Source organism: Dyella sp. S184 (genome assembly GCF_009766065.1).
In the GTDB taxonomy this organism is placed as follows: Bacteria; Pseudomonadota; Gammaproteobacteria; order Xanthomonadales; family Rhodanobacteraceae; genus Rhodanobacter.
The window spans coordinates 153333-209265 of the sequence record NZ_LMUE01000017.1; the positions used below are offsets into that span (position 1 = coordinate 153333).

A 55933-nucleotide genomic window follows, 5' to 3' on the forward strand; every position below is an offset into this window, starting at 1 on the left:
GCTGAAACGCGGCCACGCAACAACTGCCACCTGACGCTCGTTGACCACCTCGAAGGTGACGTCGAGCAGGCTCCCGCAGACCTTGTGATATTCGATGCCCACGCCCATCGCCTCGCCGAAGGTGCGTGCGGTCATCATGGCCAGGCCAAGCAGACCGAAGCTGCCCAGCGTTTCGGTGCGCCCGACGCTAAGCCCGAGCCCCGGTTCGCCGATCGCCTGTAGCGCGCGACGCACCACCATGCTGGCCTGCCGGTAGGAAACCCGCAGCGTCGGGTCGCTGAGCTGGCGTCGATCCAGGCCAAGCCCGGCGAACCAGTCATCGCAGGCGATGCCGCGAGAGGCAGCCAGCTCGGTCAGGTACACCAATACGTTCGGCGGAATCTCGGCCGCCGTATAGCGCGGGTCATCCGTCAGCGGGGGGCTGACTGCGTGATTCAGGCCGATCAGACTGGCGGGACGTGCCATGGTGCGTTCGCTCGGAGCGCTTGCAAGCCGGACCATGCCGGCGTTCAGCCCTTTCTATCACGCATGCGCCGCCGACCGCTTGCGCAATGCACAAGCGGTCGTGTAACGGTTACTCGCCGATCGTCAGCAGCGAGGCGTTGCCACCGGCCGCCGTGGTGTTGATGGTGAGCGTGCGCTCGCCGGCGAAGCGCAGCAGGTAGTGCGGGCCGCCGGCCTTGGGGCCGGTGCCGGACAGGTTCTCGCCGCCGAACGGCTGCACGCCGACCACCGCGCCGATCTGGTTGCGGTTGACGTAGCAGTTGCCGACGCGGGCGTGGCTGGCGATGTAGTCGACGGTGTCGTTGATGCGGCTGTGGATGCCGAGGGTAAGGCCGTAGCCAGTGGCGTTGATCTGATCGACCACCTGCTTCAGCTCGCTGCCCTTCCAGCGGATCACGTGCAGCACCGGGCCGAACACTTCGCGGGTCAGCGTGGCCAGCGAGGGAATCTCGTAGGCGCGGGGGGCGAAGAAGGTGCCGTTGGCGGTGAGCGCCGGATCGAGCGCGACTTCGCCGATCTTCTTCGCTTCCTTGTCCATGCGCGCGGCGTGGTCGACCAGGATCTTCCTGGCGTCCTCGTCGATCACCGGACCGACGTCGGTGGACAGCTGACCCGGATCACCCACCTTCAGCTCGCCCATCGCGCCGGCGAGCATCGCGCAGACCTTGTCGGCGATGTCTTCCTGCACGAACAGCACGCGTGCGGCCGAGCAGCGCTGGCCGGCGGACTGGAACGCGGAGGCGATCACGTCCTTGACGATCTGTTCGGGCAGGGCGGAGGAGTCGGCGATCATCGCGTTCTGGCCGCCGGTCTCGGCGATCAGCGCGGCGATCGACGCATTGCGCGCAGCCAGCGCGCGATTGATCGCCCAAGCGGTCTCGGTGGAGCCGGTGAAGGCGACGCCGGCGACGCGCGGATCGCGGGTCAAGGCGGCACCGACGGTAGCGCCGTCGCCGGGCAGATATTGCAGCACGTCGACCGGCACGCCGGCGTCGTGCAGCAGCTTGATCGCGGCATAGCCGATCAGCGAGGTCTGCTCGGCCGGTTTCGCAATAACGGCATTGCCGGCGGCGAGCGCGGCGCTGACCTGGCCCAGGAAGATCGCCAGCGGGAAGTTCCACGGGCTGATGCAGACGAATACGCCGCGGCCGTTGAGGAATAGCTGGTTGCTCTCGCCGGTCGGGCCTGGCAACTGTTCGGGCTGACCGAACAGGCGGCGTGCCATGGTGGCGTAGTAACGCAGGAAGTCGGCGGCCTCGCGGATCTCGGCGATCGCGTCGGGCAGGCTCTTGCCGGCTTCACGCACGCACAGCGCGATGAACTCGCCGCGGTGCGCTTCGAGTTGTTCGGCGGCGTGTTCGAGGATCGCGGCGCGGCTGGCCGCGGGCAGACGATCCCAGCCGAACTGAGCGGCGACGGCATTGCTCAGCGCCTTGTCGACGGTGGCGCTGTCGGCGCTGATGTAACTGCCCACGGTCTGGCGGCGGTCGGCGGGGTTGGTCACCTGCACGGTCGGGCCGTTGGCGGTCGCGCCCGGCACCAGGGGAGCTGCGGCCCACGGGCCGGCATGGGCGTTGACCGCGTCGGCCATCGCCTTCAGTTCGTTGTCGTTGGAGAAGTTGACGCCCATGGAATTCTTCCGGAGTTCTGCGTAGATGTTGACCGGCAGCGGAATGCGCGGGTGGGGGATCGAAGCAAAAGCGCGTACGGTTTCGCACGGGTCGGCGACCAGGGTGCGCACCGGCACGCTCTCGTCGACGACGCGGTTGACGAAGCTGGTGTTGGCGCCGTTCTCGAGCAGGCGACGTACCAGGTACGGCAGCAGGTCCTCGTGCGTGCCGACCGGCGCGTACACGCGGCACGGCACGTTGAGGTTCTGCGGGCCGATCACTTCGGCATACAGGTCGGTACCCATGCCGTGCAGGCGCTGGTACTCGTACGGACGGCCCTGTGCGATGTGATGCACGGCGGCGATCGAGTGTGCGTTATGCGTGGCGAACTGCGGATAGATCAGTTCGACGCCGGCGTTGAACAGGCGCCGCGCACAGGCCAGGTACGACACGTCGGTGTTCGGCTTGCGCGTATACACCGGGTAACCGGCCAGGCCGTTTTCCTGCGCGCGCTTGATCTCGGCATCCCAGTAGGCGCCCTTGACCAGGCGCACATACCAGCGGCGATTCGCGGCGCGCGCGGTCTCGATCAGCCAGTCGATCACGAACGGGGTGCGCTTGGCGTAGGCCTGCACCACGATGCCGAGGCCGTTCCAACCTTGCAGCGAGGGGTGCGCGAACACGTCGCCGATGATGTCCAGCGACAGCTCGAGGCGTTCGGCCTCTTCGGCGTCCACCGACAACGCGATGCCGTACTTCATCGCCAGCTGCGACAGCTCCAGCAGTTTCTCGCTGAGCTGGCGGTGAGCGAGTTCGCGCTTGGCCACCTCATAGCGTGGGTGCAGCGCGGACAGCTTCACCGAGATCGACGGCGCGTCGGTGTGGTTCGCAAACGGGCCGCGCGCACCGATCGCGGCGATCGCGTTGCGGTAATCCTGCTGGTAGCGCTCGGCAGTCTCACTGGTCAGCGCCGACTCGCCCAGCATGTCGTAGGAATAGCGGTACACCGCGTATTCCTTCTTCGCGCAGCGATCCAGCGCTTCGTCGATGGTCTGCCCCATCACGAACTGGTGACCCATGATGCGCATCGCCTGACGCACGGCGAGGCGGATCGCCGGTTCGCCGGCGCGACCGACCAGCCGCTTCAGCGCGCCGGTGAAATCGTGACGGGTGTCCTCGGCGAGATTCACCAGATGCCCGGTGAGCATCAGGCCCCAGGTGGAGGCGTTGACGAACAGCGACTCGCTCTGGCCCAGATGTTTCTTCCAGTCGGCGTCGCCCAGCTTGTCGCGGATCAACTTGTCGGCAGTGGCCTTGTCGGGAATGCGCAACAGCGCTTCGGCCACGCACATCAACAGCACACCTTCCTCGGAGGAGAGGTCGTACTGGCGCATGAAGGATTCGACGGCGCTCTGGTCCTTGGCGCGCAAGCGCACCCGGCTGACCAGCTCAGCGGCAAGGTCGATCACCTTCTCGCGCTCGACCGGCGGCAAGGTCGCCTGGGCGAGCAGGTCGTTGACCGCCTCGGTCTCGTCGCGCAGCCATGCGGCCGTGATGCGCGCACGTGCGGGCCCGGCGCCAGCGGGGAGTTCGGGGCTGAGAATGGGTAGGGTCACAGAGTAAGCCGGTACGTTTGCAGGGACGGTGGGAAAACGCGGAATTGTACGCTGGACACGGTATGTCGGGTGCACAAACTAAGTGGATCGGTCAGTGTGCGGCGGCGGTTTGGAAGAACTGCCGAGGCGTCTGTCGAAGGGAATGAGTGCTACGCCCCGGACCGCGTGGGTGCGTCATTCTTGCCCGCTGACTCGCCGCGGCCTATCATTCCGCTGTTCCAGGCACGCCGGATCTCCATGATCGTGCTTCGACCAGCTGTCGCCGGCTTGCCGTGCGTGACGATGTGGCTCAAGCCCAATCGCGCGCTCAGCCGGCGCGGGTTGCGTCGATTGATCGTGGTTCTGGTGGCACTGGCGCTGATAACGGCAGGACTGGGCGCATGGCAGGGGAATGTATTTGCTCCGCTGTTTGCCTTGGCTGAATCCGCCGCCGTGGCTGTCGCGTTGAGCGTGGCCTGGCGGGCCGGCGACCGTAGTGAGCGCATCACCCTCGACGCTTCGTCGCTGGAGGTGCAATCCCTGCCAGGTCGCCGCAGTGTGCGTTTCCAGTCGTACTGGGTACGCGTGCTGCTGGAGCCGGGCAATGGGCGCCAGCGCCTGCTGCTGTCATCGCACGGACACGAGCTGGAGATCGGCGCTTTTCTGGCGGAACAGGAACGCGTCGAGCTGTCGAAGAAACTCATGGTGTTGCTGGCTGATTTCAATGGCCCGCCACGCGAACAGGTTCAACAAAGGTGCAAGACATGACATCTGGCGGCATCAGGCGATCATTCACGGCATGGGCGGCACTTGCCCTTGCGCTGTTCGGCGGCGCGGCTCAGGCCAATCCGCATCCGTACCAGCTGAACATGCAGCGCGGCGTGAGCACCTGGTCACAGGTGCCCTATGACCTGAACAACATATCGCTCGGCGTGTGCGTGGTGATCGGCATCCTGGTGTTCGGCGCGATGTTCATCGCCATGTTCCGCTTCCGCAAATCGCGCGGCGCGGTGGCCGAGAAGTGGTCGCACAACACCATGCTGGAAATCGTCTGGACCACGGTCCCGGTGATCATCCTGATCGTGCTGGCCTACCTGGCGACCGGCGGCATTACCTCCTGGTCCGACACCACCGGTTCGCAGATGACGGTCAAGGTCACCGGCTACCAGTGGAAGTGGCGCTACGACTACGTCGACTACCTGGGCAAGCCGATCAGCAAGGTCGGCTTCATGTCCAAGCTTGATACGCTGAGCGACCAGACCCGCCAGCTCGGTTCCGGCATGGACCCTTATAAGGTCATGACGGGCGACGAGAACACCTACCTGCTGAACGTGGACAAGCCGTTAGTGGTGCCGGTCGACACCAAGATCCGCTTCGTGATCACCGGTGCCGACGTGATCCACTCCTGGTGGGTGCCGGCGCTGGGCTGGAAGCTCGATGCGATTCCCGGAATCATCAATGCGGCCTGGACCAACATCACGGTGCCGGGTACGTATCGCGGCCAGTGTGCCGAGCTGTGTGGCCAGGATCACGGCTTCATGCCGATCGTGGTGGTGGCCAAGTCCAAGGCGGATTTCGCCAAGTGGCTGGCCGAGCAGGAGGCGCAGTCGGCAGCACCTGCCGCGGCACCGGCGGCGGCCTCCACGGCGGCTGCACCGGCGTCCGCCCAGACCGCTGCGGCACCTGCCACGGCCAAGTAAGGCCGATCCCCAGCTACTCGCAGTCTCATCGCAGTCGCATTCAATATTTCAGGTTAGAGGTGCAAGGCCATGTCCCACGCAGCCACCCATGATCAGCACGATGATCACCACGGCGCGCCGAAGAGTTTCTTCCAGCGTTGGTGCATGTCCACCAACCACAAGGACATCGGCACGCTGTACCTGGTTTTCGCGCTGGTAATGTTCTTCATCGGCGGCAGTTTCGCGATGCTGATCCGCGCCGAGCTGTTCACGCCGGGCATGCAGCTGATGCAGCCGTATTTCTTCAACCAGCTGACCACGATGCATGCGCTGGTGATGATCTTCGGCGCGATCATGCCGGCCTTCGTCGGCCTCGGTAACTGGATGATCCCGTTGATGGTCGGCGCGCCGGACATGGCATTGCCGCGCATGAACAACCTATCGTTCTGGATCCTGCCGTTCGCCTTCACCCTGCTGCTGTCCACCCTGTTCATGGCAGGCGGTGGCCCGGCCGGTGGCTGGACGATGTATCCGCCGCTGTCACTGCAGAGCGATTCGCTGGCCTATGTGGTGTTCGCGATCCACCTGATGGGCATCAGCTCGATCATGGGCGCGATCAACATCATCGCGACCATCCTCAACATGCGCGCGCCCGGCATGGATCTGCTGAAGATGCCGGTATTCGTGTGGAGCTGGCTGATCACGGCGTTCCTGCTGATCGCGGTGATGCCGGTGCTGGCCGGTGCGGTGACGATGCTGCTCACCGACAAGTACTTCGGCACCAACTTCTTCAACCCGGGCGGCGGCGGTGACCCCGTCCTGTTTCAACATATCTTCTGGTTCTTCGGGCATCCCGAGGTGTACATCATGATCCTGCCGGCATTCGGGATCATCTCGGAGATCATCCCGACCTTCGCGCGCAAGCCGATCTTCGGCTACAAGGCGATGGTGTTCGCGATTGCCTCGATCGCTTTCCTCTCGTTCATCGTGTGGGCGCACCACATGTTCGCGGTCGGCTTGCCGATGGGCGCCGAGATCTTCTTCATGTACGCGACGATGTTGATCGCGGTGCCGACCGGCGTGAAGGTGTTCAACTGGGTCAGCACCATGTGGGGCGGCTCGATGACGTTCGAGACGCCGATGCTGTTCGCGATCGCGTTCGTCATCCTGTTCACCATCGGCGGTTTCTCCGGCCTGATGCTGGCGCTGGTACCGGCCGACTTCCAGTACCACGACACCTACTTCGTGGTGGCGCATTTCCATTACGTGCTGGTGACCGGCGCGCTGTTCGCGATCATCGCTGCCACGTATTACTGGCTGCCGAAGTGGAGCGGCCGGATGTACAGCGAGTTCTGGGGCAAGGTGCATTTCTGGAACAGCGTGATCTGGGTCAACGTGCTGTTCTTCCCGCAGCACTTCCTGGGCCTGGCCGGCATGCCGCGCCGCATCCCGGACTACAACGTGGCGTTCGCCAACTTCAACATGATCAGCTCGATCGGCGGCTTCCTGTTCGGCGCCTCGCAGCTGATCTTCCTCGGCGTGCTGATCCACGGCGTGTGGTTCTCCAAGAAGAAGGCCACCGACCGCGTGTGGGAAGGTGCCAAGGGCCTGGAGTGGACGGTGCCTTCGCCGGCGCCGCATCACACCTTCGAGGTGCCGCCGGTGATTCACGACGACGAACTGGCGCACGGCCACGTCAACGATTGACCCTCCACAGGGCACTCACACTGGAAACGGTGGTGAGGCGCCCAGAGCAGCGATTCACATGGCGCAACCGAAAATGCAGCAAGCAGTGACTGACCAGTTCGATGCGGACCGCCGCAAGGGTGTGCGGCGCACCGTGACGATCCTTGTCGTGATCGTGGCCGCGTTCTTCCTGGTGTCGTTCGTGCAGATCATGCTGATGAAATAGCGGTACCGCAGTCGCGACATGTTTTTCTTCAACCGGTCATGTCTGACGACCGGCATGCAGTTCCCCGGTCGGCCTGACGGGGTTAAGTCATCAAGAGAAATCCACGGGGTCTCACCATGGGTCAGCAGCACGACGCTTACTTTGTTCCGGCCAAGAGCTACTGGCCGTTCGTGGCCGCAGTGGTCATGTTCACCACCGTGTTCGGTGCCGCGCACTGGCTGAATGCGGAGCCTGGCGATGCCGGCTTCGGCAAGACCGTGTTGCTCATCGGCGTGATCGGCGTGCTGGGCATGTTCTTCGGCTGGTTCCGCTCGGTGATCAACGAGTCGCTGGCCGGCAACTACAACCACCAGGTGGACACCTCGTTCCGCATGGGCATGATGTGGTTCATCTTCTCCGAGGTGATGTTCTTCGGTGCGTTCTTCGGCGCGCTGTTCTACATCCGCATGTTCTCGGTGCCGTGGCTCGGCGGTACCGGCCATGGCACGCTGACCCATGAGTTCCTGTGGAGCAATTACGCCGCCTCCTGGGGCGCCAATGGCGGCAATGGCCCGCAACATATCGGCGGTACTTTCAGTACCGTACCGGCATGGGGCCTGCCGCTGCTGAACACGCTGATCCTGCTCAGCTCCAGCGTAACCGTGACGATCGCGCATCACGCGCTGCGCGCGGGCCATCGCGGCAAGATCCTGGTGTTCCTGGGTCTCACCGTGCTGTTGGGCGCGCTGTTCCTGAACTTCCAGGCGCACGAGTACATCGAGGCCTACAAGGAACTGAACCTGACCCTGCACAGTGGCGTCTACGGTTCGACCTTCTTCCTGCTGACCGGTTTCCATGGCCTGCACGTGACGCTGGGCACGATCATGCTGGCGGTGATCTGGTTCCGCGTGCTGAAGGGTCACTTCAACAAGGACCACCACTTCGGCTTCGAGGCGGTGGCCTGGTACTGGCATTTCGTCGACGTGGTCTGGCTCGGCCTGTTCATGTTCGTCTATATTCTCTGATTCGGCAGTACTGACTCAGGCAACAAAAAGCCCGCCATTGGCGGGCTTTTTGTTGTAGCGAGGAACCACTCAACGTTTGCCGCAGTCAGCCGCCATATCGCGCGATTTGTCGCGGGGCCGCAGTGCCGACAGTAGCCGGGTACAATTACTGGCCGATGTCGTGGGGATGCAGCCAACCCATCCAGATGCCAAACGCGACCATGCCAATCAGCACCAGTGACAGGCCGATGCGACGGGTCAGCGCCCACACGGTGCGCTTGTCGTCGTCCTTGTCGGTCATCATGAAGTACAGCGCCTGGCCGAGGCTGAAAATAACCACCAGCAGCATCACCACCAGCGCACATTTGTAGATGGTTTCCACGTGATTGATCCGATCCATTTCGACAACGGCAGTATAGCGATCGCCGGCGGGCACGCCGCGTGATCCGGTTTCGCCGTCCGTCATGGTGGGCCATCCTGCTGACCGCGGCTGGCGCCTTGCTGTTCATACGTTTGGGCGTCTGGCAGCTGCACCGCGCCGACTTCAAGGAAGCACTTCTGCGGCGGTATGCCGCATCGGCTTCCGCGCCCCGGCAGGACTTCGCCAAGGTGGCCGAGATGCCACCCGCCGATGGGTTTCCAAGGGTGCAGGTAGATGGCCGTTATCTGGTCGATCGGCTGTATCTGCTGGACAACCCGCAGCATGACGAGCGCGGCGGGGTGGAAGTCTTTGCGCCGTTCGTGGTGCGCGATCAAGCGCAACCTCTGCTGCTGGTGGATCTCGGTTTCCTGCCGGGCAATGGCACGGCGCAGGTGCCGCAATTGCCGCCGTTGCCCACTGGTGAGGTCAGCCTGGAGGGCTTGTACGTGCCGCCGCCGCCGCTCGGTTTCGAAATGGGTGGCGATGCGCTGGCGCGGCAGACCCAATGGCCGAAGAGCAGCATCTTCCTGGATCCAGTGGCAGTCGCCCGCGACCTCGGCCGCCCGCTGTATCCGCGCGTGCTGGCGCTGGATGCCGATCCGGCCTCGATCTATGTGCGCGTGCACACACTCGACTTTTCCTCGATGCCGCCGGCACGGCACCGGGCCTATGCGTTCCAGTGGTTCTCGTTTGCGATCGCGGCGGTGGTGATCCTGCTGGTGCTCAATCGCAAGCGCAAGCCACGCGAATCCCGTCCTCCGAATGACGATGAAGTCCGATGAATACTGTTGATCCGAAATCGTTGCGCCGCAGCCGGATGTTCCTGCTCCTGATCGCGCTGGTGTTTGCCGCGCCGATGATCGCGGCCGGCTTGCTCACCTGGAGTGGCTGGCAACCGGGTGCCAAGGGCAATGGTCAGCCGATCCAGCCACAACGAAATTTCGTCGACGAGAAGCTGCAGGTGCAGCTGGCCGATGGCCAGGCCTATGCCTGGCGCGACAGCGAGCCGCGCATGACCCTGGTGGCGCTGGCTGGTCCCGGCTGCGCGAAGGAATGTCTGGCGACGCTGACCAGCATGGCGGCCGCGCGCGTCACGCTCAACCGCAACCAGTCGCGCCTGCGCCTGCTGTATCTGGGCACACCGCCGGCGGATGACGATCGCGATGGCATGAAGAACTACTGGCAGCTCGGCAGCGATGTCGATGGCAAGCTCGCCATGTATCGACCGACCACACCGGACAGTGTCAGCGCCGTACTGGTGGAATCCGATGGCACGGCGTTGTCGCTGTACCCTGCGGGCTTCGATCCCTCCGGTTTGCGCAAGGATCTGCAGAAGGTGATCAAGTAATGCCGTCGCGTACCCTGAAGATCCTGCGTAGCCTGTCGCTGCTGGCGGCGGTGTTCGCGCTCGGGCTGGTGATGTTCGGCGCGTTCGTGCGGCTGTCCAATGCCGGCCTGTCTTGCCCGGACTGGCCGACCTGTTACGGCCAGGCGACTTGGCCGCAGCACGCGCAGGCGGTGGCCAAGGCCGACGCAGCCTTCCCTGAGCGCCCGTATGAGGCGCACAAGGCGTGGCGCGAGCAGGTGCATCGCTTCCTCGCTGGCACGCTCGGCGTACTGGTGCTGGTGCTGGCACTGCTGGCGAGCTGGCGTCGGCGCGGCGCGCAGCTGGCGATCATCGTTGCTGCGGTGTTTGCAGCCGTCGGGGTCGGTTTGTACATCAGCGGTGAGCATCGGTGGTCGTCGTTGCTGGCGGCGTGTGCGATCGCGCTGCCGCTGTTCGCCGCGATCTCACTGCGCCGACCGGGCGCGTGGCGGATCAGCGTGCTGGCGCTGGCGGTGATCATCTTCCAGGCGATGCTCGGCATGTGGACGGTGACCTTGCTGCTGAAGCCGATCGTGGTGATGGGCCATCTGCTCGGCGGCATGACCACGTTCGCGCTGCTGGCGTATGCGGCGCTGCGTTTTGCCGGCATCGGGGCGCCGGACGATCGGCTGGCCGATCTGCGCCGACCAGTAGCGATCGGTGTGGTGCTGCTGTTCTGCCAGATCGCGCTGGGCGGCTGGACCTCGGCGAACTATGCGGCACTGGCTTGTGGCTACGGCCCCGGTTCGTTTCCGCAGTGCCTCAATCAGTGGGCACCGCCGACGGATTTCCATCAGGGCTTCGTGCTGTGGCGTGGCATTGGCGTCAATTACGAAGGCGGCGTATTGGACATGGCGGCGCGCAGTGCGATCCAGCTCGTGCATCGGCTCGGCGCGTTGGTGGTGTTCTGTTATCTCGGCTGGTTGTCGCACAAGCTGGCGCGGCGTGGCCTGCGCGTCTTTGGCATCGCGATCGTCGTGGTGCTGGTGAGTCAGGTATTGCTGGGTATCAGCAATGTGTACTTCGGGCTGCCGCTGGCGGTGGCAACCGCGCACAATGGCGTGGCCGCACTGTTGCTGTTCACCCTGCTGGCCACACTGGCGCGTACCCAGCGTCGTCATGACGAGTCGATGTCCCTGTCGCTGGAGCCACGTTGAGATGGAGCTATTCCACGAATACCTGCAACTGACCAAGCCGCGCGTCGTCGCGCTGCTGGTGTTCTGCGCGGTAATCGGCATGTTTCTCGCCGTGCCGGGCATCCCGCCATGGCGCGCGCTGGTGTTCGGCACGCTGGGCATCTGGATGGCCTCCGGCTCGGCCGCTGCCTTCAACCATCTGATCGATGAACGCATCGACAAGCTGATGGCGCGCACCGCGCGGCGTCCGCTGGCCACCGGCTCGCTCACCCCACGCCAGGTGCTGGTGTTCGCTGTGCTGCTGGGCATCGCCTCGATGCTGGTGCTGGCGTTGCTGGTCAACCTGCTCACCGCGTTGCTCACCTTCGGCGGGCTGATCGGTTACGCACTGGTGTACACCGCTTATCTCAAGCGCGCCACGCCGCAAAACATCGTGATCGGCGGTCTCGCCGGGGCGATTCCGCCGGTGCTGGGCTGGACGGCGGTTACCGGTCATCTGCACGCGTTCGCCTTGCAGCTGTGCCTGATCATCTTCGTGTGGACGCCGCCGCATTTCTGGGCACTGGCGATCTTCCGTCGCGACGATTACGCACGGGCGCAGGTGCCGATGCTGCCGGTCACCCATGGCATCGTGTACACCCGCTGGCATGTGTTGTTCTACACCGTGCTGCTGGTGCTGGTGACCCTGCTGCCGGCGCTGACCGGAATGAGCGGCCTGATCTATCTGGGCGGCGCGATCGTGCTCGACGTGGGCTTCCTGTATTACGCCGTACGCTTGCTGAATCCGCCGGACGAGATGTTCCCGATGAAGGTGTTCAAGTACTCGATCGTGTACCTGATGGCGCTGTTTGCGTTCCTGCTGGCCGACCACTGGCTGGTCGGGCCGATGGTGCAGCACGGGCTGGTGTTCCAGCCCGCGAGCTGAGCGCCGCGTTTTACGGTTTGAGCGCGATGCCGGCACTCTCCAGCAGTTCCTTGAGTCCGGTCAGCTGCGTCTCGTACTGCTTCCAGCGTTGGACAGCGCGGCGATAAATCGGCTCACGCACCTGCACGGCGCTGGCCGTTGTCACCGGTGCCTGATTGTCCTGGAAGTGCAGGCAGGCGTCATTCCACGGCAAGCCGCAGAACTCCAGCAACTCCCGCGACTTGGCCTCCTGCATATCCACCAGCATTTCGTAGTCCACTTCCAGGATGCGCCCCGGAAATGCCTGCTTCCAGTGCGCCATCAGGCGATCGAACAGGACGTAGTACCTGCCGGTATCGAGCAGTTCGTACGAATAGTCGTGGTATGGCGATGCCGGCGCGAAGAGCTGGCGGAAATTGCTGAGACAGGTGTCCATCGGATCGCGCCGCAGGCAGATGATCTTTGCATGGGGTAGCGCGTTCGCGATTGCACCGACATACAGAAAGTTGTGTGGCAACTTGTCGATGAAGTGCGGCTTGTGGCTGGTATCGGGGCGAGTGCTGGCCAGATAGGCCTCGCCGAGTTGTTGCCAGTCGACTTCGCGCGCACGTTCGAGGGTGTCCACATCGAGCAGTTGAGGCGTGCGGCTGCCGGAGGCGCGCTTTAAGGCGATCCCGAAGTTCTGCAATTCACCAGCTGCATGCACGTCAGGGTGACTGGAGAGGATGCGTTCGACCAGGGTGGTGCCCGAGCGCGGCATGCCGATCACGAAGATCGGCTCATCGCTCGAACAGCCTGCACCGACGGGTTGTGGCTCCGGCGATGCCTGGATCAACTTCTCAAACAGGACTTCATCTTGCCGCGGCGAATAGTGGCGCATGCTGCCGGCGGCCAGCTTGCCGGCGACGAGGTGCTCGAATGCTCTGGGGTAGTCGGCCAGATCCTCGTACTCCTTGGCCAGTGCCAGTTGCAGGTTCATCTGTGCCGTCGGGTTACCTGCACCTTTCGGCAATAACGAGTGCAGACGCTCCAGATGATTCTTGGTCAGGCTCTGCTTGCGCAGTTCCGACAAACTCAGGTACACGCCCCAATGATCTGGCGCCAGTCGGAGGCAGGACTCGAGTTCGCGCTCGGCGTCATCCAGCCGGCCGAGGAAGACCAGCGATTTGGCGAAGTTGTAGCGATAGCTGGGATGTTGCGGTACCAGCTTGACGGCACGCTCATACAACGCGGTTGCACGCTCGTGGGCATTGGCGCGCGTGAAAATGACGCCGAGGGTGTCGAGCGCATGCGCATCCAGGGGCAGCAAAGTGAGCGCCCGATCCGCGACGACCGTGGCATCGGCTGAAAGGTTGACCATGGACAGCGCTTTGGCGAATTGCGTCGCATAGTCGGCACGTTGCGGATACAGCTGAACGGCTCGCTGCAAGTACGACAGTGCCTGTGACATCTGCTGCAGTTCCAGTGCCGACAGTCCCGCCAGGTAATACAGCTCGGCATGGTTTGGTGCCTGCGGTAACAGTTGCATAGACAGTTCCAGTGCTTGTCGCCAGTTCTTCTGGTTGTATGCAGCAGTGGCCTGGGCGTAAAGCTTGGCGGGATCAGTCATGGGGTTCAGGATCGAGACAGGAGGGTGGTCGATCATCACGCGGCGTGCCGGCATTGTATGTATTACGCATCGTTGCGTGTCTTCCCCCGGATCTGTCGGCCCGGATGCAATTGATGGGTTGACACTTCCGCAGCGCAGCACGACAATGCGCGCGCCTCCCGGCGCATCGCGTCGGCTGGCTCCCAGTCCTGACAAACCAAGGCATATGGACGTTTACCCTAGTCGCAACGTCGTCATCCGCGAGCATCGGATGCCGGCGACGCATAACAACAAGTTGAACGCCTGCGGCGACCGCCTGCGGTCGGCTGGTGCTTTCCTCGACTAGGGAAAGTCCGGCCCACCCCTGACGACGCCATAGGCGTCGTTACGAGGAGATGGGCCCATGAAGCTCCTTCGCGATACCCTTCTGTTGCGCGCACTGCGTCGGCTGCTGGCTGGCCGTCGTGAGGCTGTGCGCCGTTCTTACGCCATCACCGTGCCCGCCCCGCTCGAACGTGCGGCGGTCGGCAGCAACGTGATCGAACTGTCCCGCCGGACCCCGGTGGCGGCCAGCCGTGCGTCGACGCCGGCCCCGGCCGATGCGTTGCCATCGTCCGTACATCTTGCACTGGTATCCAGTCGCTGATGGTCGCAAATACGTCATGCAAGGGATGGCCCCCGCCAGTGGCGGTGCCGTTCTGGCCGCATGCGCGGCCAAACGCGCTGACCGTGGCGCAGCTGGCGGATTGATTCCGCCGACTCGCACCGGCAGCAGGCATCAGCGAATTCACGGAAGCGGGTCATGAGCAAGCAATCCAATCAGGCCGTCGCAGGCAAGGCGGCGGGCAAGGCTGCGGCAGCGATACATGCGGCTGTTGCGCAGGAGGCCTTCCGCGCGAACGACGAGTTGCTGGCTGCACTGGAGACCACCCCGGCCGGCCTCGATGAGGAACAGATCGAGGCGCGGCTGCATCGCGACGGCCCCAACGAGGTCTCGCACGAGAAGCCGCCGCACTGGACACGGCAGTTGCTGCGCGCGTTCAAGAACCCGTTCATCATCGTGCTGCTGGTACTGGCGGTGGTGGAGGTGTTTGCCACGCCCGATGACTTGTCCGGGCCGATCATCATCGCGGTGATGGTGGCGATCAGCGTGCTGCTGAACTTCACCCAGGAGTTCCGTTCGTCGCGTGCGGCCGAGAATCTCAAGGCGATGGTGCGCAACACGGCCACAGTGACGCGCAGGGCGTCCGATGGCCACAGCGAGCAGATCGAGGTGCCGGTGGCCGAGCTGGTCGCCGGTGACATCGTGCACCTGGGCGCGGGTGACATGGTGCCCGGCGACCTGCGCCTGCTCACCGCGAAGGATCTGTTCATCAGCCAGGCGATCCTCACCGGCGAATCGCTGCCGGTGGAGAAGTCCGCGCCGGCGCGCGTGAGTGATGGCAGCAGCCCCCAGAAATACGACAGCCCACTTGAATTGCCCACGGTCTGCTACATGGGCACCAACGTGATCAGCGGCACGGCCGCGGCGGTCGTGGTGGCGACGGGTGCGCGCAGTTATCTCGGCTCGCTGGCGCACAGCATGTCCGGCCAGCGCGTACAGACCAGTTTCGACCGCGGCGTGAAGAGCGTCAGCTGGCTGCTGATCCGCTTCATGGCGGTGATGGTGCCGGTGGTGCTGGGCATCCAGTGGATCAGGCATGGTTTCTTCGAGGCTCTGTTGTTCGCACTGTCCGTCGCGGTCGGCCTGACCCCGGAGATGCTGCCGCTGATCGTCACCGCCAACCTTTCCAAGGGCGCACTGGCGATGTCCCGGCGCAAGGTGGTGGTGAAACGGCTCAGTGCGATCCAGAATTTCGGTGCGATGGATGTCCTGTGCACGGACAAGACCGGCACGCTGACGCTGGACAAGATCGTGCTGGAGCGTCATCTCGATCTGGATGGCGAGGAATCCGACGAGGCGCTGGAATTCGGCTATCTCAACAGCCGTTTCCAGACCGGCCTGAAGAATCTGATGGACAAGGCAGTGCTGGAGCACCGTGATCTGGAGGCGGCGGCGACGCGCTACCGCGTGATCGACGAGATCCCGTTCGACTTCCAGCGCCGGCGCATGTCGGTGGTGGTGGCCAAGGACGATGGCGAGCACCTGCTGATCTGCAAGGGCGCGGTCGAGGAGATGCTGTCAATCTGCACGTTCGCCAAGGTCGGTGATGTCACCGAGCCGATGACTGATGAGCGGCGCAACGACATCAAGGCGATGACGCACAAGCTCAACGAGGACGGCCTGCGCGTGCTGGTTGTCGCGGTGCAGCGTGAGCCGAGCCACGATCGGCCGTACAGCGTGGCCGACGAGAGCGATCTGATCGCGGTCGGCTGTCTGGCGTTTCTCGATCCGCCGAAGGACTCGGCGGGCACCGCGATCCGCGCGCTGCACCAGCACGGCGTCGAGGTGAAGGTGATTACCGGCGACAACGAGGCGGTGACCCGCAAGATCTGCCGTGAAGTCGGCCTCGATGTCACCCATTCGGTGCAGGGCAAGGAAATCGAGGCGCTCGATGATGCCGCGCTGGATGCGCTGGTGGCGCGCACCACGGTGTTCGCCAAGATGTCGCCGTTGCAGAAGGCGCGGGTGGTGCGTTCGCTGCAGCGGCAAGGCCATACCGTGGGTTTCCTCGGTGACGGCATCAATGATGCGCCGGCGCTGCATGATGCGGATGTCGGCATCTCGGTGGATACCGCGACCGATATCGCCAAGGAATCGGCCGACATCATCCTGCTCGAGAAAAACCTGATGGTGCTGGAGGAGGGCGTGCTGGAAGGGCGCGTCACCTTCGGCAACATCATGAAGTACATCAAGATGACTGCCAGCTCGAACTTCGGCAACGTGCTGAGCATGCTGATCGCCAGCGCATTCCTGCCGTTCCTGCCGATGTTGCCGCTGCAGATCCTGGTGTTGAACCTGCTGTACGACATCTCTCAGCTATCGATCCCGTTCGACCGCATGGACGAGGAATACCTGCGCAAGCCGCGCAAGTGGGACGCGGGCGACATCGGCCGCTTCATGGTGTGGATCGGTCCGGCCAGTTCGGTGTTCGACATGACCACCTTCGTGCTGCTGTGGTACGTGTTCGGTGCGAATTCAGTAGCGCACCAATCGTTGTTCCAGTCCGGCTGGTTCATCGAGAGCTTGCTGACGCAGACGCTGGTGGTGCACATGATCCGCACGCGCAAGATCCCGTTCCTGCAGAGCAGCGCCGCGGCGCCCGTGCTCGGCCTGACCACAGCGATCATCGTGATCGGCATGTTGCTGCCGTACACAGCGATCGGCGCGAAGATCGGCATGATGCAAATGCCGCCGGTGTATTTCGCGTGGCTGGCACTGACCGTGGTGGCGTATTGCGCGCTAACCCAGCTAGTGAAGGTGATCTACATACGTCGTTACGGGCACTGGCTGTAATCCTTGCTGGTCTTCTCTGTGGGGAGAGGATTGAGGTGGGGGAAAGGTCTTTCGGTGCGATTGGATCGGAGCCTGCTTCGATGAGTGTCTTCGCGAGCACCCGCTCCTCATCTTGACCTTCTCCCCGAAACGGAGAAGGGCGAACGCGACGAGCGCGTAATTTTTTTAGGAGCTGCGAACATGAAAGGCACATTCGCCTTGTTCGACATCGCTGGCTATGTCGCGCTGCTGCTATGGGGCACGCACATGGTGACCAGTGGCGTGCTGCGCGGCTACGGCAGCGCGCTGCGCCGCTGGCTGGGCCGTTATCTCGGGCGGCGTCCGGCTGCATTCGCGTTCGGCGTATGCATCACCGCGCTGCTGCAGAGCAGTACCGCTACCGGCATGATGGCAACCTCGTTCGCCGCGAGCGGTTTCCTCGGCCTGGCGCCGGGGTTGGTGGTGATGCTGGGCGCGAATGTCGGCACCACGCTGATCGTGCAGGTGATGTCGTTCGACATCGCGGTGATTGCGCCGATCCTGATACTGCTCGGTACCGCGGTGCACCGGCGCAGCGATGATGTGCGCTACGAGAACCTTGGTCGTGTCGCGATCGGCTTGGGCCTGATGCTGTTGTCGTTGCACCTGCTGGTGTTGACGATGGCGCCGATGGAGAACGCACAGGCGTTGCGCGCCGTGCTGCAAAGCCTGTCGGACGAGCCGTTCATTGCGCTGCTGGTCGCGGCGGTGCTGACCTGGGCGTGCCATTCCAGTGTGGCGGTGGTGCTGTTGATCGTCTCGCTGGCGACTACGGGCGTGGTCGATGCACCGGGTGCGTTGGCACTGGTGCTGGGTGCGAACCTCGGCGGCACGCTGCCGGCGCTGTTTGATGCGGGTTCGCCGGTGGCGCGTCGGCTGCCGCTGGGCAACCTGCTGGTACGCGCCTTCGGCTGCCTGATCTGCCTGCCACTGCTGCATCTGATCGCGCAGTGGCTGGCACCGCTGGGCGTGTCGCCGGCACGCATCGTGGTGAATTTCCATACAGCGTTCAATCTCGCGTTGGCGTTGCTGTTCATCCTGCCGGTCGAGCGCTTTGCGCAATTCCTGGTACGCCTGTTGCCGGAGCCGCCGAAGCCGTCCGATGCTTCGGTGCCGCAGTATCTCGATCCCGCCGCGTTGGACAGCGCCAACGTGGCATTGGCGAATGCGGCGCGCGAGGCGATGCGCATGCTCGACATGGTCGAGAACATGCTCAAGGGGCTGGTCGAGGTGTTCGGCAAGGATGACCGCATGCGCGCTGCCGCGATCAGCCGGATGGATCCGACCCTGGACCGGCTCGGCGTGGCGATCCGCGAATACCTCGCCGACCTCGGCGGCGAAGCGCTGAACGAGGAAGACGGCGAGCGCAGCCAGGACATCCTGTCCTTCATCATCAACATCGAGCATATCGGCGACATCACCGCGAACAACCTGATGGAGTTCGCGGCGAAGAAGGCCGAGCGCGGCCAGGATTTCAGCGCCGACGACATCCTCGACCTGGCCGCGATACACAACCAGGTGATGGAGAGCCTGCAGCTGGCGGTGGCGGTGTTCCTGCGCAGTGACGTGCGCGCTGCGCAGCAGCTGGTGGCGCGCAAGCCGGCGTTGTGGCGAATGGAGAACGAAAGCTCGGAGCGGCACATTCGCGCACTGCGCGAGCAGCGTGACGATGGTGGTGGCGGCGACGTTTACCTGCGCATCCTGCGCGACCTCAAGCGCATACATTCGCATCTGGCTGCGCTTGCCTACCCGGTGCTGGAGCGTGTCGGGCTGCTGCAGGAACGGCTGGTTCGCGAATCCCCTAGCCCCAGCAACGGCGTGCTGTAACACTTTTGTCATCGACATCGAGCAAACAGGAGAACACAGCTCTTGCACAGTAGTCCTTCAATCGATCAACCACATCCAAGCCAGCCGTACTGACGCCGTATTCGTGCGCACTTCGCCCTGAAGTGAGCTCCGGACGCGGCGACCGTTCACGGTCTTACCGCGGTCCGGAATGCGCCGACAGTTCACCAGCGAACTGCCTGCCTTTCCCTTGCCGTATGCATCGCCCGCCGCTCGCATGATCGCCGCGGGTCCGTTCATACCTTCATGTCGAAGGGGAAGCTCATGTCGTTCCGTTCCGTCCAGAATCTTTTGCGCCTGTCCGCCGCCATCGTGCTGGTGTGGTCCCTTGCTGCCTGTTCACACGGGTCGGGCGACGAGGCGCAACCCGCACCGGTGGTCATCGCCGATCACGGCCAGCTGCAGGTGCCCGTGAAATCGCCGCTGCGTTCGGAGTTGGTGGTGCAGCCGGTCGAGATGCGCACCGCCCCGCATGCGATGGTGTTCCCGGCGACGGTCGAAGCCGATCCGGGGCATACCGCCAACGTGCTGCCGGCATTGACTGGTCGGGTGGTCGAGCTGAAAGTCGGACTTGGTGACCACGTCATCCGCGGGCAGCTGCTGGCCGTGGTTGATTCGGGCGACCTGGCGCAGGCCAACTCCGATGTCGCCAAGGCACGCGATGCGCTCGATCTGGCGAAGAAGAGCCTGGACCGCGCGCATGGCGTACAGCAGGCCGGTGGTAATGCGGTGAAGGACCTGGAGGCCGCGCAGAGCGGCTACAACCAGGCGCTGGCCGAGTTCAATCGCGCGCAGACACGTCTCACCGCCGTGGGCGGATCGGGATCCACGCGGACGATGAATGTAGTCGCGCCGATCAGCGGCTACGTGACCGCGCTGTCGGTGTCGCCCGGCATGTATGTCAATGACGCCACCGCGGCGATGATGACCGTATCCAATCTCGATACAGTCTGGATCACCGCGAATGTGCCGGAAAGCGATGTCGGACTGGTTGCCAAGGGGCAACTGGTCGACGCGATCCTGTCGGCCTATCCGGACCAGGTGTTCCATGGTCGCGTGAGTTTCGTCAGCCCCCTGTTGCAGGCGGACACCCGGCGCGACATGGTGCGCGTTGCCGTGGCCAATGCGGACGGACGGCTGAAGCCGAACATGTACGCGAATGCGAGCTTCAGCATCCCGCAACCGGCGCAGGTGTTCGTGCCGGAGTCGGCGCTGCTGATGAACAACGACAGCATCACGGTGTTCGTCGAAGTGTCGCCGTGGACGTTCGAGCGTCGCACGGTCGAGCTCAGCTACGACGAGACGGCCGGTGCGCGCGTGGTGAAAGGCCTGAAGGCGGGCGATCGCGTGATCGTGAAGGGCGGAGTGCTGCTCAATGATTAACGCGATCTTTCACTTCTGCTTCCAGAAGCGCGTGTTGTTCATTGTCGTGACGATCCTCGTCGCGTGCTTCGGCTATTACTCCTGGACCCAGCTGGCGATCGAGGCCTATCCGGAACTGAGCGACGTCACTGCCCAGGTCACCACCCAGGTGCCGGGCTTGGCCGCCGAGGAAATCGAACAGGAAATCACCACCCCGTTGGAACGTGGCTTGGCTGGCACGCCTGGGCTGGTGAGCATGCGCTCGAGCAGCACGTTCGGCCTGTCGCTGATCACGCTGGTATTCAAGGATGGCGCCGAGGATTACTGGGAACGCCAGCGCATCATGGAGCGGATCGGCCAGGTCACGCTGCCGCCCGGGATCACGCCTGGTCTCGATCCCGTATCCGGGCCTGCCGGTGAGATTTATCGCTACACGCTGGAGTCCAGCAGCAAGAACCTGATGCAGCTGTCGGAACTGCAGAACTGGGTGATCGTGCCCGCGCTGGAACAGATCCCCGGCGTTGCCAACGTCGATATCTTCGGCGGCTTCACCAAGGAGTTCCAACTGCAACTGGATCCGGCCCAGTTGCTGCATTACGGCGTCAGCGTGAGCCAGGTCAGCAGCGCGATTTCGGCCAATACCGCGAACGCGGGCGGCGGCCGCATCACCCGGGGCGAGCAGTCCTACATCGTGCGTGGCATCGGTATGGTGCACACGCTGAAGGATCTGGGCGACATCGTGGTCATCCAGACCAATGGCGTGCCGGTGTTCGTGCGCGATCTGGGCAAATTGCAGTACGGCCATCAGGTGCGCGAAGGCATCCTCGGCAAGGACAACAACCCCGACACGATCGAGGGCATCGTCGACCTGCTCAAGTACGAGAACCCGTCGCGCGTGCTCGAAAGCATCCACGCCAGGGTGGCTGAACTCAACAAGCAGTTCGCCGCGCAGGACGTGCGCATCGTGCCGTACATCGATCGCGACGACCTGGTCAACGCGACCAAGGAAAAAGTCTTCCACACGGTGATGGAGGGCGTCGGCCTGGTCTGCATCGTGCTGATCCTGTTCCTCGGCAGCCCGCGTTCGGCGCTGGTGGCGGCGGTGGCGATCCCGATGTCGCTGGTCACCGTGTTCATCCTGATGCAGTTCACCCGGATGCCGGCGAACCTGTTCTCGCTGGGCGCGATCGACTTCGGCGTGATCGTCGACGGCACCATCGTGGTGATGGAGGCGATCCTGCGCCGGCGCGAGGAGAAACCCAACGAAGTGCTCACCGAAGACGATGTGATGACGGTGACCAAACACGTCGGCCGCTCGATCTTCTTCGCCACGCTGATCATCATCACCGCCTACCTGCCGTTGTTCGCATTCGAACATGCCGAAGGCAAGCTTTTCCGCCCGATGGCGTTCACCGTGGGCTATGCCTTGCTGGCCGCGTTGCTGTGCACGGTCACCCTGACGCCCGGGCTGGCCTATATCGCATTGCGCAAGCCGCGCAAGCTGTTCCACAACAAGCCACTGGAGCGGCTGCAGGCGGCTTACCGCATCAGCCTGGGCCGGCTGCTGCACAAGCTGCCGGTGGTTTATACGGTGGCGGGCGTGGCGCTGCTCAGCGTGGTGTTGCTGGGTGCGACGATCGGGCGCGAATTCCTGCCCGACCTGGATGAGGGTTCACTGTGGCTGCAGGTGCAGATGCCGACCGGGCTGTCGCTGGATAAAGCCAGTGCGATGACGGCCGAGCTGCGCCGCGCCGTGCGCGAATTTCCGGAAGTCTCCTACGTGGTGACCCAGCTCGGCCGCAACGATACCGGCACCGATCCGTGGACGCCGTCGCACGTCGAGTCAGCGGTGGGCCTCAAGCCCTATGGCAGCTGGACGAACGGCGAGACCAAGGCGGAGTTCCTGCGCAAGTTCAACGCGCGGATGCAGCAGATTCCCGGCATCAGCGTGGGCATCAGCCAGCCGATCGTGGATGGCGAGAACGACATGGTTGGCGGTGCGCACAGTCCGCTGGTGCTTCGTATCTATGGTGACGATTTCAAGGAACTGCGCCGCATCGGTGGCCAGATCGTCGACGTGCTCCGGAATGTGCGCGGCACGGCGGATGCGTCGATCTTCCAGGAGCCGCCTATCCCGCAACTGGCGATCGAGGCGGACCGCGACGCGGCGGCACGCTATGGCATCAACATCGCCGATATCAGCAACCTGATCCAGACCGCGATCGGCGGCACACCGATCACCCAGGTCTATGTGGGCGATCGCGTCTATAACGTGACTGCGCGCGTGTCGAACGAAGTGGCCAACAATATCGAGGCGATCGGCCAGCTGCCACTTACCGCGGCCAACGGCGCCCAGGTGCCGCTCAAGCTGGTCGCACATATCAGCCTGAAGACCGGCGAGAGCACGATCTCACACGAACAGGACCATCGCGAGTTGACCATCCGCATCGACAACCGTGACCGTGCGTTGTCGGAGTACCTGGCCGACGCCCAACAGCAGATCGACGCGAAGGTGCACTACGACAAACAGGATTATCGGCTGGAATGGGCCGGCAATTTCCAGAATGCGCAGCGCGCGCAGGCGCGCCTGATCGTGGTGCTTGGCATGGTACTGGCGATCATGGCCGTGCTGCTGTTCGCCGAGTTCGGCAAGCTGCATCAGGCCGTGCTGGTGCTGGCCGTGGTGCCGCTGGCTGCCGTGGGTGGCCTGATTTCGCTGCATCTGCGCGGCGAGACGCTGAACATCGCCACGGCCGTGGGCTTCATTGCCCTGTTCGGTGTGGCGGTGCAAAACGGCATCATCATGGTGTCGAACATCAATCGTGTGCGAAAGGAAGGCCTGACGCTGGCAGAGGCGGTGCTGGCCGGCGCCACCGAGCGCTTCCGCCCGGTATTGATGACGGCGACCGTGGCCAGCGTGGGCATGCTGCCGGCTGCGATGGCCACTGGCATCGGTACGGACGTGCAGCGCGGCCTGGCCACCGTGGTGGTAGGTGGCCTGCCGATTGCCACCTTGCTTACGCTGTACATCCTGCCCAGCTTCTATTTCGCGATCGAGCGCTTCATCGAGAGGCACCGCGGTCACGCGCCGTCGGCGAGGGACATCTGACCATGCATGCTTTCCACAAAATCACCCCGTGGCGCGCTGGCAACATGCTGCTCGGTCTTGGCATCGGCCTGCTGCTCAGCGCATGCGCGGTCGGACCGGATTACCAGCGTCCGGCGGCACCTGCCGCCCATGACTATGCGCCGACGGCAACACCGCAGGCGACCGTTTCCACGACGGGGCCGGGCGGCAACGCGCAGCAGTTCGTGCAGACGATGGACATTCCGGGTCAGTGGTGGACGCTGTTCCATTCGGAACCGCTGAATGCGCTGATCGACGATGCACTGAAGCACAATGCCGACGCCGATGCGGCGCAGGCGGCGTTGCAGGCGGCGTGGGAAAACGTGCGCGCGCAGCGCGGCGCGTATTTCCCCAGCGTCGATGCCAGCGTCAATCCGACCCGGCAGAAAACCGGCAACGTGCTGTCCAGCAACGTCGCTTCGAACAGCACGCTGTACAACCTCACCACGGCGCAACTCAGTATTTCGTACTCGCCAGATCTGTGGGGTGGCAACCGCCGCCAGGTGGAATCGCTGGTGGCGCAGGCGAATGCCCAGCGCTTCCAGCTGGAGGCGACCTATCTCACGCTGACGACCAACCTGGTCAACGCGGCGATCGAGGAAGCCTCATTGCGCGCGCAGATCGACGCCACCCACAGGATCATCGCGGACCAGGAAAAGATCATGGCGACGCTGCTGCGCCAGCAGACGCTCGGTGATGCACCCGAGGCTGCCGTCGCCGCACAGCAGGCGGCGCTGGAACAGAGCCGTGCCACACTGCCACCGCTGGAGAAACAGCTTGCGCAGCAACGCGATCTGCTTGCCGCGCTCAGCGGACGCATGCCGAGCGACACCATCGATGCCCGCTTCACGCTGGATGCGCTGCAGTTGCCGGCCGAGCTGCCGCTGAGCCTGCCGGCACGCCTGGTCGAACAGCGTCCCGACGTGCGCATGGCCGACGAGCAGCTGCATGCGGCCAGCGCACAGGTCGGTGTGGCGATCGCCAACCGGCTGCCAAACGTGCAGATCACCGCGAACATCGGCAGCGCGGCAGAGAGCGCGAGTTCCTTGCTGAGCACCGGTACCGGCTTCTGGAATATAGGCGCTGCGATCACCGCGCCGCTGTTCGATGGCGGCACGTTGAAGCACAAGCAGCGCGCGGCCGAGGCGACCTATCGGCAGAGCTCCGCGCAGTACCGCAGCACGGTGATCGATGCGGTGCAGAACGTGGCTGACGTGCTGCACGCGGTGCAGTCCGATGCCGCGGCGCTGGCTTCAGCCGAACTGGCCGAACGGGCTGCTGCGCGCAGTCTGGCGATTGCGCAGCGGCAACTGGCGTTGGGTGATCTCAGCGAGATCGCCATGCTGAATGCCGAACAGACCTGGCGGCAGGCCGAGATCAGCCTCGCGCAAGCGCGTGCGAACCGTTATGCCGATACCGTGGCATTGTTCCAGGCGCTCGGCGGTGGCTGGTGGAATCGGCATGACGTGGCGGCGCCGTCGTCATGATCCGTGATGCCACCGTGCCGGTTCAGTCAGGGGTGCGGTGCGCGTGGTGCCGATGCCGCCACCACAGCACCAGCCCGGCCAATACGACCAGGCCGACGAGCGCCCACAGGCTGCCCTGGCCGCGGCGCACCCATTTCATCAGCCACTCGTGGTTGTCGGCGCCGAAATAGCCGAGATATACCCAGAACGGCACGCTGATCAGCGCGGCCAATCCGTCGATCAGCAGGAAGCGCGTAAACGACACGCGATGACTGGTGCCGGCGGTGATGTAGACGGTGGTGCGCATGCCGGGCAGGAAGCGCGCGATGAACAGCATGCGATTGCCGTAGCGCACGAATTTTTCCTGCACCATCGCATAGCGCTTGGGCGTGAGTATGCGTGCCACCAGCCGCCACTTCAGCATGCGCGCGCCGTAATGATGGCCGAGCAGGAAGATCGCGGAATCACCCAGCAGCACGCCAAACATTGCCAGCGCGAACATGCCGTGCACATTGACGTAGCCAAGTCCGGCGATGACGCCGCCAGCGACCAGGGTGATGTCCTCCGGTAACGGCAGGCCCGCGCCGCAGATCATCAACGCGATGAACACCGCGAGGTAACCGTTCTCGGCGAAGATCGTGATCAATCGTTCAAGCAGATCCATCGATATCCTTGCGCTTCATGCGAACCCGCATTGTGGCAACGGGGCATGATCCCATAGTCGGGTTGTTGTTGATGTGCAACGACTCTGCATGAGCCGGCAGCGATGAGTCGACCTGCACTGCAGCATCAACATTCAGGCTGAAGTGACCGGTGGCCGGCCACGCGCCGCCAACAGCTCGCGCAGTTCGGCTTTTTCGGCGCTGTCCAGCGGGCCCTGGCTCATCTTGGCGTGCAGTGCCTCGCGTCGCAGCGTGATGGCCTGTTCTTCCATCCGGGCCAGCGCTTCGAAGAATTCGATGCGCTGGAGTTCCGGTTCACCCACCGACATCGCTGCCATCAACTTCTGCAGCGACGGGTACTCCGGCCGTTCGGCGAAATGCTCGACCAGCATGGCCGGATTGATACCGGGACGTGAGCGGGCGATGTCGAGCAGTTCGGCAAGCAGTTCCACGCCCGGCTTGTCCAGGCGCAGGAAGCGGTACGGCCTTTCCACCTGATCGGCCACGCCCGGCTGCGCCAGCAGCAACGAGATCGCGCTGCGCACCAGGCTGCGCTGCACGGCGACCGGTCGTTGCACCGCGCGATGCGTGGCGGGGTCGGCCTGCAATACCGCACGGGCGCCACTGCGTCGCTCCAGCTCCTGTGCCATCAGGTCACGGAACGCGCCATCGGGCAGTTTCGCGATCAGCGGGCGGGCGCGTTCGGCCAGTCGCGCGCGACCATCGAGACTGCCCATTTCCACATCGTGCGACAGCTCGTTGAAGAAGTAGTCCGACAACGGCATCGCTTGCTTGATGCGCTGCTCGAAGCCGTCCTTGCCCTCCTTGCGCACCAGCGAATCGGGATCCTCGCCATCGGGCAGGAACAGGAAGTACGCCTGGCGGCCGTCGCGCAGTCGCGGGAGGGCGGACTCCAGCGCCTTCCATGCCGCGGCACGGCCGGCGCGGTCGCCATCGAAGCAGAACACCACGTCCGGCGCAGCGCGGAACAGCACCTCGGTGTGCTCCGGCGTGGTCGCCGTGCCCAGCGTGGCCACCGCGATCGGCAGGCCGGCCTGATGCAACGCGATCACGTCCATGTAGCCCTCGACCACCATGATCCGCGTCAGATTCGCATTGGCTTGTTTCACCTGCCACAGCGCGAACAACTCACGCCCTTTGTGGAACAGCGGTGTCTCGGGCGAATTCAGATATTTCGGCGACTGCTCCGAACTTAAAACTCTTCCACCGAATGCGATCACCCGGCCGCGGCGGTCGAGGATCGGGAACATCAGCCGCTCGCGGAAGCGGTCGTACTTGCTGCCACGCTCGCTGCTGGCGACCATGCCGGCCTCGTTGAGCAGCTGCATGCGCCGCTCGCTGCTGCCCAGTGCCTTGATCACACCGTCATAGCCGGCCGGCGCCCAGCCGAGCCGGAACTGCTTGATGGTTTCCGCGTCCAGCCCGCGTTTCTTGCAGTACGCCTGCGCCTCGGCACTGCGCGGCAGCTCGCCCTCATACCAGCCGGCGGCCGCATCCAGCAGCGCGTACAGGTCGGTCTTGTCCTCGCGCGGTGCGGCCTCGCGACCGCCTTCGCGTGGCACTTTCAAGCCGACCGTCTGCGCCAGTTCCTCGACCGCGTCGGGAAACTCCAGCCGCTCGTAGTCCATCAGAAACTTCACCGCGCTGCCGTGCGCGCCGCAACCGAAGCAGTGGAAGAACTGCTTGGCCGGGCTGACGTAAAACGACGGCGAACGCTCGTTGTGGAACGGGCAGCAGGCAGTCCATTCGCGCCCGGCCTTCTTCAGCGGCACGCGCCGCTCGATCACGTCGACGATGTCGACGCGGGCAAGCAGTTCATCGATGAAACTGTCGGGAATCAGGCCGCGCATAAGCGCCCTAGTTTAGGGCCTGCACCGCGGCGACGGGGGCGAGTCGGCCAATGCAGTGGGCAACCCGGCCAATCTGCCGGTGCGGGACCGTACTCGCGTGTTCGTCAAGCTAGCATCCCGGACAACTCCCGGTTGCTCATTATGAGGTCCCTGATGCATCAGGCTGGACATAAAGCGGTGCAGTTTCGGCCGGCAGCACCGGAGGATGCGCTGCAGGCGGTACCGCTGATGCACAGCTCCGGTCCGGCGGCGTTCGATTACGTTTTCGCCGTACCGGGATATAGCGATGCGCAGGCGTTCCTGCGCCAGGCATTCACCGACGGTGCCGGTGAGTTTGGCTGGCGCAATCATGTGGTGGGTGAATTGGATGGCGCAGTGGTGGCGGTCGGCGCTGGCTATGGTGGCGCCACGAAATGGCCGTTCACGCTGGCGGCAGCGCGCCAGATCCTCGGTCATTACGGCTGGCGCCATGCGACCGGGGTGATCGCGCGTGGCCTGAGGGTGGAGTCGGTGATCCCGCCACCGACTGGCGCCATGCATTATCTGGCACATCTGGCGGTGAGCCCGTCATGGCGCGGCCATGGCTTCGGCTCGGCCCTGGTCGGCCACCTGCTCGATACGACGCGGGCTGCCCCTCGGGATCCGGTGATACTGGATGTGGCGACGACCAACCCGGATGCCCAGCGGCTATACCAGCGACTGGGCTTCGAGGTCACCGGCGAACGCCGCTCGACGCTTGCCAATCGGCAGGGGCGGGTACCGGATCACCGGCGCATGCAATGGCGTGCGCCGGCCTGATGACGACAATTCGTCGTCAGAAAAGGTGGATCACGCCGATCACCGCCAGCACGGCCAGCAGGAACAGGATCACGAAGCACGCAAACAACACCTTGGCGATGGTTGCCGTGGCGCCGGAGATTCCACCGAAACCGAGCCAGCCGCTGACCAGCGAGACGATGGCGAAAATGATGGCCCACTTGATCATGCGTTTCTCCTGCGGCGATGAGCGGCTGCGCGGCAGGAAGATTGCCCGGCAAGCCAAGTGCGCTTTTGTAACGGGCTGGATGTGAACGGGATGCATCGCCGGCTTGTGGCGGTACTGGCGGTGATCCTGCCGACAGCAAGAACCGGTGGAAGCCTCAACCGGCCAGCTTTGCCTTGATCTTGCCGGACACCACGGCCATGTCGGCGCGGCCGGCGGCCTTTTCCTTCACCGCGGCGACCACCTTGCCCATGTCGCGGGCCGAGCTGGCGCCGGTGTCGCTGATCGCGGCCGCGATCAAGGCGTCGATCTCCGCCTCGTTCAGCTTGCTCGGCAAGTAGGTTTCGATGACCACCATCTCGGCACGCTCGATCGCGGACAGATCCTCGCGGTGGGCGGCATCGAACTGGCTGACCGAGTCGCGCCGCTGCTTGAGCATCTTTTCCAGCGTGGCGAGGATCTGCACGTCATCCAGCTCGATCCGCTCGTCCACCTCGCGCTGCTTGATCGCGGCCAGCATCAGCCGGATCACCCCCAGCCGGTGCTTTTCGCCGCTGCGCATGGCGTTTTTCATGTCTTCGGTGAGCTGCTGCTTGAGCGTCATGCCGGGAGCCTCGGGAGATAGGGGGAAATCCATGCTACGGAAACGACGAAGCCGGCGTTGTCCTGAGGGGACAACACCGGCCAGATCGAAGCCGAGTGCTTGCGGTGGCTGCGAGAACCCGCGCCGACCGCGTTTCCTGTGCATGCAGCGCCGGAGCGCTGCTGGATCCACCGACGAAGCGGCAGATCAGGGGGAAACTCAGTACAGGCGGACTTTGCGCGAGACGTCACGCGACAGGCGACGCAGGTGACGCTTCACCGCGGCAGCGCGCTTGCGCTTGCGCTCCTGGGTCGGCTTCTCATAGAACTCACGCTTGCGCGTTTCAGCCAGGACGCCGGCCTTCTCGCAGGTACGCTTGAAACGACGCAGTGCAATCTCGAACGGCTCGTTCTCGCGAACTTTTACGTTGGGCATGGAAACTCCGAGTGGTAATCTGCCCGCATGTACGGGACTGTCAAATAGGGCGAGCCGCGAATTATACCGTGGATATCACAGAATTTTCAAAGGTGGCGAACAAGCCGGTAACCGGCCCGGTGCTGGGCATCGAGACTTCGTGCGATGAAACCGGGGTGGCCCTGCTGCGCTGGGAGCCGGATGCGCCGGGTCGTGGACTGCTGGCGCACACCTTATATAGCCAGATCAAGCTGCATGCCGACTACGGCGGGGTGGTGCCGGAACTGGCCAGCCGCGACCACGTACGCAAGCTGCTGCCGCTGATCCGCGAAGCGCTGGCCGAGGCCGGGATGACCGTGCAGGACCTGGGCGGGGTGGCCTATACCGCCGGCCCCGGCCTGGTTGGTGCCTTGCTGGTGGGGGCTTCCGCCGGGCGCGCACTGGCCTGGGCGCTGGGTGTACCGGCGATCGGGGTACACCACATGGAAGGTCACCTGCTGGCGCCGCTGCTGGAGGAAAACCCGCCGGAACCGCCGTTCGTGGCGCTGTTGGTGTCCGGCGGCCATTCCATGCTGGTCGAGGTCAAGGCGATCGGCCAGTACACCATCCTCGGCGACACGCTGGACGATGCCGCCGGTGAGGCGTTCGACAAGACCGCCAAGCTGATGGGCTTGCCGTATCCGGGTGGTCCGGCGCTGGCCAAGCTGGCCGAACAGGGTCGGCCCGGGGCGTTTCGCTTCTCACGCCCGATGACCGACCGGCCCGGGCTGGATTTCAGTTTCTCCGGCCTGAAGACCCAGGTGCTGCTGGCCTGGCAGAAGTCGGATCAGAGCGAACAGACCCGCGCCGACATCGCCCGCGCGTTCGAGGAGGCGATCGTCGACACGCTGATCATCAAGTGCAGACGCGCCTTGCAGGCCAGCGGTGCGCAGCGGTTGGTGATCGCAGGCGGCGTCGGCGCAAACCGAAGATTGCGCAGCGAACTGGCCGCAGCCGCTGCGAAGGACGGCTTCCAGGTGTACTTCCCGCGGATGGACTTCTGCACCGACAACGGCGCGATGATCGCCTTGGCCGGCGCGATCCGGCTGGCCAGCGGCCAGCATCAGGACGCCTCGGTGCAGGTTTATCCGCGCTGGGATCTGCAGAGTCTGCCGGCGGCGTAAGGCCACCAAGTCACACTTACCACTGCATGCGCCCGGGCAGAAGCCCTTTCAGCTCCGCTTCCGTGAGATTGCGCCACTGGCCGACCTTCAGGTGGGCGAGCTTCACGTTGACAATGCGCACGCGGCGCAGCTGGGTCACGCGGTAGCCGAACGCGGCGGCCATCAGGCGGATCTGCCGGTTCAGGCCCTGGGTCAGCACGATCGAGAAACCGTACTTGGCGATCCGGCGCACGCGGCACGGCTGGGTCATCTGGCCGTGGATGCGCACCCCCTTGGCCATGCCGGCGAGGAATTCGTCGGTGACCGACTTGTTCACCGCAACGAGGTATTCCTTCTCGTGGTGGTTCTCCGAACGCAGAATCTCGTTGACGATATCGCCGTTGCTGGTCAGCAGGATCAGCCCTTCGGAATCCTTGTCCAGCCGCCCGATCGGGAAGATCCGCTGCGGATGGTCGACGAAGTCGATGATGTTGCCGTCGACGCCGTGATCGGTAGTGCAGGTGATGCCGACCGGCTTGTTCAGCGCGATATACACCGCCTTCTTCGCCGCCGGTGTGGCGGCGAGGATGCGTGCACGCACGATCTCGCCATCGACGCGCACTTCGTCGCCCTCGAGTGCCTTGGCGCCCGTCGAGACCACTTCACCATTGATGGTGACGCGGCCGGCGATCAATAGATCATCCGCCTCGCGGCGCGAGCACAGGCCGGCTTCGCTGATGTATTTGTTGACGCGCATGCGTTACGAACGCAGCCCGACGCCGCGCTTGAGCAACTGCAGCGCCACGATCGACAACCCGGCCACGAAGCCCAGCATCACCAGGAACGCGACACCGACGTGCACGTCACTGATGCCGAGTACGCCGAAGCGGAACGCATTGACCATGTACAGGATCGGGTTGATCCGTGAGATCGCCTGCCACGGTTCGCCCAGCATGTTCACCGAATAGAATACGCCGCCTAGATAGGTCAGCGGGGTCAGGATGAAGGTCGGCACCAGCGCGATGTCGTCGAACTTCTTCGCGTAGACCGCATTGACGAAGCCGGCCAGCGAGAAAATCGTGGCGCCGAGCAGCACCGACAGGAAGGTGATGAAAGGGTGCGCCACATGCAGCGAAGTGAAGAGCAAGGCGATGCCCAGCACCATCGCACCGACCACCAGTCCACGCGCCACCGCGCCGGTGACATAGCCGAGCAGGATCACCCAGTTCGGCATCGGCGACACCAGCATCTCCTCTACCGCGCGGCTGAACTTGGCGCCGAAGAACGAGCTGGAGATGTTCGCGTAGCAGTTGTTGATCACGCTCATCATCACCAGGCCAGGCACGATGTACTGCATGTAGCTGAAGCCGCCCTGGATCGTACCGATGCGGCTGCCGATCAGTTTGCCGAAGATCACGAAGTACAGCGTCATGGTGATCGCCGGCGGGATCAGCGTCTGGGTCCAGATCCGCACGATGCGCACGATCTCGCGGCGCACGATGGTGTTGAGGGCGACCAGGTTGGCGGCGGTATTGCTCATGCTGCCTGCTCCTTGCCAGCGTGTTCCTGGCCGTTGCGGCCACCTTCCACTAGCCGCACGAACAGTTCCTCCAGCCGGTTGGTCTTGTTGCGCATCGAGGTCACCATGATGCCGTGCGTGGACAGTGCCGCGAACAGCGAGTTGAGGTCATGCGAGCGGGCCATCTCGGCCTCCAGCATGTGTTCGTCGCGGCGGCGCAGGGTGACGCCGGGCAGGCTGGGCAGTTCGTCGGGCATGGCGGTGACGTCCAGCACGAACGTCTCCACATCCAGCGTTGCCAGCAGGCGCTTCATGCTGGTGTTCTCGATGATCGTGCCGTGGTCGATGATCGCGATATTGCGGCACAGCGACTCGGCTTCTTCCAGGTAATGCGTGGTGAGGATCACCGTGGTGCCGGCCGCGTTGATGCCGCTGACGAACTGCCACATCGAACGGCGAATCTCGATATCCACGCCCGCGGTCGGTTCGTCGAGGATCAGCAGCTTCGGCTCGTTCATCATCGCGCGGGCGATCATCAGGCGTCGCTTCATGCCGCCAGACAACGTGCGTGCCTGCATCTGCGCCTTGTCCCACAGGCGCAGTTCCTTCAGGTACTTCTCCGCGCGCTCGGCGGCAATCTTGCGCGGGATGCCATAGAAACCGGCCTCGTTCACGCAGATGTCGAATGGCTTCTCGAACTGGTTGAAGTTGATTTCCTGCGGCACCAGGCCGATCAGCCGCATCGCCTCGCTGCGCTGCTTGTTCACCGACACGCCGAACACCTGCGCATCGCCGCCACTGGAGTTCACCAGCGAGGACAGGATGCCGATCAGGGTGGATTTGCCGGCGCCGTTGGGGCCGAGCAGGGCAAAGAAATCGCCGGGCTGCACCGTCAGCGAGATGCCCTTGAGGGCCTCCACGCCGTTGCTGTAGGTCTTGCGCAGGTTGTCGACAACGAGTGCGGGAGTTGAGGTCATGGATGACGCCGGATGAGGGAAAGCCGAGGGAAACCAGCTGCATGGGCATGGCTGGCACCGGCAAAACAGGTAGCCGAGCGTGCCATGCAGCTTGGTCGGTGGCTCGCAGCCACCTATTATAGCGGGCTTGATGCCACTGCCCGGTCCCTGCCGGTGCACTCACTGTCCCGGAATCCGCTACATGGCCGACCACTTCCAGCTCCGCCTCGTCGACAGCCGCATGCTTGTCCCCACGGTGCGCCACCTCGTGTTCGAGCGCGTCGACGGCCAGCCGCTGGCGTTCGTGCCGGGCCAGTTCCTGCAGGTGCACTTTCACTACGACGACGGCACCGCGACCAAGCGCAGCTACTCGGTGGCTACTATCGGTGATGGCAGCTCGCCGGTGCAGCGCATCGAGATCGCGGTGAGCTATGTCGAGGGCGGCGCGGCCACCAAGTTGCTGGGCGGTCTCGAAAACGGCGGCGTCATCGATGCCAGCGGCCCCTACGGCCGCTTCTGCCTGCAGGACGCCGACACCCATCCGCGCTATCTCCTGCTCGCCACCGGCACCGGCGTCACCCCGTACCGCGCGATGCTGCCGCTGATCGAAAAACTGCTGGCAAAAGGCGGCCGCGAAGTAGTGTTGCTGTACGGCGCCCGCACCGAAGCCGAGCTGCTCTACGGCGAAGAATTCGAAGCATTCGCGCAGTCACACCTCGGCTTCGTATTCCATGGCTGCCTCAGCCGTCAGCCACGCGCCATGCCACGCAGCACGGACCGCAGTGGTCACGTGCAGAATGTGCTCGCCGAACTCGGCCCCAGCGCCGAACGCGACATCGCCTACCTGTGCGGCAATCCGAACATGGTCGACGCTGCGTTTACTGTGTTGAAGGAATTTGGTCTGCCGGTACCGCAGATCCGGCGCGAGAAGTACATTTCATCGCGCTGAGAACCAGGAGTGATCGTACTGCTTCGGAGCGGCGCCCCTCCGAAACGCTATATTGAAAGCTGTGGTAATTGCGCCTTCAATCACGGGTAGTAAATGGTGAAAGCCACAGTGCTCTTTACCGTGCCGGCACCCGCAGCGGCGCCATTTATGGCAACGTATTGCGCGTAGTAGTTCAGCGTCGCATTGCCACTGGTAATGTTGTATGTCCCCGAGTTTTGCGCACTACCGGCTTGATCCAGCAGGATCGGTGTGCCGGCGGTCTGACTGGTACTGCCGGCACCATTCAACAATTGCACCTCGACATTTGTGGCGGTGCCCGTATTCTTCAGGTAGCCAGTGGTGGTATCAATTCCACTTCCGCTGAACACGCTTACGGCATCGGGGGAGGCACTCTGGCAACCCGTCATCGTAATCGAGAAAGCGGTACTGCCAGCGACTTGTCCAGCCTGTAATGCCGCAGTCGACACAGTCGGCAGGGTCACTGTGGGCGACGTAATATTGCAGGTGGATGCGACCACCGTGATTGCGGGCATTACAAGATTGGCATTCAGCAGGGCGCTGGATGAGTCCACACTGCCGCCGGAGATATACCACCAGAACGGTATCAGGTTGATCGAAGATTGCGTGCCTACTTTGACCGTGCCAGTCTTGTAGAGTTGTGCCGTGTAGGTTGCAGTCACGGTACCCGAGTAAGTTCCTTGGGCGGTGCCTGCAGGCGCTGTGACATTGCCTGGCACATAACCTGCCGTGCTGGCGGGGCCGCAAGCAAGACATGCCTGACTGGTGGCTTGAACAGGTGTGGCTGTCACCAGCAACGCAAGACCGGTCAGCTTGGGCAGCGCAAAGGTAATGCCCGGGCCGGCGGGGACATTTGCAGTGGACAGGGTGGCCAGAGTATCACCTGCCTGAATTTGTGCCTCGTAATCAGCTGGGTGGTTAGTGGTGGCGGGGAGGCCGACGCACGTAAAGACTATGGTGGCTGTGCCGGCCGGATATGGCAGCACACCATTTGGTGCATTGGGCGAGATGTATACGGTGCCCGGCAGACTAAGCGTCGCGGAGGAAGCGGTGCAATTTGTTGTCTGGACTGGCCCTATCGTCTGGCCCTTGGCCTTGGCCTTGGTTTGCGTTTGGACTTTCGTTTGCGGGCTAATTCTCACCGGCGCCGTAGTGGTCAGACTCACCGTCGCCGCAACGGTCAGGGTTGCCCAGCCGGTAAGCACGAACAAACCCCAGCCCAACAACCACGAGAATCGCTGAGCTTTATCGGGGCGAATCTTCATGTGCCGCTCCTGGTGACTTGTGCGATGGCGTCGGGACGCGTGCAGATCGCGTTGATCTCTTCGTAGGCCTGTGCCCGCTTACCCTTGGCTTTCGGTCCAAGATGATAAGAGAAGGAACACGACTGCGCCGCATGGTTGTCGTCCTGCCAGCGTGCGGTTACCTGGCCTGCCTGGTCGACACCACGCAGCAGAATCTGTCCGGCCTGGCCCACCACGCCCAGCGAAACGCCCTTCTGGTTGAATACCTCAGCTCCAAAGGGCAGTGCATCGCCGTTTTTCAGATGCGCGCGCACGATGATTGTGCGGCCATATTCGGTCTTGAACTTCAGCATCACCACCGCGCCGGCATAGGGGGCCACCTGTGCGCTGGTGGCGTCAAGCTGCACATCCAGCGGCAGGCCCTTGGGATCGATCTGGATCGTGTTGAGGATGTACGGCGTGAGGTAGGGCACCAGCGCATAGCCGCTGCCATCGACACGCGCTCCGGCTGCGTTGAGCAAACGTGCGCCTGTCGCACCCGGTATGTAGACGATGCCGACGGTGTCGCCGGTCGGCTGACCGAACGTGATACCACCTGGATGCGCGACCACGGCGCCGCTCACGTTCAGCGACTCCTGCGAATAACCGTTGCCCTCGCCATAACTGGCGTTGACCACCGCATACGGGCCGCGATAGCCGCCATTGACACTGCCGGAATTGCCGGTGCCAGCACTGCCTTGAGCCGCGGTTACGCCATAGTTGTATTGGTTGTCGGCGCCGAGCGACCCGCTGACCATTCCTTGATCCTGTGAGCCACTTAGCTGATCGTGGGTCAGGTTGAGAGTTAGGTTCGGCGCGTGGGCGCTGGCTCCCAGAGGGATGCTGAAGCTGACCAGATACTCGTTGTCATTGCGTCCCAGAGGATCCAGCGTGCGCATGGCGGAGATGCCATAGGTAACGCGGTGGAACGAGTTGTTGTAGCCCACCTGGAACTGCGTGCTGGTACCAGGAGTATTCCAGTAGTCGTTGGCGGAGACATTCGCGTAAAACGAACCGCCATGTGTACCCAGCTGCTGGCTCATGCTGAGGGAAAACGTGCTGCGCGGGCGTTGCAACCCTGTGCTGCTGACGACGGTGCTGCTGCCATCGAGTGTTGCCTGCTCGGCAGGCGTAAGCAGGCTCGATACGGGCTCGCCGTCGACGGTCGTCTGTATCGCAGGTGCGATGTAGTTGAATGGGTTGATACCGCGGCGCACCTCATCACGGGCCTGCGCTGCATCGGTCAGGTTGAAGTAACCACTGGTCGAATACCGGTAAGCAGCTACCGAGATCGAGGTTTGGGTATCCGGAAAGATCTTGCTGTAACTCAGCCGCATGCTCTGGCCGGACTGGGTGGAATAACCCGGAATCTGCGCGCGCGCCTGGGTAACGTCGAAGGCGACCGCGCCATAACGCGTGTTCAGCGCGGTGCCAAGCAAGACGGCTGCATAGCCTTGTGAACCCACCATGCCGGCATAGCCGGTGAGCAGATTGCTGAAACCATGCTGCACGGCAGCCTGCACGACCGCGGGCTCATGCCTGATCGACAAGTCGCGCAACTGGCCGATGGCAATATCGAAACGCGTGATGCCCGGGCGCAGCAGCTGCACTACCGACGCATAAGGCACGGAAAACGTGCTGACGCGACCGTCCGCCTCAGTGACCGTCACGTCCAGGCTGCCGCCGTAGCCGGTCGGGTAAAGATCCTTGATCTCGAACGGGCCGGGGGCCACCGTGGTCTGGTAGATCAGCGCGCCATTCTGGCGCACAGTGACTTTGGCATTGGTCTGGGCCACGCCGCGCACTACGGGCGCGTAGCCCTGCAACGATTGCGGCAGCATGCGATCATCGGTGGCGAGTTGGATGCCGCGCAACCCGTAACTGTTGAACACCTGGCCGTCGGTGTAAGAATCGCCAAGTGTGAGCTGCGCGCGCAACGACGGTAGGTCACGTTGCACGTAGGTCTGGAGATCCTGCCACTGGGTGCGCGCTGGTGTTCCGGCCGTGGCCGATTGGGAGTCTACGTTCGACTCCTGACGAAAATACCACTGGCCAATATTGAAACCGGCATTCAGACCGAGGTATGAGGTGGTCAGATTCTGTCCCTGGCTGCGGACGCGGAAGCTGTTGAAGTTGTAGTTGAGCAGCGCCGCCGGTACACCGGCATCCCAGTATTCCGGGCTGACATAACCTCGCGGCATCTGCTTGAGATAGGCCTGCGGTACGCTGATGTCCAGTCGCAGGTCAGCCAAGTCCAGGGTCGTCGTGGCACCGGGGATCAGGCTGCCGACGTCAACGCAGGCGCCGGGATCTTTCAGTTCTGCCACAAGCTCGGCGGATAGCTTGTCTGGATGCAGGCTAATTTGATCCAGGAGTTTGCGATCGATACATGGCGTCGCACTTGCATTTGCCGAAGCAGTGGCGAAACGTATGTCGCTGCGACCGACCCAGGCTGTGTTGAAGTAGATGTCGACATTGTATGTGCCTGGCAGCACCGGGTTGCCATGTTCGAAGCGTGAAAGATCAGTGGTGTTGATTCCGGCGCCGGACAGCAGGTTGCGGTCGAAACTAGCATCAGCGCCACTGGCATCCGCACCGCTGGCCGCTGGTGCAGCTGCATCGGCAGCGGTGACCTTGGTGCTCCAGCTATTCAGGGCAACTGCAATACCCACGCAAAGCAATAGCTGGCGACACGCAGCATGCCTGCGCGGGTGGGCCGCCTGGCGTGCTGCGTGTATCTGATTCACGGCGCCACAGTGCCCTTGTAGGAGTCAACCGCACCGTAGTCATTGGCGATGTCATACGCGACCGGCGTGCCTGTTGCTGGCGCTTGAGCCAAACCCTTTACCGACAAGCGCAGCATGCCAAACGGATCAACCATGCCTAGGTCGCCGGTGTACTGCTTGCCGCCGATGTTCAGCGACAAACGAATGATTGTGACGTGGTACGCCGTGGGATTGTGTATTTCCAGCGCATAGCCCTGGCCATCGGCGACGGCCTTCCAGGTCAGTTGGGCGGGTGCCTTTAGCGGATCGCCCGGCAGGTTAGCCGGACGATAGAAAAACTTGAGTCGCGAACGGATCGCGAGTTGCACCAGATTCTTGCCGGCGGCTTCCTCAGCGGTAGGCTTGGGCGGTATTTCCAGCACGTTAAGCCAGAACAGCGATTCGCGGTCAGCCGGTACATGCGGCGACGTCGCGATGATGCGCAGGCTCTGATCCTTGTGCGGCTCCATACGAAACAATGGCGGGGTGATCAGGAAAGGTGTATTCACCTTGTCCGGTGTGGAATGGATGTCGCCACTGTCGATCCACGCCTCGACCAAGGCCGGCACGGTATTGTCGTTGGTCAGTCGCAGCGTCACTTCACCGTCGGTCGCCGGAAAAATCACGCGGGTACCGCCGATGATGACGTTGGCGTGCGCACCGGCTGCAAATAGACAAAATGCAACCAAGCCCGCGCGAATGGCGCAGAGTGGATTTTTCATCGAAGTTGTCCGGTAAAGATTGCGGTTACGCCCCGGGGGTCGGCTACAACATTGGCGGCCGGGAGGACCGGCCGCCAATGTGTGCTATTGCTGGCTTACTGGTAAATCATCGAGTACTGCACAGTGGTTGATACCGTACCGGCACCCGGTGCAGCTGCTGCCGTGGCGTAGTACTGCGCGAAGTAGTTCAGCGTGGCACCCTTGGTTGCGCCAGAGGTGGTCAGCGTATACACGCTGGAGTTCTGGGTGGCCGCGGGGTTGTTGAGCGCGATGACACTTCCGGCGGCTTGGCTGCCACCGCTGCCGTTCAACAGCTGAACTTCCACATTGGTGGCGGAGCCGGCATTTTTCAGGTTGCCATCCGTGGAGTCAGTGGCACCATTTTCAAAGTAGGTGGTCGCACTGGTCTGGCTCGTGGCGCAGCCGCTAACCACGATGTTGAAACCAGTCGAGCCGGCGACACTGCCTACACCAGAAAACGCGGTGTTGGAGACCGTCGGCAACACGACGGCGACGTTGTTCGGGCTGCCGGTGCCGACCTTGCAGGTGACGGCGTTGATTGCACCGGTAATGGTGATGGTGCCGTCGGTCGCGCGAGCGGCCTGCGGAGCGAATGCTGCGATGCCGAAACCGGCGATCAGGGCAGCGGAGAGGAGAGTCTTGTTCATGCGTATTTCCTTTCAATGGTATTGGTTTGGCTAAGTGGTTCGACGCGCTTCTGAATTGCACTACTGCATTACCCCGACTGCAGCCTTGCGCGCGGCTGGGTCTGCCCAACCATCAGCAAGCTGTGTGCCAAGTCCTGTTTGAAAACGGTTTCCGAGCCGCTTGACCGCCCTCGGGGAGGGTTTTGCCCGTTTGCAGGCTATACAGTCACATCCCCTGTGGTCCGTCCCTGACAAATTATGGCATCGAAAAGTGCGGCCTGCGTCACCTTTTAACCAACTATTCACGTGATTTCCACGCATAGCTCGCAGTTATGCCAAGCGGTGATGGCATAAATGTAAAGCTCGCTTGACACAGATGACTGCGCTCCGTACGCTGTGGCTGTCAAGGTCGCTTGACATTCACATCCGGAGCCGTCCGCTTGGACAATACCCGTTCAATCCATAAGCGCTATCAGCGCGAGTTCTGGCCCGCGATGCTGGCCTATGTCGCGATCATGTTCCTGCTGTGGCCATTGCTGCCGCGGGTGCACAGTGAGCTGTTGAAGATTGCGCTGGCGCTGTTGCCGGTGCTGCCGGTGCTGTTTGTAGTGCGCGCGATGGTGCGGCTCGTGCTGGGCAGCGACGAGCTGGAGCAGCGCATTCACCTGATCGGCCTGGCGATAGCGGCCACCGTGGTGAGTACGCTGAGTCTGGTCGGCGGTTTTCTCGCCGCGGCCGGCGTGATCAGGCTCGATGGCGCGATCCTGCTCTGGGTGTGGCCGACCCTGGTGCTGGTGTATGCCGCCGGGCGTGGCTGGGCCAGTCGCCGCTACGGCGGCGGTTCCGATGTGGTGTGTAACAACGGGATTGCCTTGTATTGGCAACTGTTGCTGGTGGCGCTGGTGATTGCCGCGATCGCCGGGCTTGGACGCGATCAGATGAGTGGTGCCCAGCTGGCCATGCTGTGTGGCATGAGCTCGGTGCTGGTGGCGTGGGCGCTGGTGCTGGCGATCCTGCGTCGGCGCAAGCGGCAACGCGGCGAGCACGAGGCGCTGTGATGTCGGGATGGCATTCGATATCGGCGGTTGCCGATGAATAACCACGTACGCGAACTGCGCGGCGAGCAGGGCTGGTCGCAGGCGGATCTGGCCGAGCGGCTGGAGGTATCGCGGCAGACCATCAACGCGATCGAGACAGGCAAGTACGATCCCAGTTTGCCCTTGGCATTCAAGATCGCGGCGTTGTTTGGCCGTCCGATCGAATCGATTTTTGTACCGGGTGAGGAGTGATAGGCATGGCATTGAAGGGACGTACGGCAATGCGCATCGGTGCGGTGGTCGTGGGGCTGGGGGCGCTGGCCTGGCACCAGTTCCATCATCCGCAGCAGGTCGCGACAGAAACGGCAGCAACTCCGGTTGTCGCCATCGGCGCGGTGACGCCGGCCAAACCGCAGACGTGGACGCTCGGCACGGTGACGTTGACTGCGTGTCAGCTCGGCCAGCCGAACAGCGGGCTCAGCACGGCAGCATGGTGCGCCGACTTCCCCGTGCCGGAGAACCGCGACGATCCGCACAGCCGCACGATCAAGCTGAAGCTGGCGCTGCTGCGTTCCAGTGCGCAGGTGGCGAGCAAGGACATGCTGGTGTTTCTCGCCGGCGGCCCGGGCCAGGCCGCCACCGATTCGGCCGGTGCAATCGCCACGATGCTGGAACCCTTGCGCGCGCATCGCGATGTGCTGCTGCTCGACCAGCGTGGCACCGGTGGTTCCAATGCGCTTACCTGCAAAGATTCCGATGATGCGACTACACCAGATGACGACGACAGTTTCGATGCCGACAAGATGCGCGCAGCGGCCGCCGATTGCCTGAAGCAGCTGGCCAGCCGTGCCGACCCGCGCTTCTACACCACCACAGTCGCGGCACAGGACCTGGAGGATGTGCGCAAGGCGCTCGGTTCGCCGCAGTTCGACCTGATCGGCGTGTCGTATGGCACACGGATGGCGCAGCAATACCTGATGCGTTATCCGGATGCGGTGCGCAGCGTGATCCTGGACAGCGTGGTACCGAATTCGCTGGCACTGGGCGAGGACTTTGCACGCAACCTGGACGATGCGCTTAAAGCACAGTTCGCGCGCTGCACCGCCGAGCCTGCATGCAGGAAACAGTTCGGCGACCCGGACCAGACCCTGTATCAGTTGCGTGATGCGCTGCGTGCCAACCCGCATCAGGTCAGTTTCCGCGATCCGCAGAGCTACCAGACCGTCAAGCGGGTGTTGGACGAGAACTCGTTGGCCAGCGTGGTACGGATGTTTGCCTATACGCCGGCGACGGCGGCGCTGTTGCCGCTGTCGATCGACGCGGCCGCACATGGCGATGTCGGCCCGCTGCTGGGCCAGGCGAAGATCCTGTCCGGTGATCTGTCCGAGCTGCTGGGCAGCGGCATGCAGTACTCCGTGATCTGCAGCGAGGACGCCGACCTGCTCATGCCGCGCCCGCAGGATGCCAATACCATCCTCGGCACACACATGATCGATGCATTCAAGGCGGTCTGCTCGGTGTGGCCCAAGGGCTCGCGCCCGGCGGATTTCCATCAGCCACTGAAGACCGACAAGCCGATGCTGCTGCTGGCTGGCCAGTACGACCCCGTGACGCCACCGCGCTATGCCGATGAAGTGGCCAAGGGCTTGTCGAACGCACGCGTGCTGGTGCTCAAGGGACAGGGCCATAGCGTGATGTCGGCCGGCTGCACGCCTGAATTGGTCAAGCATTTTGTCGAGAAACTCGATCCGAAGACGCTGGATGCCAGCTGTCTGGATCGGCTGCAACCCACGCCGATCTTCATCGACTTCAACGGAGCAACGCCATGAAATATCACTTCGCGAAAAGTCCGTACGTTCTGGCCAACGCCATGTTGTGGGCTGCTGCCATCATCGCTGCCGCGATGCTCGGCGCGCCGAAATTCCTTTTCCTGGTACTGCTTCCGCTGCTGGCCACGCTGTCCGTGGTGACCTTCGGCCTGCGCGCTGCTTCAAACGGAGTGATTTGTCGTGATTGAAGTCAGAAACCTGCATAAAGCATTTGGCGCAGTGAAGGCCGTCGATGGCGTCAGCTTTACTGCGCGCGATGGCGAGATCACCGGCCTGCTTGGTCCCAACGGCGCGGGCAAGACCACCACGCTACGCATGCTGTACACGCTGATGACGCCGGATCGCGGCCAAGTGCTGGTGGATGGTATCGACGCGGCAGTCGATCCGCTCCGCGTGCGCCGCGAGCTCGGCGTGCTGCCGGATGCGCGCGGACTCTACAAGCGACTTACCGCGCGTGAGAACATCGAATACTTCGGTCGCCTGCATGGTCTGCCGGAGGATCTGCTGGCCAGTCGTCGTGATGCGTTGATCAAGGCGCTGGAGATGGGCGATATCGCCGATCGCCGCACCGAGGGCTTTTCGCAAGGCCAACGCGTGAAGACCGCGATCGCACGTGCCCTTGTGCACGACCCGCGCAACGTGATCCTTGACGAGCCGACCAATGGCCTCGACGTGATGGCCACGCGAGCATTGCGCCAGTTCATGGCGCGACTGAAAGGCGAGGGCCGCTGCGTGCTGTTTTCCAGCCACATCATGCAGGAGGTCGCTGCGCTGTGTGACCGCATCGTGGTGATCGCGCATGGTCGCGTGGTGGCTGACGAGTCACCGGATGCGCTGCGTGCGCAGACCGGCGAGAACAACCTGGAGGATGCGTTCGTGAAGATCATCGGCACCGACGAGGGTCTGGCCGCATGAATAATGTCACGGGAAAAAATCAGCGTAGCCGCGCCTTCCTCACCGTGTTCCTGAAGGAGGTGAAGGAAAACCTGCGTGACCGCCGCACCCTGATCAGTGCCTTCCTCACCGGCCCGCTGCTGGGGCCGCTGCTGTTCGTGATGCTGATCAACTTCACTCTCAACCGCGAACTGGACAAGGCGGAGAAGCCACTGCCGGTGCCAGTGATCGGCGCCGAATACGCACCGAACCTGCTCGACGCGCTGAGAGCCGGCGGCGTGGTGCCGGGTGCGGCGGTGGCCGATCCGGAGCGGGCCGTGCGCAAGCAGGACGCCGACGTGGTGCTGCGCATTGCATCCGACTACGGCAAAGCCTGGCGCAAGGGCGAGCCGGTGCAGGTGGAGTTGTTTTACGACTCCTCGCAGCGCGATGCGAACACATCGGTGGAGCGGGTGAGCACGCTGGTCGAGAACTACGCGCGGCAGCAGGGCGCGATGCGGCTGGTCGCACGCGGGATGTCGCCGAGCACGGCGTGGCCATTGCAGGTCGCCCGGCGCGACCAGGCCACGCCGCAGTCACGCGCGGTGCTGATGTTCGCGATGCTGCCGTACTTCTTCGTGATAACCGTTTTCATGGGTGGCATGTACCTGGCGATCGACCTCACCGCCGGCGAGCGCGAGCGGCAATCGCTGGAGCCGCTGTTCGCCAATCCGGTGGCGCGCTGGAAGATCCTGTGCGGCAAGCTGGCAGCGATCTGCGCATTCTCCACCGCCAGCCTGTTGATGACCCTGCTGGCATTCGCGGTGGTGGGGCAGTTCATCCCTGCCGAGAAGATCGGCATGGAGCTGGATCTTGGCGTGCACTTCGCGGCCTACGTGCTGCTGCTGATGCTGCCATTGGTGCTGCTGCTGGCCGCGTTGCAATCGATGGTGGCGGCGTTCGCGAAGAGTTACCGCGAGGCGCAGACCTACATCTCGCTGCTGATGCTGGTCCCACTGATTCCGAGTGCACTGCTGTCGTTCATGCCGATCAAGGCGCAGGCATGGATGTACGCGGTGCCGCTGCTGGGGCAGAACCTCGGCATCATGCAGTTGCTGCGTGGCGATGGTGTCAGCGTGGAACAGCTCGGTCTGTGCCTGGCCGGCAGCTTTGCGGCGGCGCTGCTCGCGCTGCTGGCCACGGTCCAGTTGTATCGCTCGGAGCGGCTGGCGATTTCAGCCTGAGGCCACCAGCAGGGGCGGAGCCTCAGCCCTGCGGTGGCGCGGTCAGTTCCTGCGCGTTGAGGTAGCCGTGGTGGTGGCGGTCAAGCTTGTGGAACTGACGGCGCAAGTTGTCCTGGTATTCCTTCAGCGTGATCGGTTTGCCGCGGCCACCCGGTAGCTCACTGGTCTCCAGGATGCCGTCGTGGTTGGTATCCATGCGGTAGAAACCCTGGCTCATGTACGCCACGTATTCGGCTTCGCTTACCTTGCCATCGCCGTTGGTGTCGAACTGCTTGAGATAGTCCGCGCGCGAGTCCTGTGCAAATGCGGCCAGCGGCATGAGCAGTGCCATGGCGATGACCAGGCGGCGCATCAGCGGCTGCCGCCGTGGATGCCGATGAACTGCAGGAACTCCGCGCGGGTGCGCGCGTCGTCGCGAAAGGTCCCGAGCATCTGGCTGGTCACCATCGACACGCCGCGCTTGTGCACGCCACGGGTGGTCATGCATTCGTGGCTGGCATCGATCACCACCGCCACGCCGGCCGGCTGCAGGGTTTCCTGGATGCACTGGGCGATTTGCGCGGTGAGCTTTTCCTGCACCTGGAAGCGGCGTGCGAAGCCCTCGACCACACGGGCCAGCTTGCTGATGCCGACGACGCGGTTGGTCGGCAGATAGCCCACATGAGCGCGGCCGATGATCGGCGCCATGTGATGCTCGCAATGGCTCTCGAACTCGATGTCGCGCAACACCACCATCTCGTCGTAACCGTTCACCTCCTTGAAGGTGCGGCGCAGGTAGTCGCCCGGGTCGCTTTCGTAGCCGGAGAACCAGTCGCGGTAAGCCTTGACCACGCGCTTGGGTGTATCGAGCAGGCCCTCACGCGCCGGGTCCTCGCCGGCCCAGCGCAGCAGGATGCGCACCGCCTCTTCGGCCTGTTCGCGGGTGACGTCGTGCTGGTCGCTCATGGAGATTCCTTCGGTTCTGCGGATTCCCTCCAGTTTAGCGAATGCGTCAAGGGATGCCCTGTTCCGTGTGGAGGAGGGCACCCGGATCGGGCGCCGGACTCAGGGATCGGGCACGAAATGGTCGGGGAACGGCTCCGGCATGCCCGGGCGCGGCGCCGGTACCACACCACGGGCGAGCAGGTGGTCCCAGGTGTCGTAGTACAGCGCGATCACTTCGTCCGGCGTACTCGACGCACGCTCGAAATCGACATAATGGATCGAGGACTCCTCGCGCTGGCCGTGGCCGGTGCCGAGCGGGCCTTCACTCTGGGCCTTGGCCATCGCTGCCGGGTTCATGGAAGCCTGGGTTGACGGTGCAGCCATGGCCGGAGCGGGATTCACGGCAGAACGGGACGTCGATTCCATGATCGGCGCCGGAGCGGGTGGCGCTGGAGCGGGCATCGGTGCATAGGTTTCCCGCGAAGCCGCATCGGCCACGGGTGCGGGCATCGCCGGCTGAGCGTAGGCGCGCTGACGACGGAACACCGCCACACCGATCACGCCGACATTGTCGGGACGCCCGGTGCGCACCGCATAACTCTGCGCGAAATCCGCGAACACGAAGTCGGCGACCTGCGCCATGCTCTTGCGCCAGCCGAGTACATCGGTGTTGGTATAAGGGTCCAGTACGTAGCCGGTCTGCGACCAGTCGGCGCTATCGCCAGAGATCGCGTTGATCGCGTCGACCGAAAGGACCGCCATCACATCGTTGCCGGAACGGTTGCGCAGGCTGATCTGGTAGCGATGCCCAGGCTCACCGGCGATGTAGTAGCGGCCATCGTGCCGGTAGACCGGCAGCGCGCGCTGGCTGTCGCGGTCGTACACGCTCAGATCGACCAGCCGACCCACCGCAGCGGCGGCCGCGGCATGGGCCAGACTCGCCGCGAAGGCGAGCGCGAGCAACAGGGTTTTCATGGGGCGACTCCGGCATGCATCGCGGATCGATGCATGGGATGTAACGCTGCGCCGTTGCCGATGGGGTTAACCCGTGATCAGATTTCGGTGGCGTCTGTCGAGGAAATGCTACGGCCTATGATGACGAGCGGCCGGCGAAGAGACGCCGATCCAGCATGTCGAACGCGAGCGTCACCAGCAGGGCTGCCGCAGCGCCGAGGGTGACCTCGCCCCAACGGAACAGGGCGAACTGCCAGAATGCACCGCTGTGCGGCACCAGCATGATGATCGTGGTGGTAGTGCCACTGATGCGGCCGGCGGCACCCAGATTGAAGGCCGAGCACAACATCATGCCGACGATCACCGCCAGCACGTAGGCCAGGTAATGATCATGGCCGAGCATCGCGGCGCCCATGCCGATCAGGCCGCCGATCATCGCGCCGACGAACTGGTCGCGAGAGGAACTGCGCACCTCCGCATAGCTGCTCTGGCTCACCGCGATCGCGGTGATTGCGGCCCAGAAGCCTTGCCCCAGGCCCAATTCGAGGGCGATGAAGTAGCTGATGCTCGCGGCCAGCACGGCACGCAGCGCATGGACCAGGCCGACAATCAGGCGGTCGCGTGGTGGCAACGCCTGCCGCAGCCGCGCCAGTTCATCCGTCAGCAGATCGAGCCGGCGATGGTGTTCGACCAACGGTCGGCGTGGTTCGCTCATGTTTCCTCGTCAGCTTCGCTATCGGTGCCACTGCTATCGCCGTCGATCAATTCACTGCCGAGCAGCTCGGTGGTATCTTCGCTGGACAGGGACTCCACGCTGCGCAGCTTTTTCTCGATCGTGCGGGTCTTCTTGCCGGCATCGCTGATGCTCTTGCTCACCGTGTTGAGCTGGCGTTCGGCCTTTTCCAGCACGAGTCCGAATTTTCCGAATTCGTTCTTCACCGCGCCGAGCAATTTCCACACTTCGCTGCTGCGCTTGGCAATCGCCAAGGTGCGGAAGCCCATCTGCAGGCTGTTGAGCAGGGCGCTCAGCGTGGTCGGGCCGGCCACGGTGACGCGGTGGTCGCGCTGCAGGCTTTCGAACAGGCCGGGCCTGCGCAGTACCTCGGCATACAGCCCTTCGGTCGGCAGAAACAGCACGGCGAAATCCGTGGTGTGTGGCGGCGCCACATACTTGGACCGGATGCGCTTGGCTTCTTCGCGCACGCGGACTTCCAGTCCGCGACCTGCTGCCGCTGCCGCGTCGGGATCCGCCGCGTCCTGGGCTTCCAGCAGGCGCTGATAGTCCTCCACCGGGAACTTCGAGTCGATCGGCAGATAGACGTTCTCGCCATCGCCCTGGCCCGGCATACGGATCGCGTACTCGACCCGTTCGTTGCTGCCAGGCACGGTGATGACGTTGGAGGCGTATTGCTCGGCAGTCAGCAGGTCCTCCAGCAATGCGCCAAGCTGCGCTTCGCCGAAAATGCCGCGTTGCTTCACATTGTTGAGTACGCGCTTCAAGTCGCCCACGCCGACCGCGAGGTTCTGCATTTCGCCGAGACCACGCTGCACGGCCTCCAATCGCTCGGAGACCAGCTGGAACGATTGGCCCAGCCGTGTCTCCAGCGTGCTCTGCAATTTCTCGTCGACGGTGGCGCGCATCTGTTCGAGCTTGGCCGCGTTGTCCTGCTGGATCGCGCCGAGCTTGGTTTCCAGCGTGGCGCGTACTTCGCCCATGCGCTTCTCGTTGTCGGCAGTGAGCGCGGCGAGGCGTTGCTGTTGTTGTTCGCCGAAGCGATTGAGCGAAAGCGTGACTTCCTCGCGACTCTTGCGTGCGTCTTCGGCGAGACGCTGCGCCAGTGATTGCAGGCCGTTGTCGGTGCGTTCGGTGAGCAGGTTCAGACGCTGACCGAAACCGTCAATGCGTTCGATCTGTTGCTGTGACATGCCGCTGAGTTGTTCAACGACGTGACCACGAAAGCGGTCGAAGCCCTGCTGCAGCTCCTCGCGGCCGCTGCGCTGCTCTTCGCGCAACGCGCGCTGCAGTCGTTCACCATCGTCTTTCAGCGCGTCCAGCCGCGGGGCGAGTCCTGCATCGCCGCGCCCGCGCATTAGTACGATCACCTGCAGCACGATGACCAGCAGCACGGCGACGATGAGAACGATCAGCAGCATTTCAGTGGCAGGCATAAGGGAATCCAGTGATGCAGGTTGCGAGTTTACGCAAGGCTGTCTCGCCCGCTGCGATCAGGCCGATCAATCCACGCGGCAGAATACGGCTTTCAGATAACGCCCCTCGGGTACATCGGTACGGAACGGATGGTCGGTACCGGCACCGCGCACTTCCAGCACCTGGATCTCGCGGCCGGCATTCAGTGCCACGCGGCGCAGCATTTCCAGAAATTCGCTTTCGCCGACCAAGCCGGTGCACGAGCAGGTCAGCAGCAGACCGCCCGGCGGGATGATGTCCAGCGCCATGCGGTTCATCGCGAAGTATTTCTTCAGCGCATCCATCACCTTGCTGCGATCACGTGTGAGCTTGGCCGGATCGAGGACCACCGCGTCGTAATGCTCGCCGCGCGCGACCGCGGCGCGTACCCAGTCGAAGATGTCGGATTGCTCGAAGCTTACGGCGACGTTGTTCGCCGCGGCGTTGGCGCGGGCGACCTCAAGTATGCCCGCATCCAGATCCACGCCGACCGCTTCGCGCGCGCCGGCCGCCATCGCATGCACCGCGAATCCACCGGCGTTGCAGCACAAGTCGAGTACGCGCCGACCCTTGGCCAGTTCGGCGAAGCGCTTGCGGTTGTCGCGCTGGTCGGCGAAGAAGCCGGTCTTGTGGCCGGAGCCGGGCGTGGCGTGGAAGCGCAGGCCGTGCTCATGCACTTCGACGGCCTCCGGAGCATCCGGACTGCGGACGTCGAACGATTCCTGCTTTTGCACGTGCGATTCGGCGAACCAATACAGCCGCGCGTCGGGGAAGTGGTGCAGCAACGCGGCATGGATGGCCTCGCGGAACTTCCACATGCCAGCGGCGAAGTATTCGATGACGAGGATATCGGCGTAGCGATCGACGATCAGTCCGGACAGGTCATCGCCTTCGCTGTGCACCACGCGCCAGGCGTCACTGACGCTGTCGAGTTTTAACCACTCGCGCCGCAGCTCCACCGCGCGAGCGATGCGTGCGGCAATCCAGTCCGCGTCGATCACCTGATCCGGATGACTGTCGAGCAGGCGCAAGGCAATCCGCGCATGACCGTTCCAGAAAGCGCGGCCGACGAAACGGCCCTTCGCGTCCTGCACCTCGACCACGCTGCCTGGCGGCAGCTTGGATTCCGGCTTGTAGATCTGCGCCGACCACACCCACGGGTGGCCGGGGTTGCGATCGGATTTCAGGCGAATGACAGGCAGGGTCGGTGCCGGCGAAAGCTGGTCAGGAGAGTTCATCCGCGCATGATAGCGTGCGCGCCCCATTGAACAGGCTCTCAATCGGCCTGCATCACCGCCAGTTCATTGCCGTGCGGATCGAGAAACTGGAAGCGGCGACCACCGGGAAACGCGAAGATCGGCCTCACGATGCGGGCACCGGCTGCAGTGACCGCGGCCAGCGCGGCCTCCAGATCGTCCACCGCTATCACCGGCAGCGGCGCGCGGGTGGCTTCGGCCGGGTTGCCCTGCAGACCGATATCGACGTCGCCGGTCATGGTGCAGGCGTAGGTCGGGCCGAAATCGGTTAGCTCCCAGCCGAACGCCTGGGTGTAAAAGGCTCTGGCCGCGACGATATCGCTGGCCGGCAGTTCGATGTAATTGGGACGCGCCATGGTCGGCTCCGTTGTGTGGTCGATTGAAGTAGGTGAATGGCTCAGCGCAGCCTGAGTACCAGCCATGACAGCAGGGCCAGCAGGTTAATGCCCAGTCGCGATACGCCTGGGCCGGCCAAGGCCAGCACAAAGCCTTGGCTGCCGAAATGCCAGTCGATGCCGAGCCGCGGTGCGGCCTGCAGCGTGGCGAACACATTCACGAAGGCACCACAGTGCAGCGCATAGCTGAAGATCGGCAACGCGATCAGTGGCAATTGCAGCAGCTGTGCCCAACTGGACATGTGCACGCCACGATCGCTGCCGTCGAGCAACTGCACGCCGGCAGCCAGCACAAACCCGTACAGCGCCAGGCTGATCAGCGCGATCACGCTTTCGTGGGCCGAACCGAACGGCAACAACCGATGCAACGCCGCCGCCACGCCATACAGGCCACCGGCAATTTCGAGGATGCCGATCAGGCGGAACAGGATGGTGCGCATGCAGAACTCCATAGGGGAAATGATGAGAATTGTAAGGGTGACTACCGTGGGAGCTATTCAAGCTCGTCGGCGAGCTCATGCAGGTCGGCGATGTGCTGCTCCCACCAGCGCGACTCGGCGGCAAATGGGAACGCGGCCGGAAACGCTGGGTCATGCCAGCGCGCGGCGATCCAGCCGGCGTAGTGCAGCTGACGCATCGCGCGCAGGGCGGGGACCAGCATCAACTCGCTGTCGTCGAAATCGCGGAATTGCCGATAACCCTCGAGCACGGCATTCATCGCGCGTTCGTCGCTGGCGAGCATCCACAGGTCCTGCACTGCCGGGCCGGCGCGCGCGTCGTCGAGATCGACGAAGTGCGGGCCCTCGTCAGTCCACAGCACGTTGCCGGGATGGCAGTCGCCGTGCAGGCGCAGTTGCCGCACTGGGCCGACCGCTTCAAGACGCGAGGCAATCGAGGCATCGAGGCGCATCGCTGCCGCGCGGTAGTTCGTCTGCAGCGATGCTGGCAGCAAGGACGACGCGAGCACTGCCAGCATCGGTTGCCGCACCATGGTGTCGCGATCGAGCTTGCCGCGATGAACGAACGGCTGGCGCGCACCAACCACATGCATGCGCGCGATCAGCCGGCCCAGCCATTGCAGTTGATCGAGCGCTTCCAGTTCCGGCGCACGGCCACCGCGGCGTGGGGTCAGTGCATAGCGAAAGCCGTCGTGCAGCAGCATGGTGTGGCCACCGAACACGAGCGGTGCGACCACCGGCAACTCGGCCATTGCCAGTTCCTGCGCAAACGTGTGTTCCTCGATGATCGCCGCATCGCTCCAGCGGGCGGGACGGTAGAACTTCGCAATCACTGGTGTCGTATCTTCCAGCCCCACCTGCCACACCCGGTTTTCGTAACTGTTCAGTGCGAGCAGCCGACCGTCCGGCCAAAGGCCGCAGGCGCTAACCGCATCCAGTACCAGGTCGGGGCTGAGGCTGGCGTACGGCGTGTCGTTCAACGCGGGCCCACGACGCGTGCCGGCACCACCGCCATGGTGATGCGTGAGATGCACACCAGCGCGCCTTCCTCGCTTTCGATGCGGATTTCCCATACCTGGGTGGTGCGACCGATATGCATCGCCTTCGCGGTGCCGGTGACGGTGCCGCTGCGCACGCCGCGGATATGGTTGGCGTTGATGTCGAGGCCGACCGCGAGTTCCTTCTCAGGATCGAGCGTGAGCATCGCCGCGCTGCTGCCTAGCGTTTCGGCCAGCACCACCGAGGCGCCGCCATGCAGCAGGCCGTACGGCTGGTGAGTGCGGTGGTCGACCGGCATGGTGCCCTGAAGCCAGTCGTCGCCGATCGCCGTGATGCGGATGCCCAGCGTCTCCATCATCGTATTCGTGCTCCAGGCGTTGATCCGCGCCAGGTCGGTGGGCTGTTTCCAGAGGCTCATCGTTGATTCCTGTGTGTCGAGCCCGCATTGTTGTCCGCTCTCATCGCCACGACAATGCATGCGTGTTTAATGTCACTCTCAAAACCTCCGAGCGTCAGTTTTCGGTAGCTGCCGGTGAAACCGTGCTGGAAGCGGCACAGCGGGCAGGCGTGGCGTTGCCGTATTCCTGTCGGGCCGGCGTCTGCGGCAGTTGCAAGGCGACCTTGCTGCAAGGGCATTGCGAGTACCCGCGCAATCCGCCGCTGGCGCTGAGTGCCAGCGCGCTGGCACATCATGCGGTGCTGTTGTGCCAGGCGGTGCCGACCAGCGATCTGCTGCTGGAGGCGCGCGAAGTGACCTCGGTCGAGGACATCGCGCGGCGCCAGCTCGGCATGGTGGTGACCGAGAAATGGCCGCTGACACCGGATGTGATCGGCCTGCGCCTGCTGCCGGCGCACGGCGAGCGCCGGCTCAACCGCTTGCCGGGCCAGTATGTGGATGTGTTACTGGAGGACGGCAAGCGACGCCCGTTCTCGATCGCCAATGGCCCGCAGGTGGACGGCATGATCGAGCTGCATGTGCGGCACGTGGCGGGCGGTGGCTTCACCTCGTGGGTCAACGATGCCCTGAAAGTGGGTGACCACCTGCGCATCGAGGGTCCGCTGGGTACCTTCGTGCCACGCGAGGATTCGGAGCGGCCGATGCTGTTCATGGCCGGCGGCACCGGTTTCGCGCCGGTCAAGGCGATCATCGAGCACTTCATCGCGCTGGGTACGCGCCGGCCGATGCAGGTGTACTGGGGCGCGCGCACAGCGGCGGACCTGTACTTGCTCCCGCTGGCCGAGCACTGGGCGCGCGAGGTACCAAACCTGCAGTTCCACGCCGTGGTGTCGGATCCGGAACAGGCGGCGGGTTTGCGCACGGGGCTGGTACACGAGGCGGTGTTGCAGGATCAGCCCGACCTGTCCGGCCACGATCTGTACATGAGCGGGCCACCGGCGATGATCGATGCAGCTCACCCGCTGTTCCTCGATGCCGGCCTGCCGGAAGAGCGGCTTTATTACGACTCGTTCGATTACGCGCCGGACGTGCTGGCGCAGATCATTGCCGCCCGCGCGGGGATCCATGACAGCGGAGCAGTGAGAGAAAAGGAGTGAGGAGTGAGAGAAGAGCCGTGCTGTGCATGCCTTCTCTCACTCCTCACTCCTCTCCACTCACTCTTGCTACTTGTTGCCTTTGGCAACGGGGAGCTGCGCCGCATGCCACGCCAGCACGCCGCCACCCAGCGTATGCACCTTGACGAAACCGGCCTTGACCAGCCGCTGAGCGGCCTTGATCGAATTGCCGCGGCCATCCTTGTCCATCACCACCACCGGCAGTTCCTTCGCCTTGGCCAGATCCTTGTTCTCCGGATCGAACTGGCTCATCGCCACGTGCTTCGCGCCAGGCACATGCATCTTCTCGAAATCGGCGATCGATGACAGGTCGATCAGCAACGGTGTTTCGCGATTGATCAGCAAGGTCAGGCCGGCCGGGGTCAGCTCCTTGGTCTTGCTGAACAGTTCGATGATCTGCATGACGATCAACGCCACCAGCAGGATCGCGAACAGGGCCACCAGGGCCACATGATTGCCGATAAATTCGGGCAGCTTGTGCAGGATGTCGTTCATCATCAGTCCACAGGTGCGTGGATCGCACCGACTCGGGTAAACCGACGATTATACGGGTACGGCACGACCGGCAGGCGGCTGCCGGCCCTAGTCAGGGTTGCTGGGTGATGTCCGGCAAGCCGCTGGTCAGCCACCAGTGATTGGTTTTCTCGTCGTATTGCCAAGTCTGGTGGTCGACGATACCGCGCTCGGACTGGGTGTGGATGTTGACCAGGCTGATGTGCACGGTCTGCTTCACGCTATCCTTGCCAGCCGGTAGCGGGCCGCTGCCGTCGTCGTAGTCGCTGATCTGCACCTGCTTGTAACGCGCGATATCCAGCTCGCTCAGCGGATGCTCGGCGCGGATCTTGGGATCGATGAAGTGCTCCGCGTTCTCGACATCGCCCCAGCGCAGCGCGCTGGCATAAGCGTTGAGCGTCGTGGTCAACGTATCGCCGCGCTTCTGGGCGGTGGCGCAGCCGGCCAGCAACAGTACGGAGAGCAGGGCAAGCAGGCTCAGGATACGGCGCATGTGGGTTTCTCCCCCGATGAATACCTGCCCATTCTGCCTCAACGCGGCTTGTCGTGGTTCAGCCGCGCCGGATTCAATCCCGTCTCTTGGCGACGAAGCGCGCACTCAGCGTGGCGGCCGGCTTGCCGTCCTCGCCGGGTACCACGCAGGCGACTTCGATGCGTGCCCTGCCGCGTGCCTTCAGTGTGTTGAAAAACGTGGCCCAGTCGGCGTCCGCGCTCAGTCGCGCCTCGCTGCGAAAGTCCTGCCACAGCGGTGACAGATAGCGCACCGTGGATTCGGCCACGAATACATCGCAGTCGTGGCCCAGTCGGCGCAGCGCCAGTTCCACCAGCGCCCAGCCACTCAACGTCATCAGGCTGACCAGGCTGCCGCCGAACGCGCAACCCTTGTCGTTGACGTTTGGTGCCAGCGGCGCCAGCAGGCTGAGCATGTCGTCGCTGCACTCGCCGAGCTGCAGATCCATCGTATGGGCCAGCGGAATCTCGTCGCGGATGAACTGGATCAGCTGTTGAGCACGGGTGGTTGCGTCGTCGGTCAGGGTCACGTTGATCGGGGCCAAGCGGGGAAGGGGACTTCCCAGTGTAAGGCGGCCGTTACACTGGAGCCATGGTCATGATGGATGCGGTGTGCGGATGCAGCGGCAAACCCCGGTGAACAAGACGGATCTCGGTGGTCGGGTCGTGGTCATCACCCGGCCCGCCGGTACCGCGGCTGCGCTGGCACGACGGGTGCGAACGCTGGGCGGCATACCCGTGCTGCTGCCAGGGCTGACCCTGCGCGGCGTGGCCGATGAAGCCACGGCGCGCACGGCCTTGCTGGCGACACTGCAGAGCGATGTGCTGATCTTCACCAGCCCGGCCGCCGTGCGCTTCGCCGCGGCACTGGCATCATTGCAGACCGCAGCCACGGTGCTGGCCGTGGGCCAAGGGACGGCGCGGGCATTGCGCCGGCACGGCGTCCTGGCGCCGCTGACACCGTCGCGACAGGACAGCGAAGGCCTGTTGGATCAGCCGGTGCTGCACCGTCTGCACGATCGCCGCGTCGGCCTGATCGGCGCCTCCGGCGGTCGCGGCCTGCTGCGCAAACAACTTGTCGCGCGCGGTGCCCGGCTGCATGAGTTGCATGTGTATCAGCGGGCACGGCCGCGGCTGGATCGTCGGCATGTCGGTGCACTGCTGCAGCTGCCACCCTCGGCGCAGGTGCTGTGGTCCAGTGTGGAGGCCTTGCAGAATCTGCAGCAACTGCTGCCGGGGACGGCATGGGCGCGGCTGTGTGCAGCGACGGCGGTGGTCAGCAGCGAACGGCTGGCTGACGCTGCGCGTGCTGCCGGTTTCTCACGCATCACGCGGGCCGCCTCGGCACTGGCTGCCGATCTGCTCGCTGCGGCGATGCACGCGGACTGACCCGTTCTTCACATCGGCTTGCTACGAACGCGGGCGTATGGGCTGCTAGCATGCGCGCATGAGCAACGTAGACAATCCCAGCGAGTCCGCCGCGCCCGAGGGCGTTCCTCCTGATGTGATGCCGGCGCGTCCGGCACGAACGGTGCCCGCACCGCGCGAACCAGGCCCGCGTGGCGGCGGCAGTCTTGCGCTGGCCGTGCTGCTGGCCTTGATCGCGCTAGGCGCTTCCGGCTACGTCGGCTGGCGTCAATGGCAGCAGGAGCAGGGCAATGCCGCCGACAGCCAGAGTGTGGCCAGCCTGCAGCA

The 55933-nt window shown here is 63.7% G+C and carries 56 protein-coding genes (2 of these 56 only partly in view); 27 read left to right on the forward strand and 29 right to left on the reverse strand.

Annotated features, from left to right (window positions below):
* Together GSQ75_RS18490 and putA are read right to left on the reverse strand one after the other, a co-directional pair.
* On the reverse strand, positions 1-465 hold the 5' portion of the coding sequence (locus tag GSQ75_RS18490) for an AraC family transcriptional regulator (protein ID WP_158756354.1). 615 nt of this gene lie to the left of the window's left edge; the window shows 465 of its 1080 coding nt (coding positions 1-465); the start codon lies at positions 463-465; the stop codon falls past the left edge of the window.
* A 109-nt stretch (positions 466-574) separates the two neighbouring features.
* On the reverse strand, positions 575-3730 hold the full coding sequence (gene putA, locus GSQ75_RS18495; RefSeq protein ID WP_158756355.1) for a bifunctional proline dehydrogenase/L-glutamate gamma-semialdehyde dehydrogenase PutA: 3156 nt from the start codon (positions 3728-3730) through the stop codon (positions 575-577).
* A 282-nt stretch (positions 3731-4012) separates the two neighbouring features.
* Here putA and GSQ75_RS18500 point away from each other — a divergent pair, with 282 nt between their 5' ends.
* From GSQ75_RS18500 to GSQ75_RS18515, 5 genes are all read left to right on the forward strand, one after another.
* Positions 4013-4477 carry a DUF2244 domain-containing protein gene (locus tag GSQ75_RS18500; RefSeq protein ID WP_158756441.1) on the forward strand — a complete coding sequence of 155 codons (465 nt, stop codon included), beginning with the start codon at positions 4013-4015 and terminating at the stop codon, positions 4475-4477.
* Positions 4474-5409: a cytochrome c oxidase subunit II gene (gene coxB, locus GSQ75_RS18505; RefSeq protein ID WP_158756356.1), complete on the forward strand. Its 936-nt coding sequence runs from the start codon at positions 4474-4476 to the stop codon at positions 5407-5409. The genes GSQ75_RS18500 and coxB overlap by 4 nt, the downstream gene beginning before the upstream one ends.
* Before the next feature lie 69 nt (positions 5410-5478).
* Positions 5479-7095, forward strand: a complete 1617-nt coding sequence (gene ctaD, locus GSQ75_RS18510) for a cytochrome c oxidase subunit I (RefSeq protein ID WP_158756357.1) — start codon at positions 5479-5481, stop codon at positions 7093-7095.
* Between the two features lie 58 nt (positions 7096-7153).
* Positions 7154-7300, forward strand: coding sequence for a hypothetical protein (locus tag GSQ75_RS18985; RefSeq protein WP_174236756.1), 147 nt, complete (start codon positions 7154-7156; stop codon positions 7298-7300).
* A 116-nt stretch (positions 7301-7416) separates the two neighbouring features.
* Complete coding sequence (locus GSQ75_RS18515) at positions 7417-8304, forward strand: cytochrome c oxidase subunit 3 (protein ID WP_158756358.1); 888 nt, start codon at positions 7417-7419, stop codon at positions 8302-8304.
* Positions 8305-8449: 145 nt separating this feature from the next.
* On the opposite strand, the gene GSQ75_RS18520 is transcribed toward GSQ75_RS18515, so the two are convergent.
* A complete protein-coding gene (locus GSQ75_RS18520; protein WP_174236757.1) occupies positions 8450-8683 on the reverse strand; it encodes a twin transmembrane helix small protein in 234 nt (77 codons plus the stop codon).
* A 41-nt stretch (positions 8684-8724) separates the two neighbouring features.
* Between GSQ75_RS18520 and GSQ75_RS18525 the strand changes: the two genes are divergently transcribed.
* Genes GSQ75_RS18525 through cyoE form a run of 4 tightly spaced genes read left to right on the forward strand, consistent with a single transcriptional unit; the run spans position 8725 to position 12131 of the window.
* On the forward strand, positions 8725-9486 hold the full coding sequence (locus GSQ75_RS18525; RefSeq protein WP_158756359.1) for an SURF1 family protein: 762 nt from the start codon (positions 8725-8727) through the stop codon (positions 9484-9486).
* Positions 9483-10052 carry a hypothetical protein gene (locus tag GSQ75_RS18530; protein ID WP_158756360.1) on the forward strand — a complete coding sequence of 190 codons (570 nt, stop codon included), beginning with the start codon at positions 9483-9485 and terminating at the stop codon, positions 10050-10052. Before GSQ75_RS18525 ends, GSQ75_RS18530 begins: the two co-directional genes overlap by 4 nt.
* Positions 10052-11227 carry a COX15/CtaA family protein gene (locus GSQ75_RS18535; RefSeq protein ID WP_158756361.1) on the forward strand — a complete coding sequence of 392 codons (1176 nt, stop codon included), beginning with the start codon at positions 10052-10054 and terminating at the stop codon, positions 11225-11227. The genes GSQ75_RS18530 and GSQ75_RS18535 overlap by 1 nt, the downstream gene beginning before the upstream one ends.
* A 1-nt stretch (position 11228) precedes the next feature.
* Positions 11229-12131, forward strand: coding sequence for a heme o synthase (gene cyoE, locus GSQ75_RS18540; protein WP_158756362.1), 903 nt, complete (start codon positions 11229-11231; stop codon positions 12129-12131).
* A 10-nt stretch (positions 12132-12141) separates the two neighbouring features.
* Here the strand turns inward: cyoE and GSQ75_RS18545 are convergent, their stop codons facing one another.
* Positions 12142-13719, reverse strand: a complete 1578-nt coding sequence (locus tag GSQ75_RS18545) for a sulfotransferase (RefSeq protein WP_158756363.1) — start codon at positions 13717-13719, stop codon at positions 12142-12144.
* A gap of 382 nt (positions 13720-14101) precedes the next feature.
* On the opposite strand from GSQ75_RS18545, the gene GSQ75_RS18550 reads away from it, so the two are divergent.
* The 6 genes from GSQ75_RS18550 to GSQ75_RS18575 all read left to right on the forward strand — a co-directional run bounded on the left by GSQ75_RS18550 (position 14102) and on the right by GSQ75_RS18575 (position 24994).
* Complete coding sequence (locus GSQ75_RS18550) at positions 14102-14344, forward strand: hypothetical protein (protein ID WP_158756364.1); 243 nt, start codon at positions 14102-14104, stop codon at positions 14342-14344.
* Positions 14345-14500: 156 nt separating this feature from the next.
* The gene (gene mgtA, locus GSQ75_RS18555; protein WP_158756365.1) at positions 14501-17155 is read left to right on the forward strand and encodes a magnesium-translocating P-type ATPase; all 2655 of its coding nucleotides are present in this window, start codon (positions 14501-14503) and stop codon (positions 17153-17155) included.
* 180 nt (positions 17156-17335) lie between these two features.
* Positions 17336-19000: a Na/Pi cotransporter family protein gene (locus GSQ75_RS18560; RefSeq protein WP_158756366.1), complete on the forward strand. Its 1665-nt coding sequence runs from the start codon at positions 17336-17338 to the stop codon at positions 18998-19000.
* A gap of 282 nt (positions 19001-19282) precedes the next feature.
* Complete coding sequence (locus GSQ75_RS18565; protein WP_158756367.1) at positions 19283-20401, forward strand: efflux RND transporter periplasmic adaptor subunit; 1119 nt, start codon at positions 19283-19285, stop codon at positions 20399-20401.
* Positions 20394-23489, forward strand: a complete 3096-nt coding sequence (locus tag GSQ75_RS18570; RefSeq protein WP_158756368.1) for a CusA/CzcA family heavy metal efflux RND transporter — start codon at positions 20394-20396, stop codon at positions 23487-23489. Before GSQ75_RS18565 ends, GSQ75_RS18570 begins: the two co-directional genes overlap by 8 nt.
* 2 nt (positions 23490-23491) lie before the next feature.
* Complete coding sequence (locus tag GSQ75_RS18575) at positions 23492-24994, forward strand: efflux transporter outer membrane subunit (protein ID WP_254058650.1); 1503 nt, start codon at positions 23492-23494, stop codon at positions 24992-24994.
* A 22-nt stretch (positions 24995-25016) separates the two neighbouring features.
* Here the strand turns inward: GSQ75_RS18575 and GSQ75_RS18580 are convergent, their stop codons facing one another.
* Both GSQ75_RS18580 and dnaG read right to left on the reverse strand, forming a co-directional pair.
* A complete protein-coding gene (locus GSQ75_RS18580; RefSeq protein ID WP_158756369.1) occupies positions 25017-25637 on the reverse strand; it encodes a DedA family protein in 621 nt (206 codons plus the stop codon).
* A gap of 132 nt (positions 25638-25769) precedes the next feature.
* On the reverse strand, positions 25770-27506 hold the full coding sequence (gene dnaG, locus GSQ75_RS18585; RefSeq protein ID WP_158756370.1) for a DNA primase: 1737 nt from the start codon (positions 27504-27506) through the stop codon (positions 25770-25772).
* Positions 27507-27647: 141 nt separating this feature from the next.
* Between dnaG and GSQ75_RS18590 the strand changes: the two genes are divergently transcribed.
* Positions 27648-28304 (forward strand): N-acetyltransferase, encoded by a 657-nt coding sequence (locus tag GSQ75_RS18590; RefSeq protein ID WP_254058651.1) that lies wholly within the window; start codon positions 27648-27650, stop codon positions 28302-28304.
* A 16-nt stretch (positions 28305-28320) separates the two neighbouring features.
* On the opposite strand, the gene GSQ75_RS18595 is transcribed toward GSQ75_RS18590, so the two are convergent.
* The 3 genes from GSQ75_RS18595 to rpsU form a co-directional block, all read right to left on the reverse strand.
* Entirely contained in the window at positions 28321-28491 is a 171-nt protein-coding gene (locus GSQ75_RS18595) for a DUF1328 domain-containing protein (RefSeq protein WP_158756371.1), read from the reverse strand.
* A 154-nt stretch (positions 28492-28645) separates the two neighbouring features.
* A complete protein-coding gene (locus tag GSQ75_RS18600; RefSeq protein ID WP_158756372.1) occupies positions 28646-29092 on the reverse strand; it encodes a GatB/YqeY domain-containing protein in 447 nt (148 codons plus the stop codon).
* Positions 29093-29290: 198 nt separating this feature from the next.
* Positions 29291-29506, reverse strand: a complete 216-nt coding sequence (rpsU, locus tag GSQ75_RS18605; protein WP_007081639.1) for a 30S ribosomal protein S21 — start codon at positions 29504-29506, stop codon at positions 29291-29293.
* Between the two features lie 68 nt (positions 29507-29574).
* On the opposite strand from rpsU, the gene tsaD reads away from it, so the two are divergent.
* Positions 29575-30648: a tRNA (adenosine(37)-N6)-threonylcarbamoyltransferase complex transferase subunit TsaD gene (tsaD, locus tag GSQ75_RS18610; protein WP_254058652.1), complete on the forward strand. Its 1074-nt coding sequence runs from the start codon at positions 29575-29577 to the stop codon at positions 30646-30648.
* Between the two features lie 16 nt (positions 30649-30664).
* Here the strand turns inward: tsaD and GSQ75_RS18615 are convergent, their stop codons facing one another.
* From GSQ75_RS18615 to GSQ75_RS18625, 3 genes are read right to left on the reverse strand one after another with little or no spacing between them, the layout of a single operon-like run.
* Positions 30665-31384 carry a pseudouridine synthase gene (locus GSQ75_RS18615; protein WP_158756373.1) on the reverse strand — a complete coding sequence of 240 codons (720 nt, stop codon included), beginning with the start codon at positions 31382-31384 and terminating at the stop codon, positions 30665-30667.
* A 3-nt stretch (positions 31385-31387) separates the two neighbouring features.
* On the reverse strand, positions 31388-32167 hold the full coding sequence (locus GSQ75_RS18620; RefSeq protein ID WP_158756374.1) for an ABC transporter permease: 780 nt from the start codon (positions 32165-32167) through the stop codon (positions 31388-31390).
* Positions 32164-33123, reverse strand: coding sequence for an ABC transporter ATP-binding protein (locus tag GSQ75_RS18625; RefSeq protein ID WP_158756375.1), 960 nt, complete (start codon positions 33121-33123; stop codon positions 32164-32166). Before GSQ75_RS18625 ends, GSQ75_RS18620 begins: the two co-directional genes overlap by 4 nt.
* 181 nt (positions 33124-33304) lie before the next feature.
* Here GSQ75_RS18625 and GSQ75_RS18630 point away from each other — a divergent pair, with 181 nt between their 5' ends.
* Positions 33305-34051, forward strand: coding sequence for an FAD-binding oxidoreductase (locus GSQ75_RS18630; protein ID WP_158756376.1), 747 nt, complete (start codon positions 33305-33307; stop codon positions 34049-34051).
* A gap of 80 nt (positions 34052-34131) precedes the next feature.
* On the opposite strand, the gene GSQ75_RS18635 is transcribed toward GSQ75_RS18630, so the two are convergent.
* The 4 genes from GSQ75_RS18635 to GSQ75_RS18650 form a co-directional block, all read right to left on the reverse strand.
* Positions 34132-35334, reverse strand: coding sequence for a fimbrial protein (locus tag GSQ75_RS18635; protein ID WP_158756377.1), 1203 nt, complete (start codon positions 35332-35334; stop codon positions 34132-34134).
* Positions 35331-38024 carry a fimbria/pilus outer membrane usher protein gene (locus GSQ75_RS18640; RefSeq protein ID WP_254058653.1) on the reverse strand — a complete coding sequence of 898 codons (2694 nt, stop codon included), beginning with the start codon at positions 38022-38024 and terminating at the stop codon, positions 35331-35333. Before GSQ75_RS18640 ends, GSQ75_RS18635 begins: the two co-directional genes overlap by 4 nt.
* Before the next feature lie 71 nt (positions 38025-38095).
* Positions 38096-38839: a molecular chaperone gene (locus GSQ75_RS18645; protein WP_158756378.1), complete on the reverse strand. Its 744-nt coding sequence runs from the start codon at positions 38837-38839 to the stop codon at positions 38096-38098.
* A 95-nt stretch (positions 38840-38934) separates the two neighbouring features.
* Positions 38935-39507, reverse strand: coding sequence for a fimbrial protein (locus GSQ75_RS18650; RefSeq protein ID WP_158756379.1), 573 nt, complete (start codon positions 39505-39507; stop codon positions 38935-38937).
* 419 nt (positions 39508-39926) lie between these two features.
* Between GSQ75_RS18650 and GSQ75_RS18655 the strand changes: the two genes are divergently transcribed.
* The 6 genes from GSQ75_RS18655 to GSQ75_RS18680 are packed head-to-tail and all read left to right on the forward strand — an operon-like array spanning position 39927 to position 44469.
* Positions 39927-40544, forward strand: coding sequence for a hypothetical protein (locus GSQ75_RS18655; protein WP_158756380.1), 618 nt, complete (start codon positions 39927-39929; stop codon positions 40542-40544).
* A 33-nt stretch (positions 40545-40577) separates the two neighbouring features.
* The gene (locus GSQ75_RS18660; RefSeq protein ID WP_158756381.1) at positions 40578-40775 is read left to right on the forward strand and encodes a helix-turn-helix transcriptional regulator; all 198 of its coding nucleotides are present in this window, start codon (positions 40578-40580) and stop codon (positions 40773-40775) included.
* Between the two features lie 5 nt (positions 40776-40780).
* Entirely contained in the window at positions 40781-42352 is a 1572-nt protein-coding gene (locus GSQ75_RS18665; protein ID WP_158756382.1) for an alpha/beta hydrolase, read from the forward strand.
* On the forward strand, positions 42349-42540 hold the full coding sequence (locus GSQ75_RS18670) for a hypothetical protein (RefSeq protein WP_158756383.1): 192 nt from the start codon (positions 42349-42351) through the stop codon (positions 42538-42540). The genes GSQ75_RS18665 and GSQ75_RS18670 overlap by 4 nt, the downstream gene beginning before the upstream one ends.
* Positions 42533-43267, forward strand: a complete 735-nt coding sequence (locus GSQ75_RS18675; protein WP_158756384.1) for an ATP-binding cassette domain-containing protein — start codon at positions 42533-42535, stop codon at positions 43265-43267. The genes GSQ75_RS18670 and GSQ75_RS18675 overlap by 8 nt, the downstream gene beginning before the upstream one ends.
* Positions 43264-44469 (forward strand): ABC transporter permease, encoded by a 1206-nt coding sequence (locus tag GSQ75_RS18680; protein WP_158756385.1) that lies wholly within the window; start codon positions 43264-43266, stop codon positions 44467-44469. Before GSQ75_RS18675 ends, GSQ75_RS18680 begins: the two co-directional genes overlap by 4 nt.
* 22 nt (positions 44470-44491) lie before the next feature.
* On the opposite strand, the gene GSQ75_RS18685 is transcribed toward GSQ75_RS18680, so the two are convergent.
* From GSQ75_RS18685 to GSQ75_RS18730, 10 genes are all read right to left on the reverse strand, one after another.
* Entirely contained in the window at positions 44492-44821 is a 330-nt protein-coding gene (locus tag GSQ75_RS18685; protein ID WP_158756386.1) for an EF-hand domain-containing protein, read from the reverse strand.
* Complete coding sequence (gene folE, locus GSQ75_RS18690) at positions 44821-45414, reverse strand: GTP cyclohydrolase I FolE (protein WP_158756387.1); 594 nt, start codon at positions 45412-45414, stop codon at positions 44821-44823. The genes GSQ75_RS18685 and folE overlap by 1 nt, the downstream gene beginning before the upstream one ends.
* Before the next feature lie 99 nt (positions 45415-45513).
* Positions 45514-46368: a hypothetical protein gene (locus tag GSQ75_RS18695; RefSeq protein WP_158756388.1), complete on the reverse strand. Its 855-nt coding sequence runs from the start codon at positions 46366-46368 to the stop codon at positions 45514-45516.
* Positions 46369-46483: 115 nt separating this feature from the next.
* The gene (locus GSQ75_RS18700; RefSeq protein ID WP_158756389.1) at positions 46484-47062 is read right to left on the reverse strand and encodes an FUSC family protein; all 579 of its coding nucleotides are present in this window, start codon (positions 47060-47062) and stop codon (positions 46484-46486) included.
* Positions 47059-48516, reverse strand: a complete 1458-nt coding sequence (rmuC, locus tag GSQ75_RS18705; RefSeq protein WP_158756390.1) for a DNA recombination protein RmuC — start codon at positions 48514-48516, stop codon at positions 47059-47061. The genes GSQ75_RS18700 and rmuC overlap by 4 nt, the downstream gene beginning before the upstream one ends.
* A 66-nt stretch (positions 48517-48582) precedes the next feature.
* Complete coding sequence (locus GSQ75_RS18710; protein WP_158756391.1) at positions 48583-49773, reverse strand: class I SAM-dependent rRNA methyltransferase; 1191 nt, start codon at positions 49771-49773, stop codon at positions 48583-48585.
* A 38-nt stretch (positions 49774-49811) separates the two neighbouring features.
* Positions 49812-50147 carry a VOC family protein gene (locus GSQ75_RS18715; protein WP_158756392.1) on the reverse strand — a complete coding sequence of 112 codons (336 nt, stop codon included), beginning with the start codon at positions 50145-50147 and terminating at the stop codon, positions 49812-49814.
* Between the two features lie 41 nt (positions 50148-50188).
* On the reverse strand, positions 50189-50626 hold the full coding sequence (locus GSQ75_RS18720; RefSeq protein WP_158756393.1) for a hypothetical protein: 438 nt from the start codon (positions 50624-50626) through the stop codon (positions 50189-50191).
* A gap of 53 nt (positions 50627-50679) precedes the next feature.
* Positions 50680-51624, reverse strand: coding sequence for a serine/threonine protein kinase (locus GSQ75_RS18725; protein WP_254058656.1), 945 nt, complete (start codon positions 51622-51624; stop codon positions 50680-50682).
* Entirely contained in the window at positions 51621-52061 is a 441-nt protein-coding gene (locus GSQ75_RS18730) for a hotdog fold thioesterase (protein ID WP_158756395.1), read from the reverse strand. The genes GSQ75_RS18725 and GSQ75_RS18730 overlap by 4 nt, the downstream gene beginning before the upstream one ends.
* A gap of 62 nt (positions 52062-52123) precedes the next feature.
* On the opposite strand from GSQ75_RS18730, the gene GSQ75_RS18735 reads away from it, so the two are divergent.
* Positions 52124-53197 carry a 2Fe-2S iron-sulfur cluster-binding protein gene (locus GSQ75_RS18735; protein WP_158756396.1) on the forward strand — a complete coding sequence of 358 codons (1074 nt, stop codon included), beginning with the start codon at positions 52124-52126 and terminating at the stop codon, positions 53195-53197.
* Between the two features lie 66 nt (positions 53198-53263).
* On the opposite strand, the gene GSQ75_RS18740 is transcribed toward GSQ75_RS18735, so the two are convergent.
* From GSQ75_RS18740 to GSQ75_RS18750, 3 genes are all read right to left on the reverse strand, one after another.
* Entirely contained in the window at positions 53264-53710 is a 447-nt protein-coding gene (locus GSQ75_RS18740; RefSeq protein ID WP_158756397.1) for a rhodanese-like domain-containing protein, read from the reverse strand.
* A 91-nt stretch (positions 53711-53801) separates the two neighbouring features.
* The gene (locus GSQ75_RS18745) at positions 53802-54221 is read right to left on the reverse strand and encodes a hypothetical protein (RefSeq protein ID WP_158756398.1); all 420 of its coding nucleotides are present in this window, start codon (positions 54219-54221) and stop codon (positions 53802-53804) included.
* 73 nt (positions 54222-54294) lie between these two features.
* On the reverse strand, positions 54295-54768 hold the full coding sequence (locus tag GSQ75_RS18750; protein ID WP_158756399.1) for a YiiD C-terminal domain-containing protein: 474 nt from the start codon (positions 54766-54768) through the stop codon (positions 54295-54297).
* Positions 54769-54856: 88 nt separating this feature from the next.
* On the opposite strand from GSQ75_RS18750, the gene GSQ75_RS18755 reads away from it, so the two are divergent.
* Positions 54857-55627: a uroporphyrinogen-III synthase gene (locus GSQ75_RS18755; RefSeq protein ID WP_158756400.1), complete on the forward strand. Its 771-nt coding sequence runs from the start codon at positions 54857-54859 to the stop codon at positions 55625-55627.
* 58 nt (positions 55628-55685) lie between these two features.
* Positions 55686-55933, forward strand: the beginning of a protein-coding gene (locus GSQ75_RS18760; RefSeq protein ID WP_158756401.1) for a uroporphyrinogen-III C-methyltransferase. The gene runs 898 nt beyond the window's last position; only the first 248 of its 1146 coding nucleotides appear in the window; its start codon is at positions 55686-55688; its stop codon lies beyond the right edge, outside the window.

What these genes read in the sequence shown, in the direction of transcription:
- rpsU (WP_007081639.1), bottom strand. Translation starts at nt 29,506, where the DNA reads ATGCCCAACGTAAAAGTTCGCGAGAACGAGCCGTTCGAGATTGCACTG.
- GSQ75_RS18620 (WP_158756374.1), bottom strand. Translation starts at nt 32,167, where the DNA reads ATGAGCAATACCGCCGCCAACCTGGTCGCCCTCAACACCATCGTGCGC.
- rmuC (WP_158756390.1), bottom strand. Translation starts at nt 48,516, where the DNA reads ATGCCTGCCACTGAAATGCTGCTGATCGTTCTCATCGTCGCCGTGCTG.
- GSQ75_RS18595 (WP_158756371.1), bottom strand. Translation starts at nt 28,491, where the DNA reads ATGATCAAGTGGGCCATCATTTTCGCCATCGTCTCGCTGGTCAGCGGC.
- GSQ75_RS18730 (WP_158756395.1), bottom strand. Translation starts at nt 52,061, where the DNA reads ATGAGCCTCTGGAAACAGCCCACCGACCTGGCGCGGATCAACGCCTGG.
- GSQ75_RS18530 (WP_158756360.1), top strand. Translation starts at nt 9,483, where the DNA reads ATGAATACTGTTGATCCGAAATCGTTGCGCCGCAGCCGGATGTTCCTG.
- GSQ75_RS18520 (WP_174236757.1), bottom strand. Translation starts at nt 8,683, where the DNA reads ATGGATCGGATCAATCACGTGGAAACCATCTACAAATGTGCGCTGGTG.
- mgtA (WP_158756365.1), top strand. Translation starts at nt 14,501, where the DNA reads ATGAGCAAGCAATCCAATCAGGCCGTCGCAGGCAAGGCGGCGGGCAAG.
- GSQ75_RS18650 (WP_158756379.1), bottom strand. Translation starts at nt 39,507, where the DNA reads ATGAACAAGACTCTCCTCTCCGCTGCCCTGATCGCCGGTTTCGGCATC.
- GSQ75_RS18740 (WP_158756397.1), bottom strand. Translation starts at nt 53,710, where the DNA reads ATGAACGACATCCTGCACAAGCTGCCCGAATTTATCGGCAATCATGTG.
- GSQ75_RS18635 (WP_158756377.1), bottom strand. Translation starts at nt 35,334, where the DNA reads ATGAAGATTCGCCCCGATAAAGCTCAGCGATTCTCGTGGTTGTTGGGC.
- GSQ75_RS18575 (WP_254058650.1), top strand. Translation starts at nt 23,492, where the DNA reads ATGCATGCTTTCCACAAAATCACCCCGTGGCGCGCTGGCAACATGCTG.
- GSQ75_RS18665 (WP_158756382.1), top strand. Translation starts at nt 40,781, where the DNA reads ATGGCATTGAAGGGACGTACGGCAATGCGCATCGGTGCGGTGGTCGTG.
- GSQ75_RS18615 (WP_158756373.1), bottom strand. Translation starts at nt 31,384, where the DNA reads ATGCGCGTCAACAAATACATCAGCGAAGCCGGCCTGTGCTCGCGCCGC.
- GSQ75_RS18550 (WP_158756364.1), top strand. Translation starts at nt 14,102, where the DNA reads ATGAAGCTCCTTCGCGATACCCTTCTGTTGCGCGCACTGCGTCGGCTG.
- GSQ75_RS18565 (WP_158756367.1), top strand. Translation starts at nt 19,283, where the DNA reads ATGTCGTTCCGTTCCGTCCAGAATCTTTTGCGCCTGTCCGCCGCCATC.
- GSQ75_RS18695 (WP_158756388.1), bottom strand. Translation starts at nt 46,368, where the DNA reads ATGAAAACCCTGTTGCTCGCGCTCGCCTTCGCGGCGAGTCTGGCCCAT.
- GSQ75_RS18630 (WP_158756376.1), top strand. Translation starts at nt 33,305, where the DNA reads ATGGCCGACCACTTCCAGCTCCGCCTCGTCGACAGCCGCATGCTTGTC.
- GSQ75_RS18680 (WP_158756385.1), top strand. Translation starts at nt 43,264, where the DNA reads ATGAATAATGTCACGGGAAAAAATCAGCGTAGCCGCGCCTTCCTCACC.
- GSQ75_RS18515 (WP_158756358.1), top strand. Translation starts at nt 7,417, where the DNA reads ATGGGTCAGCAGCACGACGCTTACTTTGTTCCGGCCAAGAGCTACTGG.
- GSQ75_RS18570 (WP_158756368.1), top strand. Translation starts at nt 20,394, where the DNA reads ATGATTAACGCGATCTTTCACTTCTGCTTCCAGAAGCGCGTGTTGTTC.
- GSQ75_RS18670 (WP_158756383.1), top strand. Translation starts at nt 42,349, where the DNA reads ATGAAATATCACTTCGCGAAAAGTCCGTACGTTCTGGCCAACGCCATG.
- GSQ75_RS18560 (WP_158756366.1), top strand. Translation starts at nt 17,336, where the DNA reads ATGAAAGGCACATTCGCCTTGTTCGACATCGCTGGCTATGTCGCGCTG.
- GSQ75_RS18715 (WP_158756392.1), bottom strand. Translation starts at nt 50,147, where the DNA reads ATGGCGCGTCCCAATTACATCGAACTGCCGGCCAGCGATATCGTCGCG.
- cyoE (WP_158756362.1), top strand. Translation starts at nt 11,229, where the DNA reads ATGGAGCTATTCCACGAATACCTGCAACTGACCAAGCCGCGCGTCGTC.
- GSQ75_RS18755 (WP_158756400.1), top strand. Translation starts at nt 54,857, where the DNA reads ATGCAGCGGCAAACCCCGGTGAACAAGACGGATCTCGGTGGTCGGGTC.
- GSQ75_RS18660 (WP_158756381.1), top strand. Translation starts at nt 40,578, where the DNA reads ATGAATAACCACGTACGCGAACTGCGCGGCGAGCAGGGCTGGTCGCAG.
- GSQ75_RS18545 (WP_158756363.1), bottom strand. Translation starts at nt 13,719, where the DNA reads ATGACTGATCCCGCCAAGCTTTACGCCCAGGCCACTGCTGCATACAAC.
- dnaG (WP_158756370.1), bottom strand. Translation starts at nt 27,506, where the DNA reads ATGCGCGGCCTGATTCCCGACAGTTTCATCGATGAACTGCTTGCCCGC.
- GSQ75_RS18720 (WP_158756393.1), bottom strand. Translation starts at nt 50,626, where the DNA reads ATGCGCACCATCCTGTTCCGCCTGATCGGCATCCTCGAAATTGCCGGT.
- GSQ75_RS18710 (WP_158756391.1), bottom strand. Translation starts at nt 49,773, where the DNA reads ATGAACTCTCCTGACCAGCTTTCGCCGGCACCGACCCTGCCTGTCATT.
- GSQ75_RS18580 (WP_158756369.1), bottom strand. Translation starts at nt 25,637, where the DNA reads ATGGATCTGCTTGAACGATTGATCACGATCTTCGCCGAGAACGGTTAC.
- GSQ75_RS18745 (WP_158756398.1), bottom strand. Translation starts at nt 54,221, where the DNA reads ATGCGCCGTATCCTGAGCCTGCTTGCCCTGCTCTCCGTACTGTTGCTG.
- GSQ75_RS18625 (WP_158756375.1), bottom strand. Translation starts at nt 33,123, where the DNA reads ATGACCTCAACTCCCGCACTCGTTGTCGACAACCTGCGCAAGACCTAC.
- GSQ75_RS18535 (WP_158756361.1), top strand. Translation starts at nt 10,052, where the DNA reads ATGCCGTCGCGTACCCTGAAGATCCTGCGTAGCCTGTCGCTGCTGGCG.
- GSQ75_RS18700 (WP_158756389.1), bottom strand. Translation starts at nt 47,062, where the DNA reads ATGAGCGAACCACGCCGACCGTTGGTCGAACACCATCGCCGGCTCGAT.
- GSQ75_RS18600 (WP_158756372.1), bottom strand. Translation starts at nt 29,092, where the DNA reads ATGACGCTCAAGCAGCAGCTCACCGAAGACATGAAAAACGCCATGCGC.
- GSQ75_RS18590 (WP_254058651.1), top strand. Translation starts at nt 27,648, where the DNA reads ATGAGGTCCCTGATGCATCAGGCTGGACATAAAGCGGTGCAGTTTCGG.
- ctaD (WP_158756357.1), top strand. Translation starts at nt 5,479, where the DNA reads ATGTCCCACGCAGCCACCCATGATCAGCACGATGATCACCACGGCGCG.
- GSQ75_RS18645 (WP_158756378.1), bottom strand. Translation starts at nt 38,839, where the DNA reads ATGAAAAATCCACTCTGCGCCATTCGCGCGGGCTTGGTTGCATTTTGT.
- folE (WP_158756387.1), bottom strand. Translation starts at nt 45,414, where the DNA reads ATGAGCGACCAGCACGACGTCACCCGCGAACAGGCCGAAGAGGCGGTG.
- GSQ75_RS18685 (WP_158756386.1), bottom strand. Translation starts at nt 44,821, where the DNA reads ATGCGCCGCCTGGTCATCGCCATGGCACTGCTCATGCCGCTGGCCGCA.
- coxB (WP_158756356.1), top strand. Translation starts at nt 4,474, where the DNA reads ATGACATCTGGCGGCATCAGGCGATCATTCACGGCATGGGCGGCACTT.
- GSQ75_RS18500 (WP_158756441.1), top strand. Translation starts at nt 4,013, where the DNA reads ATGTGGCTCAAGCCCAATCGCGCGCTCAGCCGGCGCGGGTTGCGTCGA.
- GSQ75_RS18985 (WP_174236756.1), top strand. Translation starts at nt 7,154, where the DNA reads ATGGCGCAACCGAAAATGCAGCAAGCAGTGACTGACCAGTTCGATGCG.